General features: G+C 70.1%; 47 protein-coding genes and 3 pseudogenes (1 of these 50 running past the window's edge). 28 read left to right on the top strand and 22 right to left on the bottom strand.

Going from position 1 to position 49091, the window contains the following annotated elements; genetic code table 11:
• Nucleotides 1-40 precede the first annotated feature (40 nt).
• Complete coding sequence (locus tag ACP4J3_RS16175) at nt 41-553, bottom strand: hypothetical protein (RefSeq protein WP_426534793.1); 513 nt, start codon at nt 551-553, stop codon at nt 41-43.
• Between the two features lie 142 nt (nt 554-695).
• Here ACP4J3_RS16175 and ACP4J3_RS16170 point away from each other — a divergent pair, with 142 nt between their 5' ends.
• The 3 genes and pseudogenes from ACP4J3_RS16170 to ACP4J3_RS16160 all read left to right on the top strand — a co-directional run.
• Nucleotides 696-1268 carry a hypothetical protein gene (locus tag ACP4J3_RS16170; RefSeq protein WP_426534791.1) on the top strand — a complete coding sequence of 191 codons (573 nt, stop codon included), beginning with the start codon at nt 696-698 and terminating at the stop codon, nt 1266-1268.
• Nucleotides 1265-1792 carry a DUF6415 family natural product biosynthesis protein gene (locus tag ACP4J3_RS16165; RefSeq protein WP_426534789.1) on the top strand — a complete coding sequence of 176 codons (528 nt, stop codon included), beginning with the start codon at nt 1265-1267 and terminating at the stop codon, nt 1790-1792. The genes ACP4J3_RS16170 and ACP4J3_RS16165 overlap by 4 nt, the downstream gene beginning before the upstream one ends.
• A gap of 193 nt (nt 1793-1985) precedes the next feature.
• Nucleotides 1986-2171 (top strand): annotated as a pseudogene (locus ACP4J3_RS16160) (nucleoside hydrolase); the annotation flags it as partial.
• A 65-nt stretch (nt 2172-2236) separates the two neighbouring features.
• Here ACP4J3_RS16160 and ACP4J3_RS16155 read toward each other — a convergent pair.
• On the bottom strand, nt 2237-2785 hold the full coding sequence (locus ACP4J3_RS16155; protein WP_426534787.1) for a DUF1062 domain-containing protein: 549 nt from the start codon (nt 2783-2785) through the stop codon (nt 2237-2239).
• Between the two features lie 270 nt (nt 2786-3055).
• Complete coding sequence (locus ACP4J3_RS16150; protein ID WP_426534785.1) at nt 3056-3997, bottom strand: LAETG motif-containing sortase-dependent surface protein; 942 nt, start codon at nt 3995-3997, stop codon at nt 3056-3058.
• A gap of 223 nt (nt 3998-4220) precedes the next feature.
• Between ACP4J3_RS16150 and ACP4J3_RS16145 the strand changes: the two genes are divergently transcribed.
• Nucleotides 4221-5918, top strand: coding sequence for a glycoside hydrolase family 13 protein (locus tag ACP4J3_RS16145; RefSeq protein ID WP_426534783.1), 1698 nt, complete (start codon nt 4221-4223; stop codon nt 5916-5918).
• Between the two features lie 24 nt (nt 5919-5942).
• Here ACP4J3_RS16145 and ACP4J3_RS16140 read toward each other — a convergent pair whose 3' ends face one another.
• Nucleotides 5943-6662, bottom strand: coding sequence for a DUF4142 domain-containing protein (locus ACP4J3_RS16140; RefSeq protein ID WP_426534781.1), 720 nt, complete (start codon nt 6660-6662; stop codon nt 5943-5945).
• A 242-nt stretch (nt 6663-6904) separates the two neighbouring features.
• Between ACP4J3_RS16140 and ACP4J3_RS16135 the strand changes: the two genes are divergently transcribed.
• Together ACP4J3_RS16135 and ACP4J3_RS16130 are read left to right on the top strand one after the other, a co-directional pair.
• Complete coding sequence (locus ACP4J3_RS16135; RefSeq protein WP_426534779.1) at nt 6905-7183, top strand: hypothetical protein; 279 nt, start codon at nt 6905-6907, stop codon at nt 7181-7183.
• Between the two features lie 212 nt (nt 7184-7395).
• The gene (locus ACP4J3_RS16130) at nt 7396-8268 is read left to right on the top strand and encodes a carboxypeptidase regulatory-like domain-containing protein (protein ID WP_426534777.1); all 873 of its coding nucleotides are present in this window, start codon (nt 7396-7398) and stop codon (nt 8266-8268) included.
• A gap of 834 nt (nt 8269-9102) precedes the next feature.
• On the opposite strand, the gene ACP4J3_RS16125 is transcribed toward ACP4J3_RS16130, so the two are convergent.
• Together ACP4J3_RS16125 and ACP4J3_RS16120 are read right to left on the bottom strand one after the other, a co-directional pair.
• The gene (locus tag ACP4J3_RS16125; protein ID WP_426534775.1) at nt 9103-9471 is read right to left on the bottom strand and encodes a DUF6479 family protein; all 369 of its coding nucleotides are present in this window, start codon (nt 9469-9471) and stop codon (nt 9103-9105) included.
• Nucleotides 9472-9540: 69 nt separating this feature from the next.
• Entirely contained in the window at nt 9541-10026 is a 486-nt protein-coding gene (locus tag ACP4J3_RS16120; RefSeq protein WP_426534773.1) for a VOC family protein, read from the bottom strand.
• A 314-nt stretch (nt 10027-10340) separates the two neighbouring features.
• Between ACP4J3_RS16120 and ACP4J3_RS16115 the strand changes: the two genes are divergently transcribed.
• The 4 genes from ACP4J3_RS16115 (at nt 10341) to ACP4J3_RS16100 (ending at nt 14961) form a co-directional block, all read left to right on the top strand.
• Nucleotides 10341-12332 carry a right-handed parallel beta-helix repeat-containing protein gene (locus tag ACP4J3_RS16115; protein ID WP_426534771.1) on the top strand — a complete coding sequence of 664 codons (1992 nt, stop codon included), beginning with the start codon at nt 10341-10343 and terminating at the stop codon, nt 12330-12332.
• Between the two features lie 372 nt (nt 12333-12704).
• Entirely contained in the window at nt 12705-14162 is a 1458-nt protein-coding gene (locus ACP4J3_RS16110; protein WP_426534769.1) for an asparagine synthase-related protein, read from the top strand.
• 5 nt (nt 14163-14167) lie between these two features.
• On the top strand, nt 14168-14443 hold the full coding sequence (locus ACP4J3_RS16105) for a PqqD family peptide modification chaperone (RefSeq protein ID WP_426534767.1): 276 nt from the start codon (nt 14168-14170) through the stop codon (nt 14441-14443).
• The gene (locus tag ACP4J3_RS16100) at nt 14440-14961 is read left to right on the top strand and encodes a lasso peptide biosynthesis B2 protein (RefSeq protein WP_426534765.1); all 522 of its coding nucleotides are present in this window, start codon (nt 14440-14442) and stop codon (nt 14959-14961) included. The genes ACP4J3_RS16105 and ACP4J3_RS16100 overlap by 4 nt, the downstream gene beginning before the upstream one ends.
• 72 nt (nt 14962-15033) lie before the next feature.
• Here ACP4J3_RS16100 and ACP4J3_RS16095 read toward each other — a convergent pair whose 3' ends face one another.
• Both ACP4J3_RS16095 and ACP4J3_RS16090 read right to left on the bottom strand, forming a co-directional pair.
• Nucleotides 15034-15675: a DUF305 domain-containing protein gene (locus ACP4J3_RS16095; RefSeq protein WP_426534764.1), complete on the bottom strand. Its 642-nt coding sequence runs from the start codon at nt 15673-15675 to the stop codon at nt 15034-15036.
• Nucleotides 15676-15786: 111 nt separating this feature from the next.
• A complete protein-coding gene (locus ACP4J3_RS16090) occupies nt 15787-16215 on the bottom strand; it encodes a DUF6153 family protein (RefSeq protein ID WP_426534762.1) in 429 nt (142 codons plus the stop codon).
• A 165-nt stretch (nt 16216-16380) separates the two neighbouring features.
• Here ACP4J3_RS16090 and ACP4J3_RS16085 point away from each other — a divergent pair, with 165 nt between their 5' ends.
• The 6 genes from ACP4J3_RS16085 to ACP4J3_RS16060 all read left to right on the top strand — a co-directional run bounded on the left by ACP4J3_RS16085 (nt 16381) and on the right by ACP4J3_RS16060 (nt 22906).
• The gene (locus tag ACP4J3_RS16085) at nt 16381-16758 is read left to right on the top strand and encodes a sortase-dependent protein (protein ID WP_426534760.1); all 378 of its coding nucleotides are present in this window, start codon (nt 16381-16383) and stop codon (nt 16756-16758) included.
• Nucleotides 16755-17384, top strand: a complete 630-nt coding sequence (locus tag ACP4J3_RS16080) for a class F sortase (protein WP_426534758.1) — start codon at nt 16755-16757, stop codon at nt 17382-17384. Before ACP4J3_RS16085 ends, ACP4J3_RS16080 begins: the two co-directional genes overlap by 4 nt.
• 65 nt (nt 17385-17449) lie before the next feature.
• Nucleotides 17450-17941: an RNA polymerase sigma factor gene (locus ACP4J3_RS16075; RefSeq protein WP_426534756.1), complete on the top strand. Its 492-nt coding sequence runs from the start codon at nt 17450-17452 to the stop codon at nt 17939-17941.
• A gap of 912 nt (nt 17942-18853) precedes the next feature.
• Entirely contained in the window at nt 18854-20308 is a 1455-nt protein-coding gene (locus ACP4J3_RS16070) for a hypothetical protein (RefSeq protein WP_426534754.1), read from the top strand.
• A gap of 70 nt (nt 20309-20378) precedes the next feature.
• Nucleotides 20379-21617 carry an AAA family ATPase gene (locus tag ACP4J3_RS16065; RefSeq protein WP_426534752.1) on the top strand — a complete coding sequence of 413 codons (1239 nt, stop codon included), beginning with the start codon at nt 20379-20381 and terminating at the stop codon, nt 21615-21617.
• The gene (locus ACP4J3_RS16060) at nt 21614-22906 is read left to right on the top strand and encodes a DUF2201 family putative metallopeptidase (RefSeq protein WP_426534750.1); all 1293 of its coding nucleotides are present in this window, start codon (nt 21614-21616) and stop codon (nt 22904-22906) included. Before ACP4J3_RS16065 ends, ACP4J3_RS16060 begins: the two co-directional genes overlap by 4 nt.
• 64 nt (nt 22907-22970) lie before the next feature.
• On the opposite strand, the gene ACP4J3_RS16055 is transcribed toward ACP4J3_RS16060, so the two are convergent.
• The 4 genes from ACP4J3_RS16055 to ACP4J3_RS16040 all read right to left on the bottom strand — a co-directional run bounded on the left by ACP4J3_RS16055 (nt 22971) and on the right by ACP4J3_RS16040 (nt 28281).
• Nucleotides 22971-24077, bottom strand: a complete 1107-nt coding sequence (locus ACP4J3_RS16055; protein ID WP_426534748.1) for an SPFH domain-containing protein — start codon at nt 24075-24077, stop codon at nt 22971-22973.
• A gap of 30 nt (nt 24078-24107) precedes the next feature.
• Nucleotides 24108-24545, bottom strand: a complete 438-nt coding sequence (locus ACP4J3_RS16050; protein ID WP_426534746.1) for an NfeD family protein — start codon at nt 24543-24545, stop codon at nt 24108-24110.
• A 125-nt stretch (nt 24546-24670) separates the two neighbouring features.
• A complete protein-coding gene (locus tag ACP4J3_RS16045; RefSeq protein WP_426534744.1) occupies nt 24671-25915 on the bottom strand; it encodes a sensor histidine kinase in 1245 nt (414 codons plus the stop codon).
• Between the two features lie 116 nt (nt 25916-26031).
• The gene (locus ACP4J3_RS16040) at nt 26032-28281 is read right to left on the bottom strand and encodes an MMPL family transporter (RefSeq protein ID WP_426534742.1); all 2250 of its coding nucleotides are present in this window, start codon (nt 28279-28281) and stop codon (nt 26032-26034) included.
• Between the two features lie 277 nt (nt 28282-28558).
• Between ACP4J3_RS16040 and ACP4J3_RS16035 the strand changes: the two genes are divergently transcribed.
• The 5 genes from ACP4J3_RS16035 (at nt 28559) to ACP4J3_RS16015 (ending at nt 32517) form a co-directional block, all read left to right on the top strand.
• Nucleotides 28559-29572 carry a phosphotransferase family protein gene (locus tag ACP4J3_RS16035; RefSeq protein WP_426534740.1) on the top strand — a complete coding sequence of 338 codons (1014 nt, stop codon included), beginning with the start codon at nt 28559-28561 and terminating at the stop codon, nt 29570-29572.
• 647 nt (nt 29573-30219) lie between these two features.
• Entirely contained in the window at nt 30220-31413 is a 1194-nt protein-coding gene (locus tag ACP4J3_RS16030) for a helix-turn-helix domain-containing protein (protein ID WP_426534738.1), read from the top strand.
• A 530-nt stretch (nt 31414-31943) separates the two neighbouring features.
• Entirely contained in the window at nt 31944-32102 is a 159-nt protein-coding gene (locus ACP4J3_RS16025) for a hypothetical protein (protein WP_426534736.1), read from the top strand.
• Nucleotides 32099-32338 carry a hypothetical protein gene (locus ACP4J3_RS16020; protein ID WP_426534734.1) on the top strand — a complete coding sequence of 80 codons (240 nt, stop codon included), beginning with the start codon at nt 32099-32101 and terminating at the stop codon, nt 32336-32338. The genes ACP4J3_RS16025 and ACP4J3_RS16020 overlap by 4 nt, the downstream gene beginning before the upstream one ends.
• Complete coding sequence (locus ACP4J3_RS16015) at nt 32335-32517, top strand: hypothetical protein (RefSeq protein ID WP_426534732.1); 183 nt, start codon at nt 32335-32337, stop codon at nt 32515-32517. The genes ACP4J3_RS16020 and ACP4J3_RS16015 overlap by 4 nt, the downstream gene beginning before the upstream one ends.
• Nucleotides 32518-33690: 1173 nt before the next feature.
• Here ACP4J3_RS16015 and ACP4J3_RS16010 read toward each other — a convergent pair.
• Together ACP4J3_RS16010 and ACP4J3_RS16005 are read right to left on the bottom strand one after the other, a co-directional pair.
• The gene (locus ACP4J3_RS16010) at nt 33691-34140 is read right to left on the bottom strand and encodes a hypothetical protein (protein ID WP_426534731.1); all 450 of its coding nucleotides are present in this window, start codon (nt 34138-34140) and stop codon (nt 33691-33693) included.
• A gap of 65 nt (nt 34141-34205) precedes the next feature.
• Nucleotides 34206-34607: a hypothetical protein gene (locus ACP4J3_RS16005; RefSeq protein ID WP_426534729.1), complete on the bottom strand. Its 402-nt coding sequence runs from the start codon at nt 34605-34607 to the stop codon at nt 34206-34208.
• Between the two features lie 375 nt (nt 34608-34982).
• Here ACP4J3_RS16005 and ACP4J3_RS16000 point away from each other — a divergent pair, with 375 nt between their 5' ends.
• The 3 genes and pseudogenes from ACP4J3_RS16000 to ACP4J3_RS15990 form a co-directional block, all read left to right on the top strand.
• Complete coding sequence (locus ACP4J3_RS16000) at nt 34983-36755, top strand: restriction endonuclease (protein WP_426534727.1); 1773 nt, start codon at nt 34983-34985, stop codon at nt 36753-36755.
• Between the two features lie 755 nt (nt 36756-37510).
• Nucleotides 37511-37747 carry a hypothetical protein gene (locus tag ACP4J3_RS15995; RefSeq protein ID WP_426534725.1) on the top strand — a complete coding sequence of 79 codons (237 nt, stop codon included), beginning with the start codon at nt 37511-37513 and terminating at the stop codon, nt 37745-37747.
• 377 nt (nt 37748-38124) lie between these two features.
• Nucleotides 38125-38301, top strand: a pseudogene (locus ACP4J3_RS15990) (helix-turn-helix domain-containing protein); the annotation flags it as partial.
• Nucleotides 38302-38359: 58 nt separating this feature from the next.
• Here the strand turns inward: ACP4J3_RS15990 and ACP4J3_RS15985 are convergent.
• The 4 genes from ACP4J3_RS15985 to ACP4J3_RS15970 form a co-directional block, all read right to left on the bottom strand.
• Nucleotides 38360-38935 (bottom strand): HD domain-containing protein, encoded by a 576-nt coding sequence (locus ACP4J3_RS15985; RefSeq protein WP_426534723.1) that lies wholly within the window; start codon nt 38933-38935, stop codon nt 38360-38362.
• A 103-nt stretch (nt 38936-39038) separates the two neighbouring features.
• Nucleotides 39039-39866 (bottom strand): class I SAM-dependent methyltransferase, encoded by an 828-nt coding sequence (locus ACP4J3_RS15980; RefSeq protein WP_426534721.1) that lies wholly within the window; start codon nt 39864-39866, stop codon nt 39039-39041.
• 118 nt (nt 39867-39984) lie between these two features.
• A complete protein-coding gene (locus tag ACP4J3_RS15975) occupies nt 39985-40554 on the bottom strand; it encodes a tellurite resistance TerB family protein (RefSeq protein WP_426534719.1) in 570 nt (189 codons plus the stop codon).
• A 118-nt stretch (nt 40555-40672) separates the two neighbouring features.
• Nucleotides 40673-41128, bottom strand: coding sequence for a signal peptide protein (locus ACP4J3_RS15970; protein ID WP_426534717.1), 456 nt, complete (start codon nt 41126-41128; stop codon nt 40673-40675).
• A 406-nt stretch (nt 41129-41534) separates the two neighbouring features.
• Here ACP4J3_RS15970 and ACP4J3_RS15965 point away from each other — a divergent pair, with 406 nt between their 5' ends.
• From ACP4J3_RS15965 to ACP4J3_RS15955, 3 genes and pseudogenes are all read left to right on the top strand, one after another.
• On the top strand, nt 41535-42173 hold the full coding sequence (locus tag ACP4J3_RS15965) for an RNA polymerase sigma factor (protein ID WP_426534715.1): 639 nt from the start codon (nt 41535-41537) through the stop codon (nt 42171-42173).
• Nucleotides 42170-42832, top strand: coding sequence for a hypothetical protein (locus ACP4J3_RS15960; protein WP_426534713.1), 663 nt, complete (start codon nt 42170-42172; stop codon nt 42830-42832). The genes ACP4J3_RS15965 and ACP4J3_RS15960 overlap by 4 nt, the downstream gene beginning before the upstream one ends.
• 28 nt (nt 42833-42860) lie before the next feature.
• Nucleotides 42861-44006 (top strand): annotated as a pseudogene (locus ACP4J3_RS15955) (acyltransferase family protein); the annotation flags it as partial.
• On the opposite strand, the gene ACP4J3_RS15950 reads toward ACP4J3_RS15955, so the two are convergent.
• The 3 genes from ACP4J3_RS15950 to ACP4J3_RS15940 form a co-directional block, all read right to left on the bottom strand.
• A complete protein-coding gene (locus ACP4J3_RS15950; RefSeq protein ID WP_426534711.1) occupies nt 43995-45320 on the bottom strand; it encodes an MFS transporter in 1326 nt (441 codons plus the stop codon). The pseudogene ACP4J3_RS15955 and the gene ACP4J3_RS15950 overlap by 12 nt on opposite strands.
• A gap of 181 nt (nt 45321-45501) precedes the next feature.
• Entirely contained in the window at nt 45502-46395 is an 894-nt protein-coding gene (locus ACP4J3_RS15945) for a phosphorothioated DNA-binding restriction endonuclease (protein ID WP_426534709.1), read from the bottom strand.
• A gap of 56 nt (nt 46396-46451) precedes the next feature.
• On the bottom strand, nt 46452-47417 hold the full coding sequence (locus tag ACP4J3_RS15940) for an LLM class F420-dependent oxidoreductase (protein WP_426534707.1): 966 nt from the start codon (nt 47415-47417) through the stop codon (nt 46452-46454).
• A gap of 177 nt (nt 47418-47594) precedes the next feature.
• Here ACP4J3_RS15940 and ACP4J3_RS15935 point away from each other — a divergent pair, with 177 nt between their 5' ends.
• Nucleotides 47595-48236: a diguanylate cyclase gene (locus ACP4J3_RS15935; RefSeq protein WP_426534706.1), complete on the top strand. Its 642-nt coding sequence runs from the start codon at nt 47595-47597 to the stop codon at nt 48234-48236.
• Nucleotides 48237-48381: 145 nt separating this feature from the next.
• Here ACP4J3_RS15935 and ACP4J3_RS15930 read toward each other — a convergent pair whose 3' ends face one another.
• On the bottom strand, nt 48382-49091 hold the 3' portion of the coding sequence (locus ACP4J3_RS15930) for an aminotransferase class I/II-fold pyridoxal phosphate-dependent enzyme (RefSeq protein ID WP_426534704.1). Its footprint extends 763 nt past the window's final position; the window shows 710 of its 1473 coding nt (coding positions 764-1473); the start codon falls outside the window, past its right edge; the stop codon is at nt 48382-48384.

The following is a 49091-nucleotide window of genomic DNA, read 5'->3' as shown; positions in this document are numbered from 1 at the left end:
GGCCGTTCGTCAGATCCCCACGTCCCACGGGACGTGATCATCAACGAACAAGATCCACTTTCGCAACAGGCCCTAGGGCGCCCCCGCCGAGCCCGTTGAAGTGGGCGTCAAGGCGCGTGATGGTGCCCTGGACCCGGTCGACGTCGGACATGCCGATACGGCCGCGCCATGGCGTCCGGTCGATACCGAGGGCTGCGATGAGGGATGCGGCGATGAATGTGCGGCGCTGCACGGGCGGGTGTTCCTTCGCGGGTGCCGACCGCGCCGGTGCAGAGGGCGGTGCGGGCGGTTGGGGCTCGGGTGCCCCGGCGCGCGGCACGAATCCCATCTGCTGCGGGCTGCGGCCGAAGATGTGTTCCAGGGGCCGAAGGTAGCGCGGCCACGGCCAGCGCACAGCCCCGGAGACCCAGCGCCGGACGTGCCGGTCGGTGCAGTTCGCGGGCTCCCCGAACTCGTCGACGGCAACCCGGTTGACCTCCTCGGCCAACTGGGCGTGCGTGAACCCGAACTCCGTGAGCAGCGCCTCAAGTTCGGTGTTCCGCTGCCTGGTCACACCGCCGCCCCTCTCTCGTGCATTCGTGCACCACGGTAGTCCTGCCGCAGTCGACTACCCCCTGAAACTGTCCTGTTGGCTGTCGGCAACTGCCCCGAGACTGTCCTGATGGGCAACAGGACACTTCCGGTTCTGTTGGACCATGACGTCCTTCAGCCGCCACGTCCCCCCACCAGTCGAGCCACAGGCCGGCGTCCTGGTCCACTCCAGAGCGGACCGCGAACTTGCGGTCAGCCAGTGGCTCCTCCTCGCCGCGCTGGACACGCACAGAGCGCGTACGGAGTGGTCGAGGACCGGTACCGCGCTCCTGACGTGTGGTGCCCTCTTCACCGTTGTCCGCTTCTCGGCAGCCCTCGTGTACGCCGCTTTCGGCACGGACGATGAGCAGCGCATTGACGGCCTTCTCGCCGGTGCACTGCAAGGCGGCCCGGTGTTCGTCGACCTCCACATCCAGCGGTACTACGCCCTCGTGCCTCGCAGCACCGCAGAGCGCAAGGAGTGGCGCGGCCGTGCGCGCGACACGCACGCGGAATGCCTCGAACCCGGCAGCTACCTCGGCGTGCCCTCCCCGACTCAGCCCAGCCCCAGTTTCGGGCGCTCCCGCTGGTGCGTGCCGATGGACGGCCCCGGCGACCTGTGCAGCACGGAGGCCGTCTCCCAGCTCATGACGTACGGCCGGTACCGGCTCGCCGAGGCGGGAGAGGTCATCCGATGACGAACACGCCGCTCCTGGTCGACGCCGACACGATCCGGAAGGCGTACGAGGCTCTGCTGTGGGCTCCCCGCCTGCCTACCGGCGAGGAACTCGACACCCTGAAGAAGCAGTTCCAGGGGCATATGCAGCTCCTCATGCCGGAGGTACAGAGCCTCACGGCCCGCATGCGGGGCGAGATGCGATGGCTGGCGGTCCACGTCCTCGTGCGGGCGTCCCAGCTCCTGGAGGAATACGCCGACGGCTCCCCGGCCTGCGACGTGTACGACCTCGCCACCATGAGCCGCGCGCTCCTGACGCTGCACCAGCACCCGGGCCCGCTCGCGGAGCCGATCGGCGCGGACCAGATTGCCGAAGAGATCCGCCGACGTGTGTGCGGCGTCTGCTCGGGGCCGATCGCGGACGACGAGTCGTATGAGCGGCGCACGTTCGTCAGCAACTCCGGCGCCGGCATCAACGGCTACGCGCACACGAAGCTATGCGTCGACCGCGGCTCTTCCTGGTGCCAGTGCCGCCGCAGGGTCTGAACCGGCCTCAGCAGGCCCCGTAGACCCTCCCGCCGACGAGCGGACCTCGTCCCCGGGAGATGAGGCTCCGGCCGTCCGCACGTTCCCCCGACGGGCGGCCGGAGCCGTGGACCCCGGTGGGGTCGGGTGTACTCCGCATCCCCGGTCCCACCGGTTCCACACACGCACCACCGACGAAAGGGAGAGCAGCCTCCTCCCCGTCGAGTTCTCCCTGGCCCCCGGCCCGACCCGCGGCCCGACGATCGTCGACCGCCGCCTGCGCCACGGCGAGTCCGAAATCCACGCCGGTACGAGCGAACGGCCCTTGGTGGACGTGGCGTTGGACGTGGACGTGGAGCGATTCGTGAAGCTGTATCTGACGGCGGTGGAGCGGGCCTGACGACGGTGGGCCGGGCCTGACCATCCGTCACGCCCGGCCGCCGAAGACCAACCAACCGCACCCCCTCAGCGCTTGAGCGTGAAGGTGAAGTCGTCGGAGAGCTTGCCGCTCAGCCGGACGGCCGAGACGAGTTTCCCCTCCGTGAGCAGTCGTTCGACCTCGGCCCGTGACAGACCGCAGCCTTCGGCGATCAGGCGCACCGGCCGGACAGGGATCCGCGCCGCGAAGCGGACCGAGACGTCGATCACCTCGCGGTCCAGGTGATCCGAGCCGCCGGTGTCGAGGCGCCAGGCGCCCGCCCAGTCGAGGGCGATGCGACTGCGGCGTCGCACGAGCGGATCCTGGAGCAGTTCCGCTGTCAGGCCAGGGTCGTTGTCATGCAGCCGGTCCAGCAGGTCGGGTCGTATGGAGCGCACGTTCGCCCGCTCCAGGAGCGTGAGTTTCGCGGTCTCGCCACAAGCGGCGCAGAGCACGAGGAGCCAGGCGTCGATGAGCTTGTGGTGTGCGTTGACGCGGAATTTGCCGCTGGCCTGGAAGCGCTCGGACGCGCAGGTGTGGCAGCGGCGGACGATGAGCGGCAGGCAGGTGGGCGTGACCACCCAGTTTTCGAGCACAGAAGTACACCGGTTTCAGTGAGAAGTCCGCAGCAGAAAGAAGCGCGGCGCACTTGCGCGACGCGCGACCGATCAGCACTCGGGAGGTCTCACAGGGTGTACAAGGGCACGTCCTTGACTGGATGACTTGGTCCGGCAGCACGGTAAGGGCGCGCAGTGGCGCTGTTCCACTGGTTTTTCCACTGGTGTTCGGGTGCCGCGTCGCCGGGCAATGAGAAGGGCCCGGGGGATCCGCCGATCACCCGGGCCCTTCGTGTGCCTGTCGGTCCGTCAGGAACGGGCCGTACGGCGTCGCTTCGATGCCACCACGAACGCCGCGCCGCCCGCCATCAGCACCACCGCGCCGATCGCGATCGGGCCGGTCGCGCTGCTGCCGCCGGTCTTGGCGAGGTCGCCGCCGCCGTTGGGGGAGGGCGCCGCCGGGGGCGACGTCGAGTCGGAGGGCTCCGGGGTCGGGGTCGGGCTCTCGGTCGACGGGGTCTCGGAGGCCGGCGGCGTCGTCTCCTCCGCCGGGGTCGACGGCTCCTCGGTCGCCGGCTCGGAGGGCTCGGCCGGCGGTGTGGTCGGGGGCTCCTCGGTCGCCGGGGGCGGTGTCGTGCAGTCCTTCGTGCCGCCGTTCCAGGCCGCGATCAGCTTGTCCTTGATGACCGGGCGGTCCGGGCCCTTGGGCAGGTCGCCGTGTTCGAAGCCGTCGTCGGCGTCGAGCTTGCCGTCGAACTTCACCGCGCCCCGGTACAGGTCGACCTGCGCGAAGCAGCCCGCGTCCGGCACGGCGATGTCGAGGGTGTCGGTGCCGCCCGGCTTGACCGTGACGGTGTCGAAGTCGACGAAGACCTGCTCGCCGGAGGTGGCGAAGGTCGGCCCGTGGGCGAGGTAGGAGGCGAGCGAGGCGGTGCAGGTCGCGGCGTCGGCGGCGGCGCGAACCGAGATGTGGACCTTGCCGTCGTCGGTGACCTTCAGGTTCTGGTCGTCGACCTTGACCGAGTCGTAGAAGTTCTTGCCGTCGAGGGAGAACTGGCAGCGGTCGGTGGCCGTTTCGGTGCCCGCGCCGGTGCCGGGCTGATAGGTGCCGCCGGACTTCCAGCCGTCGCCGCCGTGTGAGCCGGTGGCCCAGGCGCCGGAGGCGGAGGCGACGGTGGCCGCGCACAGGGCGAGCGATGCGGCGCCCGTCCCCAGCAGGCGTCGCGCGATGACACGTCTCGCTATGGACATGCGTATCCCATCTGGCGTGTGCATGTACGGGGGGACACAACACCCCCTTGGTCTAAGAACACTGGGCTCGTTGGTCACTTCCGCCACAGCGTGAGCACATGGTGGGTCTCCTGGCAGAACGCTGTCAACCTGCGGTAACGCCTTCCCGGTTCAGCCGCCATCACAATTTCGCCACACCGGGAACCAACCACTCCGGTCACCTCAGACGTTCACCATTCCGGCGATGTGGACAGAGTTCGTATCGAAGACCACGCATCGCCGAAGAGGAGCCCGCGTGCCCGACCTCTCCTCCAGCAACCCCGACTGGTGGCGCCAGGCCGTCATCTACCAGGTCTATCCGCGCAGTTTCGCCGATGCCGACGGCGACGGGCTGGGTGACCTCAAGGGCGTCGCCCAGCGGCTGCACCACCTGGCCGCCCTCGGCGTGGACGCCCTGTGGCTCAGCCCCTTCTACCCCTCCGAACTGGCCGACGGCGGCTACGACGTCGCCGACTACCGCGACGTCGACCCGCGCCTGGGCACCCTCGACGACTTCGACGCCATGGCCGCCGAGGCCCACCGCCTCGGCCTGAAGGTCATCGTCGACCTGGTCCCCAACCACACCTCCCACCGGCACGTCTGGTTCCAGGAGGCGCTGCGGGCCGGCCCCGGCTCCGCCGCCCGCGAACGCTACGTCTTCCGCGACGGCCGTGGCCCGCACGGCGAACTCCCGCCCACCGACTGGCAGTCCGTCTTCGGCGGCAGCGCCTGGCGCCGCGTCCCCGACGGCCAGTGGTACCTGCACCTGTTCACCCCGCAGCAGCCCGACCTGAACTGGGAGAACGAGGAGGTCCGCGCGGACTTCCGCACCACCCTGCGCTTCTGGTCCGACCGCGGCGTCGACGGCTTCCGCGTCGACGTGGCCCACGCCCTGGCCAAGGACCTCAGCGAGCCGCTGCGCGACCTGGGCGCGCCCGAGCTGAGCGGCGAGGACGCCCTCCCCCGCTTCCCGCCCGGCACCCACCCCTTCTACGACCGCGACGAGGTCCACGAGATCTACCGCGACTGGCGCAAGGTCCTCGACGCCTACCGCCCGCCCCGCATGGCGGTCGCCGAGGCCTGGGTGAACCCCAGCTCCCGCCGCGCCCTGTACGCCCGCCCGGACGAATTGGGCCAGGCCTTCAACTTCGAGTACTTGCAGGGAGGTTGGGACGCCGAGGAACTGAAGCAGATCATCACCGAATCGCTCGCCACGGCGCGCGCGGCGGGCGCCTCCGCCACCTGGGTGCTGTCCAACCACGACGTCGTACGCCACCCCTCGCGCCTGATGCTCCCGCCCGGCACCGACGTGGACGCCTGGCTGCTGTCCGGCGGCCACGCCCCGGCCGTCGACGAGGCGGCCGGCCTGCGCCGCGCCCGCGCCGCGACGCTGCTCATGCTGGCGCTGCCGGGTTCGTCGTACGTCTACCAGGGCGAGGAACTCGGCCTGCCCGAGGTCGCCGACCTCCCCTTCGAGGTACTCCAGGACCCCATCTGGGAGCAGACGGGCCGCGTCCGCAAGGGCCGCGACGGCTGCCGGGTGCCGCTGCCGTGGACGACGACCGGCCCGTCGTACGGCTTCGGCGCGGGCGGTTCCTGGCTGCCGCAGCCGTCGGCCTTCGCGCGGTACGCCGTCGAGGCCCAGGACGGAGTGGAGGGCTCGACCCTGGAGCTCTACCGCAGGGCCCTGCGGCTGCGGCGCAAGCTGCTGGAGGGGGAGGAGCTGCGGTGGGCGCCGGACAGCCCGCCCGGTGTGCTGCACTTCGCGCGCTCGGACGGCTGGCGGTGCGTGGCCAACCTCTCCGGTGCGGCGGTGGCGCTGCCGCCCGGAGAGGTGCTGATCAGCAGCGGGCCGCTGGAGGACGGCCGGCTGGCCCCGGACACGACGGTCTGGCTGGCGTAATGGTGATGGTGACGGTGACGGTGCTCACCCGGCTGTGGGACCGGCCGAGCCGCTCGCCCGTGGGGTGAGGGTGACGACCGGGGCGCCCGGCGCCGGGGGCGGCGGGGTCAGGGCGGGGTCGGAAGGCCGCGGCGAGGTCGTCACCTGGACGTTGGCCTGTGCAAAGTCGACCAGTCCGGTCTTCTCCAGCACCGTGATGTGATCGAGTACGGTGTCGTTGGCCTGGTCGGCCAGGGCGCGGACCAGCGAGTTCCTGGTGGTGGCGCGAATGCCGGCGATCGTGGGGAAGATCTGGGCGTGCGTCATGCGCAGGATGTTGGCCATGTCGGTGTCGAACTGTTTGCCGGCGTCGGCGTTCAACTGGTCGACGAAGCCCTGCTGTTGGGGCGTGGCCTGGTTGGGCAGCGTGATGTCCAACTGCGCGGCGACCCTGCGGCAGGCGGCGTCGAGCGAGGCGTGGCCGTCGATGAGGTGCTCCCCGGCGATCCTGACCGGCTTCGTGGTGCCCTTCTCCAACGCCATCCGTCCCACCGGGTACTCCCACAGCCTCGCCGCCCGCACCTTGACCACGAAGTCCCGGTCGGCCTCCGTCAGGGGTCCGGTCGACGTGCTGTCGATGATCCGCCCGGGTGCGTTGCCGACCGTGTCGACTCCGAGCATGGCGGGATAGACGAGCGAGCCGACGGTCATGGCGAGCGCACCACCCACGAAGAGAGTTCCCGCGACTTCCCGTGAAACGAGCACCGTGTCTCCTGAACAGGTCCGTGCCCCCGCACGTACGGGAGTACGAATGCGGGAGCCCGGGAAACCATTTGACTTGGTAAGGGCTCGGCAGAGCCGTGCCTCAGACCCAGCCGCGCGCACCAGACCGGCGCGATCGGTCCGTCGCCGACCTAGCGTCGACCGAGCGCCGACCGAGTGAGACCCGCGGCCCGCTCGCGTGCCACGCCGGGTGACGCGCCGCCACTGCCCGAGGATCCGGACGCGTGGCAGGCACCTTCGACGAACTGGTCGCGATGCAGCGGGCGGCGGACCGGGCGCGCAGCGAGGTGGAGGAGCTGCGGGACCGGTACGGACCGCCCACCGGCACCCTGTGGACCGAACTCCAGACCCACACGTACGAGACCGCTTGGCACACCTGGCGCGACCTCGCTCGCGCGGTCCAGAGGGCGATCACCGAGTACGCGAGGGATCAGGGGGCGGCGCGGAGTCAGGTTGAGGCGGATGTGAAGGGGGTGGCTCGGCATCCGGGGGTGGAGGGGTGACGGGTGGCTCGGCTTCGGGGAGGAAGAGTGGGGTCGGGTGCGGGCTGGGCGGTTGGTGGTTGTGTGGTGGCTTATGGGCGTCCGGACGGGTGGTACGTGCCGACCCGCCCGCCCGTACGGCCGAGCAGTGCGCGTCATCGGCGGGTCCGGGCGTGAGAATCGCAGGCGGGGGTGGGGTGTGCCGCCGACGTGTGTGAGGAGCTCCGCCGACGATGAGCAGGTCCCGCGGGTGTTGGAGGACAACGGTGCTCGGTGCGCTCGCCGCGGCGGGCGCGCTGGTCGTGCCGGGGATGTTGGGGATGCCGGGCACTGCGGCGCACGGCGCCCAGGCCGGGCCCGCTCCGGTCGGCGGTGACCTGTGGGCGTACGCGACGATCGAGCCGGGCCGGGAGGGGATCGTCCAGGCCGGCGGCTATGAGGGGGAGCCGCTGGACGCCGGATCGGCGCTGACCTTGACGGCACCGGCGAGGACGCGGGTGACGGGCGTGCCGTTCACCGGGCCCGGGTACCGGGGATCGGTGACGGTGGGCGGGGCCAGCGCGACGTACACCTTCGAGGGCTCCTCCGCGCTGAGGGAGGAACCGTCGGCCGTGTGGAAGGGCCGTACCTTCCCCTTCCGCCTGTCGGTCCCCCCGGACGCCGAACCCGGCACCCGGCTCCCCGACTGCACCCTGGCCCTGACGGACGCGAAGGGCACCGTGCGCCAGCGAGGCACCTGCACCGTGACGGTCGGCCTGCCCGCACCCGTCCTGTCCCACCCGGCCTCGGGCGTCCCGCTCGACGTGCTTCCGGAGATGTCCGGCACGGCCTACCCCGGCGCCCAGGTCACGGTCCGTGACGCCCTGGAGGAAGAGATCTGCGCGACGACGGCGGCCCCCGACGGCGCCTGGTCCTGCGCCCCGGCCCACGCCCTCCCGCCCGGCATGGGCCGCCTCCAGGCGACGGCGACCCTGAACGGCGTCAGCGCGACGAGCGAGCAGATCGACATCATGGTCCTCGAACCGGCGGCGCCGGCCCCGCGGGACACGGTGTCGGCGGGCGGGGGCGGCCGGCTCTGGACGGGCCGACTCCAGGGCTGGCTCTAGTGGGCCGACTCTAGGGCGGCTGCCTCTGAGCGGGCCGATCCCAGGGCTGGCAATGAGCGGGTCGACTCCAGGGCTGGCTCTAGCGGGCCGGTTGTAGGGCTGGCTGTGAGCGGGCTGGCTCGGTGGCTTCGGCAGCCCACAGGTCGGTACTTTCGGCGCCGCACCGGTCAGCGGCTTCGGCATCGCACCGTTCGGTACTTTCGGCGCCACACCGGTCGGTAGCTTCGGTGCCGCACCAGTCGGCGGCCTCAGCGCCGCACCAGGCCACGGCCTCAGCGCTGCACCGGTCGGCCGCTTCAGTAGCGGACCGCCCGTGCCACCTCCGCCTCCACGTCCCCACTCAGGTCGCGGGTGCTGCGTGCGGTGCCCTTCCCGGTCTCACCCGCCGCCACGTCCGAGACGGTCACCACGGTCGCGTCGAGGAGATTGCCGTTCTCGTCCTTGAAGTTGCCGCCGCACGGCCGTCGGAGTCGGTCGTGGGGTCGCCAAGGCTCACCGCGTCCTTGGCGTCGATGCCGCCCTTGATGTCGTCTAGCTGCCGCCCCGCCTCCGCCGTCGCCGATGCGAAGGCCGACGCCGCCTTGCTGGCCGCCGAGGAGACCGCGGACGGGGTGTCCTCGTCCGCGCAGGAGGTCAGGGCCGGGGCGACGGCCGTGGCACTCCAAACGGGGGCGAGGGCGATGACCGGGCATGCCGTACTCCAAGGGGTGCGTTTCCGTCTCTTCAGTGAAGATCGGCGCCGCCGACCCCGCACTCCGGACGTCACCCGATCGACACTGTCCTTTCCTGCCGTGCAACGGCGGCCATGGTTGTCCCAGATGCGATAGTCGGCGGCTAGCCGTGCCCCAAGCCGCCCCCGCCGAAGGATCCGCTCTTGCCGGGCAGCCAGCGCCTGCGGTGCTGGTCCTCGCTGCGTTTGCTGCCCGCGTGGTGCAGCTCGTGCGGCAGGAGGCGTTCTCTGCCCTTCGAGTGCGGCACCTCGTCGGGCTCCCGCAGTTCCCGTTCCTCGTGAACCGCACCGGTGTCGGGGAGGTGCGGCTGCTCGTCGACCGTGGGCCGTGGCAGTTCCCGGTCACGGACCCGCATGCCGAACTGCACCGCCCAGATCAGCGCGCCGGCGATGACCATTCCACCCACAAAGGCGGCGATCACGTTGAGTACATCGCTCGACGTGGCCGCTAGTTCAAACGTCGCGGTACTCATAGTCCTAATTATCGCCGAAACGGACGAATAAGCTCCTGTGGGAACGGACGGTTCCGCAGCCCCAAGGGTCTACGCGCGTTCCGTCGCCGCCGCCCCGGTGCCGCCGCCGCCCTCCTCCCTCAGCTCCGTGAACAGCGTGAGCTGAAGCGCGCCGGGTGCCTCCAGGCGGGCGTTGAGGGAGTTCCACGGTGTGCGGGTGGGCTCGGCCAGGACTCCGGCGCCGGCCGCCGCCAGCCTCGCCGTGGCCGCCGTGGAGTCGTCCACCTGGAAGGCGACCCGGACATGACCCGCCACCCGTCGGCCGACCTCCACCTCGTCGATGAACTCCGCGTGGTTCGGGTCAGTCAGCTCCAGCGTGGCCCGGCCCGCCTCGAGGATGGTGACCCGGCCGTCGGGCGAGGAGAACGCGGCGCGCTCGGGGAGGCCGAGCACATCCCGGTAGAAGCGCAGCGCCTCGTCGTAGTCGTCCGCCGTGACCACCAGGCGGAGCTCGTGTACGGGGGTGGGGGCGGTGTCGGGGGTGCGGGGTTCGGCGGGTGCCGGTGCGTCGGACATGGTCGATTCCTCTTCGTGGTCAGGTGGACGTGAGGGGTGAACCCGGGTGTCCGGGGCCCTGATTCCCGTCGATTCCCGTCGATTCCCGTCGTGCCCGGGCACTCCGCCTCGGCCGTTCGGTGGAGCCGACCCTCGGACGTCTTCTTCAACCTGCCCTGACCACAGCCTGGTCCGAGACCACCGCCCGGCCCGAAACCTCCGTATGCGGCGACAGCGACCAAAGACGCATCGCGAGCGACGATCGGCCGACGCGCTCGGTGGCGCCGCCGCTCGACCATGGACGCACGCATCCGGCTGACGGGAGGAGCGGGAACATGGCGGACCTGCGGGTCGGGGCGGTCGTGTCGGTGATGGTGGTGGTGGCGCTGTCCGTGTCCGGCGGGCCCTGGGCTGCCGGGCAGACCGTCGCGAAGCACACGAAGAACGGTAAGAACACGAAGGACACGAAGGACGCGAAGCAGTTGTACGTCGCGCCCTGGGGGGGGGACGACAGGTGGCCGGGCACTTTCGAGCATCCGTTCGCGACGCCGGGCCGTGCCCAGCGGGCGGTGCGGGACCGGACGGGTGGGATGAGTTCGGACCTCGTGGTGAACCTGCGTGGCGGGACGTACCGGCTGACGGCCCCGCTGCGGATGTCGGAGGCGGCCGGTGACTCGGGCCGGGGCGGTCACCGGGTGGTCTGGCGGGCTTACGGCTATGGCACGGCGCGGCAGGAACCGGTCACCCTCAGCGGCGGCCGGAGCGTCGGGGGATGGCGGCCCGACCCGCAGCGGCGGGGCGTGTGGCGGGCGGACGTCGGTGCGCTCGACACCCGTCAGCTCTACGTCGAGGGGAAGCGGGCCACCCGCGCGAGCCTCGGCGACGGCATCCCCGGCAGGCTGAAGGTGACCGGCACCGGCCTCACCACCACGAGCGCCGTCCTCCGTACCTGGCGGGCGCCGCGTGACATGGAGCTGCGGTTCCGGTTCGACTACCTGGAGGGCCGCTGCGGCATCGCGGGCATCTCGCGCGGCCCGCGCGGCGGATCGACGATCACCATGGACCAGCCATGCTGGCGGATGGCCCACGAGCTGTACGGGCCCGAGTTGCTGGGGCTGTCGTCCGATGTCGAGAACTCGCCCGACTTCCTGGGGAGGGAGGGGAGTTGGTATCTTGACCGGTCCCGGCCGGGGCACCACCGGCTGCTGTACCGGCCGAGGCCCGGCGAGGACATGCGGCGCGCGGACGTGACGGCGCCGGTGCTCCAGACGCTGGTCGCCGGGTCCGGCAGCGCGGGGCGGCCGGTGCACGACATCGCCTTCCAAGGGCTGGCGTTCGCACACGCCGGGTGGCTGGCGCCCAGTGAGCCGGCCGGGTTCGCGGCGGCGTGGAGCATGTATCTGCGGCCGGGGAAGGGTGCGGAGAGCAGGCTGCTCACCGTGCCGGGGAACGTCGCCTTCCGCACCGCCGAACGCATCACCTTCCAGGGCAACCGGTTCATCCATCTGGGCGCTCAGGGGCTGGAGTTGTCCGCAGGCAGCAGGCACAACACGGTCGACGGCAATCTCTTCACCGACATCTCCGACGGTGGGGTGGTTCTCGGCGTCCTCCCGCCCCGCACCAGGGGCACGGACCGCGGCAACCGCGTCACCAACAACCGGATCCACCACACCGGGGCCGACTACCACGCCTCCTCCGGCATCTGGGACGGCGGCAGCCGCGAGACGACCATCGCCCACAATCAGGTCGACCACGTGCCCTACACCGGCATCCTCTCCGGCCCCGCCGACGACCCGGGCGGGCTGATGAGCGGCAACCGCGTCATCGGCAACCGGGTCTTCGCCACCAACCCGCTCCTGCCCGACGGCGGCGGCATCTATCTGCGCGGCGAGCAGGGCACGTCGTACGCGGACGGCGCGGTCGTCAGCGGCAACGTGGTCACCGACAGCGCCTACGGCGACTGGAACGTCGGCATCTACACCGACGACAGCAGCAGGTGGATCACCGTGCGCGACAACGCCGTGCACGGCTACCGGGCCTCGATCGGCGGGTGCAGTGAGGACTGGGGCGACCGGCCCGTGCGGAACGTCCGCTTCCGCGGCAACTTCTGGGACGACACCGTCCCCGACTGGCTGCCCCGCCGGGACTACCCGGGCGGCTGGCCGCCCGCCCCGGACTGCGGCGATCCCAAGGACCTGGAGTTCAAGGGCAACACCCTGCTGCGGCCCGCCGGCCCCGCCGAGGACTGCGCGTCCCGCCCCGCCTGCGCGGCGATCGTGGACCGGGCCGGGCCGCAATTAATCGCGCGCACGCCTGGCTGGGAGTGAAATTCAGGGAACTCCGTAATAGATTACTCATGAGGGAAAGAAGGTGAAGAACATGCTGAGGTACACGGCCCCCACAGTCGTCCGACTAGGACGGATCGAGGACCTCACCGGCCAGTTGCGCCGCGGTGTTCCTGACCTCCTCGGCCACGGCAACATCCTGTGACAGACCGGCAGTTCGGCCCCTCACCTGCTGAGATCGGTGCACGGGGAGGGGCCGTCACGTCCGACGGTTATTTGTCGCTTCAATGGTTGACCCGGCGATTTGTTTTCACCGGTCCCCCCGTATTCAGTCCATCACTGGAATGCGTCCAGAGAATTGTCGACGCCACCTCCTCCGCGCAATCCGCCGCACAATTCGAAATGCTCGCGCGCATGCTCGGATCGCTCCCGCCGGAGTTCTCCGGATGCGTCGCCACCCCGCAGCGGATCCTGATATTCCGCGGCCTGTGCAGCCCCGACCAGATCTTCCACCGCCGGAGCGGCAGACACCTGTCCTGGTCCACCGACCCCAGGGACCTCCTGCACGGCCGCCTCCCGGACTTCGACGGCGAGACGCTCTGGCGCAGCTGCCGGGGCGAGGACGTCCTCCTCTACCCGGACCTCGGACCGCTGCCGCGCCCCGGCCAGTTCGTCGTCCTCGGCCTCCACTCCACCCGCACCTGGACCTACGACCGCGCGAGCCCGCTCGAGCTGCGCCGCCGCACCCCCCTGCGCGAGTACGCCCGCCTCACCTACGACCTCCTGCGCGAGGAGACCCGCCGCTGGGCCGACGCCGGCCGCGTCGGCATCCTCCTGTCCGGCGGCGTCGACTCGGCCACCGTCCTCGCGGCGCTCACCGAGCACGGCGCGGACGTCACGGCGTACCACATGGGCACCGACGACCCTTCGGCCGACGAGTCCGGATACGCCCGCCAGGTGTGCCGGCACCTCGACGTGCCCCTGGTCACCGTCGCGCGCGTCACGGACGACGAGGACTACTTCGCCACGGCCCGCGATCTGCCCCACCCCTTCAACCACGTCTGGCTGCGCACCCTGGAGCGCCTCGCCGACCGCATCGCGGCCGACGGGGTGCGGGTGGTCGTGTCCGGCCTGGAGGGGGACATGCTCTTCGGGCCGCTGCGCTACGGGCTGTACGACATCCTCGCCGGGGACGTGCCGGCGCGCGAGAAGGCGTGGATGCTGCGCGGCCTGCTCGCCACCCGCTGGGAGCTGAGCCGGCTGCTGCGCAGCGCCCGGCCGTCGTACTCCCTCTACGCGGACCCCGAGGCGCTCGCCGAGACGGAACTCGGCAGCGACTTCCTCGTCCCACACCCGGACGCCGCCCCCGAGGCGTACGACACCGACTTCGCGCCCCAGGAGCACACCCTGAACCTGGCCCTGTGGCGGCCCCGCGGCATCCACCTCGCCAAACCGCTCGGCGCCCGGCCGCTGCGCCGCCTCGCGGCCCGGCTGCCCGACGCCTACCACCTCATCCCGCACGCTGGGCGCACCATCGACAAACCGGTGCTGCGGCTGGCCGCCGCGCACCGGCTGCCCCCGGACGTGTGGCGGCACTACGGCAGGACCTGGCTCGGCTCCCCCGACGAGACCTGGTGCCTGCGCCACCCCGACGCCCTCGCCCGCGTCCTCGGCGCCCCCGACGCGAGGCTGACCGCCCTGGGCGTCGTCGACCCGCAGCGGCTCGCCGAAGTGCTCGCCGACCCGCGGGCGCTGCGCCGCAACGCCGAGAACCTGATCTGCTCCGCCATGGTCGAGCTCTTCCTGCGCGACCTGGAAGACAATCTGGCAGCACGACGTCGGCCGACCGGTGCGGCCGACGACCGGAGGTGACCGTCATGCCGCTGCTCCGCCTCACCGACCAGACCGTTTTCGACCCCGCCGACGGCAGCGGACTGCTCCTGGACGGCACGGAAGGCACGTACTACGAGCTGAACCCCGTGGCCACGCTCATGCTCCAGGCCGCGCTCGAGTACGACAGCACCGACGAGGCCGTACGCCACCTCGGCGAGCGCATCGACGCCACCGACACGGTGCTGCGGGAGGGCCTGAGCAGCCTGACCGGCACGCTCACCGAGTCCCACCTCGCCGAACCGGCGCCACGAGCGACATGAAGAGCCCCACCGCCGACTGGGAGTTCCTCCTCTGGGACCCCGGCCCGGCGCCGCCCCGTCCGCCCCGGCGGGCCCGGCTGCTCGCCGCCGCCCGCACCGTCCGGGCCGCCCGGCTGCTCAGGCGGCGCGGCTGGCCCGAGGCCCAGCGCCACCTGCGTGCCCTGCGGCCCACGGTGCGCCGGCAGACCGAACAGGCGCAGGCGATCGGCCTCGCCCGCCGCGAGGTGCCGGCCTGCCTGACCGCCCTGCGGCTGGCCGACCCCGAGGCGCTGTGCCTGGCCCGCTCCTACGCCCTCGCCGTGCACCTCACCACGCTTGGCCTGCCCGTCGAGGTCGTCGTCGCCCGGCAGCGCTCGTCGATCGGCGGGCGCTTCGCGTGCCACGCCTGGGCGGAGCTGCACGGGGAGGTCCTCGCGGACATCCCCGGGGTGCGCACCGGGTTCACGGTGCTGCAGCGGTTCGGTTCCGAGCACGTACGGGGGCGGGAGGACGTACGGAGCGTACGGGGCGTCGTATGACCGGGGCGGCCGGCGAGGGCGCACCGGTGAACCGGACGGCGGTGGGTCGTGCCCCACCGCCGTCCCGGGGCGTCAGCCCTTGCCGAGGAGCTTGTTCATCTCCTTGATCTCGGCGGTCTGGGCGGTGATGACGGCGTCGGCGAGCTGGGTCGCCGGGCCGTACCGGCCCTTGTCCTTCTCGGTGGTGGCCATCTGCACGGCGCCTTCGTGGTGCTCGACCATCATGGTCAGGAACATGGTGTCGAAGCCCTTGCCGGACGCCTTCATCAGTTCGGCCATGTCCTTGGTGTCCATCATCCCGGGCATGCCGGCGCCGCCGGAGTGACCGCCGCCGTGGTCCATGCCGGGCATGGCCGAGGGCACGTCCTCACCCCAGGTCTTCAGCCACTCCGACATGGTCCGGATCTCCGGGTCCTGGGCCTTCTCGATACGGGATGCCAGGTCCTTGACCTCGGCCGAGGAAGCCTGCGTCGCGGCCATCTTCGCCATCTGCACGGCCTGCTGGTGGTGCGGGATCATGCCCTGCGCGAAGGCGACGTCCTGGTCGTTGTGCGCGCCGGCGGCGTCGGCGCCGGCGCTCGCGGAGGACGAGGCGGACGCGTCGGCCGCGGTGTCCCCGCCGCTGTCGCCGCCGCACGCGGCGAGGACGAAGGCGGCGGCGGTGGCCGTCGCGGCCAGGACGGCGCGACGGACGAGGGTACGGGTACTGCTCATGCTGAGAACTCCTGCGGTGTACGTGAGCTGCCGCGCCCTCGGCAGGGCGTGGCACGGACATGACTGAGTGCCGTACGCCCCGGTGGTGAGGGGGGACGGCCCGGCCTTGTCCTACGTCCGCAGGATCTGGAGTTCGGCGAGTGAGGGTGGCCCGCGCCCGCCGTCGGGCGCGAGGGCCGGGGTGGGGTGGTGGTCGAGGCCGCCCGAGACAGCGCCTGCGGCCGGATCGAGCGCCGGGGCCGGCAGTACGGGCCCCGCACCGACGGCACCGGAGGCGCAGGTCGGGTCGGCGTGCTGGGCGTGTCCGCCGTCCGTGGTGCCGCCGTGGCAGACGGATTCGTCGCTCGCGACCGGCGCATGGGCGCTCATGGCCCGCGCGTGGGTGTGCGGGGAGTCGTGCGAGGCGCCGGCGACCGCGTTCACGGACCCGAGCGCGTGCATCCCGAACAGCCCCGCGAGCAGCCCGAGCAGCAGAAGCATGCGCCACGGCCCCGGAACGGGGAGCTGTGGCGCACGGCGGTGCTGTGCACGGGCTGTCACGCCCTCATCGTACGTATGCGAGTCCGAACCGACTCACGCGATGCGCCTTTGCCATCTCTTTACAACCCGCTCCACCCCTGCCTCGTCTCTCCGCTCGACCCGTCACAGCAGCCCGCCGCGTACGCATACGGCCGTACCGGCGGCCCGACGAAAGAGAGCACGTCCATGCGCCGGACCATCCTCAGCGCCCTGGCCCTGACCTGCACCGCCCTCCTGGCAGGCGCCTCCCCCGCCCTCGCCGACTCGACGTCCCCGACCCCGGTCCCCAGCCCGACCAGCGACCAGTCGGCCGCTCCGACCCCGTCCGCCGCACCGGCCGAGCCCACCTCCTCCGCCTCCACGGCACCGACGCCCGTCCCGACCCAGGCACCTGACGGCGGCCAGGTCTCCGTCGTACCGTCCGGCGCCCCCGACACCGGAGTGACCGCCTCGAACTCCGGGACCGAGCCGGGCGCCCTGATCGGCGGGGGAGCGGCCGCGCTGCTGCTCGCGGGCGGCGCGACGGCGTTCGTCGTACGGCGTCGGCGGGCGAACGGGGCATGACGGCGCTCACCAGGCGCGCGTTCGCCGCAGGGGCGATGGCGTCGCTGCTGGTGGGGTGCGGCGGCAAGGGCGAGGAGACGCCCCCGGCCGCAGGCGCCGACACCCGCCGGACGAGAGGAAGGGAGGACGACCCCTCCTCCTCGTCGTCATCATCCGCGAACTCGGCACGCGCACTGGGCCGTTCCACACCCGTCCGCCTCCGGATCCCGGCGATCGACGTCGACACCCCGCTCATCCGCCTCGGCCTGGCGGCGGACGGCACGGTCCAGGTGCCACCCATCACGGCCGACGACCGGGCGGGCTGGTACCGGCACTCGCCGACGCCGGGCCAGGTGGGCCCGTCGGTGATCCTGGGCCATGTCACGGTGGGCGAGTACGGCGACGGCGTGTTCCGCCGCCTCAACGAACTGCGGCGGGGTGACCGGATCGTGGCGCGCAGGGAGGACGGCACGTCGGCGGAGTTCGCGGTGAGCGCCGTACGGACGGTGGCCAAGGCGGACTTCCCGGCGCAGGAGGTCTACGGGGACGTAAAGCGCCCGGAGTTGCGCCTGATCACGTGCGGGGGCCCGCGCACGGGAGACGAGTACCGGGACAACGTGATCGCGTTCGCGACGTTGACGTCCTGACCGATGCCGCCGTCTCAACTACCGACCACGAATACCGTGCAGGTTCCTCACGACCATGGAGAGCGTTGAAACGGTCCCGCGACACGGCAGCGTCCGAGCTGTTCGCCGCCCTGTATCCACGCCTGGCCGGCTGGTGCCGCCGTCTCGTCGACGACGACGAGACGGCGCACGAGATCGCGTCGGAGGCCTTCACCAGGCTGTGGGCCCGCTGGAGCCGGGTCGAGGAACCGCGCGGCTTCCTCTACGTCACGGCGGCGAACCTCGTGCGCGACCACTGGCGCAAGCTGGAGCGCGAACGCAAGGCGATGCGCCGGGCGACGACGGAGGCCGCGATGAACGCCCACACGGAACAGTCGGACCCGTCGGTCCGCCTCCTGGTCCAGTCCCTCCCCGAACGCCTGCGCATCCCCATCCTCCTCCACTACTACGCCGACATGCCGATCCGGGAGGTGTCCGTGCTGACCGGACGCAAGGAAGGGACCGTCAAGGCCGACCTCCACGCGGCCCGCGAACTGCTCCGCGTCCACCTGAGGAGAAGCCTTGACCACACGCTTTGACGAAGGCGACCTCAACGGCCCGGAGTTCGCCCCCGACGACCCCCTGGCGGTCATCCTCCGCCCACCCACGGACCACCTCGCCCCGCCCCCCGGCCACTACGAGACACTCCGCCGCAAGGCGTCACGCCGACGGCTGGTACGTACGGCGACGGGATTGGCCGCGACCTGCGCGGCGGCCCTCCTGCTCGCGCTCCCCTTCACGACGGACCACTCGAACACGCCGGCGCCCCCGCTGGCACCGCCCACCCCGCCCCCGACCCAGCCTTCGAATCCCGCGCCCACTCCGACTCCCACTCCCACCCCCACCCCCACTCCTTCGACACTCACGCCCCGAACATCACCGCCCCAAGAAGCGACGCCGGTACCCACAAGGGACCCCGGGCCGACGGGGCCGGCGACAACGACCGTTACGGCGGTTCCCACGCCGGGGATCAGCGCGCCGTGAACTGGAACCGGTCGGTTGCAGGACATCCGGTCGTGCCAACGGATTTCTGTGGCCCACCGCCTGGATGCCGCACCAGTGCGGGCTGGAGCCCGTCTTGTAGCGGACCGAGATCTTGTCCGAGGCCGCCGGACTTACGCCTTCGTAGTTGTCCTGGGACGGATCCTCCCTGCCAGCGGGGCTGAGCCCGATGCCGGTTGCGGGGGTGGTGGCGCGGCGGTCGGAGCAGCCGCCGCCGTCGTGGGTGACGGGCTGGATGGTTTCGGTTCTGGCTTCGGCTTCGGCTTGGGTTTCGGTCCTTACGGCGTTCGGTGAGAGCTGGCCATGTGTCAGTGGTCGCCGTGCGCCGAAAGGTTGCCGGGGGAGAAAAAATCCCTCGCGGGTTCGGCACGCCCGGCGTTACGCTCGTGCGCGATGACGACTCACTCTGCTGACAGATTGGGGGTCCCGTCCGCGCAAGGTGAGTGCTGATGGGCACTATTTTCGCGAACGGGGATTCCCGGCTCTCCGAGCTTTCCTTCTGGCCGCGCGTGCGCGAGTTCGCCGTGCCGGCCGCCATGATCGAGACCGCGACCGCTCGTCGGGTCGCCGGGGACTGGGCGGGGGCGTGTGCCGCCGCCGGGGTCGATGTCGATCTCAATCTGCGGTCACTGGCGCGGGATCACGGGCGTGAAGTCGCCGGCCGGGTGCGCGACGACCTTCGGTGTCTCGCTCCAGATCTGCTGCGCTGGCACATGCCTAGGATCGCTCCCGACGGGTTACTGCGTCCTGGCCTGACCCTCGCCCTCGCTCGGTACGGCGGCGTCGGGCGTGGGCACGGGCGCGGGCAGCCGCTGTATCTCGTGGTGCGGACTCCGCCCGCCTGGGCGGACGCCGGGCAGCGGATCAGCCTTGCGGTGTGGGGTGGCGGGCGGCGTGTGGCTGCCGCCGCACCTGCGGCTCGTGGGCACCCTCATCCGCGGCCCCATCGGCGGTTCCGGCTCGATCTGCACCGGCATCTGTGGGATGCGGAGAGGGCCGGTGAGCTGCGGGTGCGGGCCGGGTGCGGGCTCTGCGCCGATGACCTGCCCGGCCTGCCTGGGCTGACCTCGTCGTACGGGCCTCGCTGTGCCGTTGACCGGTGGGGCGACGAGGCGCGGCTGCTGCTTCGTGCCGAAGGGCGTTCCTCCGGGAGTGTCGTCGTGCGGTTGGAGGGGCGGCGGCGGGTTCTGCTGGACGTGGACGTGGACGTCGGCAGGCGTGACGTACGGATCGTGGAGTCCGTCGACCGGCCGGCCTCCGCTCTGCCCCTGCTCCCCGACGCCGCCACCTGGGTGCTGCCCGACCTGGAGTTGCTGCGGGCCGGTGCGGTCGACGTCGGCCGGCTGCATCCGCTGGTCGCCTCCGCGCTCGTACCGGAGCGTTCCGCGCCGACGCAGCGCCCGTCCGCGGATCCGGCCGGGGTGCCCCGGGTCGTCGAGTGCCGGGGTGCCCGGCATCGGATCGCGCTGGTCGGCGGCGTACTGGCGCCGCTCGACCATGACCCCGAGGAGATCCGGCGCGAGGAACTCCTCGCCGCTCTGACCGGCACCCCGCTGCCCTGCCTCCAGGCCATCGACGACGCCCACCGGCATCCCGAATGCCTGCCCGACGTGCGCGAACGGCTCTCGCACGGCGACTTCGCCGGTGCGCTGGCCGTCGTCGAAGGGCTGCTCGGACCGGACGCGGTGCTGCGTGCCGGGGCGCTGCGGGACGAGCTGGAGGCGGCCGCGCGGCGGCGTATCACCTACGGGCTCTTCCGGGCCGGGCTGATCGGGCCCGGGCCGGGGAGTGTCCGGTACGACGGGCCGGGCGATCGCGGTCGGCCGTCCGGTGCCGGTCGCGGCCGTGGCAGCCGTCGTTCCGCCTACAACCCCGCGCGCCCACGTCACGCGACCACTTCCTGATCCGCACCCAGCGGTCCCGGCGCTCTTCCCTCCCCTGCCCCACCCTCACACAACCCCAAGGTGATCCCACATGCCCACACCCGCCCGCCCCGCCACCCGACTCGCCACCCAACTCGATGTAGCCGCCGACCTGTTGACCCTCCTCCGCGACACCACCACCGAACCCCGCCCCGACCCCCAACTCGAGGCCCTCACCCTCGCCGTCGCCGCCGATCTGCCCGTCCTGCTGTGGGGTGAGCCGGGGATCGGCAAGACCGCCTCGCTCACGCAGCTCGCCGCCGCGCTGGACCTTCCCCTGACCACCGTGATCGCCAGCGTTCATGAACCGTCCGACTTCTCGGGGCTGCCCGTCGTGGGGGACGACCCCGCCGAGCAGGGGGTGCCGATGGCTCCGCCCGACTGGGCCGTGCGGCTGGTGAAGGCCGGGCGCGGGCTGCTGTTCCTGGACGAACTGTCGACCGCGCCGCCCGCCGTGCAGGCCGCGCTGTTGCGGGTGGTGCTGGAGCGGAGGATCGGGGCGCTGCGGCTGCCGGCGGGGGTGCGGATCGTGGCCGCCGCCAATCCGCGCTCCTCGGCGGCCGACGGCTGGGAGCTGAGCGCGCCGCTGGCCAACCGGTTCGTGCATCTGCAGTGGGCCCACGACCACGAGGTCGTCGTCCGCGGACTCGCCGGGACCTGGCCCCGGGCGACCCTGCCGCGGCTCGACCCGGAACGACTGCCGCAGGCCGTGGAGTTCGCGCGGCGTGCGGTGGGCGGGCTGCTGTCGGGGCGGCCGGGCCTTGTGCACCGGCTGCCGAGCGGGGAGGCGCGGCGGGGCGGGCCCTGGCCGTCGCCGCGGAGCTGGGAGATGACGCAGTGCCTGGTGGCTTTCGCCACTGCGGCGGGGGCTTCGCGGGATGTGCTGTCGTTGCTGGTCAGGGGGACGGTCGGGGACGGGCCGGGGCTGGAGCTGCTGGCCTGCGTGGACCGGATGGATCTGCCGGATCCCGAGGTGCTGCTCGCCGATCCGGCGGGGGCCGGGCTGCCCGAGCGGGGGGATCTGCGGCAGGCCGCGCTGGAGGGTGTGGTGGAGGCGGTGCGGGCGCGTCCGGACAAGGGGCGCTGGGACGCGGCCTGGGCCTTGCTGGTACGGGCCTTGGAGACCGGCGCGCCCGATCTGGTCGTCGTACCGGCGAGCACGCTTGCCTCGCTGCGGGAGGCGGACTGGGACGTTCCGGCGTCGATCGAGCGGCTCGCCGGGGTCGTGTCGCTGTCGCGGCGGGCGGATCAGGCGGCGGCCACCGCGAGGGCGGGGGTGGGCGGCCGGTGAACGTCGAGCGTGACGGGATCGTCCTCGACCGCGACAAGCTGTTCTCCGCCCGTCTGCACGCCGCCCGCGTGCGTCCCTATCTGGCGACCGCCCTGTTCGCCCTGCATGTCGTGGAGTCGCGGCGGGTGCCGACCATGGCCGTCGACCGGCACTGGCGGTGCTATGTGTCGCCGGTGTTCGTCGAGCGGACGCCGGTGGAGGAGCTGGCCGGGGTGTGGGTGCACGAGGTGTCGCATCTGCTGCGCGACCATCACGAGCGCAGCGACCGGGTGGCGCGGGAGCGCGGGCTGACCGGGCCGGGGGAGCGGCTGCGGATGAACATCGCCGCGGACTGCGAGATCAACGACGATGTGTACGGGGACGGGCTGGTGCGGCCCGCGGGGGCCGTCGTACCGCAGACCCTGCTGCTGAACGACGGCGAGCTGATGGAGGACTATCTGCGGCAGTTCCGGCTGGGGCCGCGGATGCAGGAGCTGGCCTGGCTGGACTGCGGAAGCGGGGCCGACGGCCTGGAGCGCGAGTGGGATCTCGGGCCGGACGGCGCCCACGGGCTGAGCGCTCAGGAACGGGACGCCGTACGGTTCCGGGTCGCGCAGGGCATCACCGGGCGGCCGGGGGACGCCCCGGACGGGTGGCGGCGGTGGGCCGAGGAGGTGTTCCACCCGCCGCAGCCGTGGCGGGAGTTGCTGGGGGCGGCGGTGCGCTCGGCCGTGTCCGGTCCGGGGGTGGGCGAGGACTATACGTACGGCCGTCTCTCGCGCCGTTCGGCCTCCGTGCCCGGCGCCGTCCTGCCGAGCCTGCGGCGCCGGCCGCCGCACGTCTGTGTCGTGATCGACACCTCCGGCTCGGTCAGCGACGCCGAGCTGGGCAGCGCGCTGCTGGAGGTCGCCGCGATCTCCAGGGCCGTGGGCGGGCGCCGTGACCTAGTGAGCGTGGTGTCGTGCGACGCGGCGGCCGGGGGTGTGCACCGGGTGTGCGCTGCCGAGGGAATCGAGCTGGTCGGGGGCGGCGGTACGGATCTGCGCGCGGGTTTCGACCGGGCGCTGCGGACGCGGCCACGGCCCGATGTCGTCGTCGCCCTGACGGACGGGCAGACACCGTGGCCCGGCTCCCGGCCGCCGTGCGCGACGGTAGTGGGGCTGTTTCCCCGCTTTCCCCGGTCTTCGCGCTCGTCCCGGCGGGCGGGCGGCCGCTCGTGGGACGAGGACGGCGCCGAGTACGTACCGGACGCGCCGCCGGCCTGGGCGCGGGTGGTGGAGATCGGGGCGGGGGCAGGGGGCCGGGCCTGACGCCGCGGCCCCCGAGGCGGCGCGGCCCCCCGAGGCGGGCGGTCCCCCGAGGGCGGCGACGGGCTCAGTCGCCGGACGACGGCTCCCGGCGCGGCACCTGGGACGACATCGCCGCCTGGGCCTCCGCCTTGGCGTCGCTCACCGCGGCGGCGGCCTGCTTCTCGGCCTCGTCGGCAGCGGCCTGCGCGGCGTCGAGCGAGACCGACGAGCCCGCGCCCAGCTCCGGAGTCCGGCTCTCGGGCGGTGTCTCCTCGGCGGTGGCCGCCTCCGCGGGTTGCGCCGGTGCGGGAGCACCCGCCGCCGTCTGGTCACCGAACGCGCTGGTGACCGTCCGGACCGCCTCGGTCAGCTCACCCGGGATCACCCAGAACGTGTTGTTGTCGCTGCTCGCCAGGTGCGGAAGCGTCTCGAGGTACTTGTAGGCCAGGACCTTCGGGTCGGCGTTGTTGCGATGGACGGCCTGGAAGACCAGCTCCACCGCCTTGGCCTCGCCGTCCGCCCGCAGGATCATGGCCTGCTGCGTGCCCTGTGCCTCCAGGATGTCCTTCTGCTTCGTGCCCTCCGCGGTGAGGATCTTCGCCTGCCGCTCCCCTTCGGCGTGCAGGATGGCCGCGCGCTTGTCCCGCTCGGCGCGCATCTGCTTCTCCATCGCCTCCTTGATGGTGTGCGGCGGATCGATGGCCTTGATCTCGACGCGGTTGACCCGGATGCCCCACTTGCCGGTGGCGTCGTCGAGGACGGCGCGCAGCCGGGAGTTGATCTCCTCACGCGAGGTGAGCGTCTCCTCCAGGTCCATGGAGCCGATGACGTTGCGCAGCGTGGTCACCGTGAGCTGGTCGATCGCCTGGAGGTAGTCGGCGACCTCGTACGCCGCTGCCCGCGGGTCGGTGATCTGGTAGTAGAGCACGGTGTCGATGTTCACCACGAGGTTGTCCTCGGTGATCACCGGCCTGGGGTCGGACGAGTAGACCTGCTCGCGCACGTCGAGTTTGGTGTTGATGCGGTCCGCGACCGGCAGGACCAGGTTCAGGCCGGGCTGGAGCGTGCGGCGGTACCGGCCGAACCGCTCGATGTTGTAGCGGCGCGCCTGCGGGACGATCCGCACCGTGGAGGCCACGAGGAAGACGACGACGAGGACCGCCACAAGGGCGAGGATGCCAACTGGATCCACAGTGCCTCCGTTGCTAGCGGGGATGGACGATCATGGCAGAAGCTCGCGGGGATAGACGATGGCCGTGGCGCCCTCGATCTCCATCACGTCCACCAGCGCCCCCACCGGTATCACCAGGCTCTCGTCGAAGGCGCGGGCGGACCACTCCTCGCCGGAGAGCTTGATCAGGCCGTGGGTCGCGGTGACCTCCTGCATGACCTCGGCCCGCCTGCCGACCAGGGCATCACTGCCCTCGCGCGTGACCGGCTGCTGTTCCATGTGCCGCATCGCGATGGGACGGACGACGAGAAGACCGGCAGCCGCCGCCACTCCGAGGGCCACGAGCTGGCCGAGAACGCCGACGCCCACTCCCGCGACCACGGCGGCGACCACCGCGGCGCCCGCCAGCAACCCGAAGACCAGTGTCAGTGTGAAGAACTCCGCGGCACCCAGCACCCCGGCGATGAGCAGCCATACGAACCACGCCATCGGATCGCCCTCCCTCAGGGGCCTTCTTCCCCCAAGTTACCTCCCGGAAAGCCGGGCAGACAGACGCGGGAGCCGTGCTTCACGATCGTTGCGCGGCTCGCCCTGGTCCGAGCACGGCCCCGGCCTCAGAGCGCCGCGTCCTCCTGCGCCCCGTACGGCTGCAACGGCAGCGCGGTCGTGACCTCGAAGCCGCCCTCGGGGCGGGGGCCCGCGCTCAGCTCGCCGCCGATCGACTGGGCGCGCTCGCGCATGCCCATGACGCCGTAGCCGCGGCACCCCACCGTCCCGGGAGCGGGGGCGCGGGTGGCGGCGGGGCCGTCGTCGGTGACCGTGATCAGCAGTTGGGAGCCGGAGTAGACGAGCCGTACGCACGCGGCCTCCGCGGTGGCGTGCTTGGTGACGTTGGTGAGCGCCTCCTGCACGATGCGGAACGCGGTCAGGTCCACGCCCGGCGACAGCGGCCGCGGCTCCCCCTCGGTGGTGACCTCGACGGTGACCCCGGCGGACGCGCACGACGCGACCAGCTCGGGCAGGCGGGCGAGGCCGGGCGAGGGCTCCAGCGGGGCGGAGTCCGCGTCGCCGCTGCGCCGCAGCAGCCCCAGCGTGGCCTTCAGCTCGCGCAGCGCGGAGGACGTCGTGCCGTTCAGGTCGGTGAGGATCCGCTGCGTCTGCTCCGGGTTGGTGAGCGCCAGGTGGGCGGCCGTACCGGCCTGGGCGTTGGCCAGGGCCAGGTGATGGGCGACGACGTCGTGCAGCTCACGGGCGATGCGCATGCGCTCCTCGGTGACCCGCCGCCGCGCCTCCTCCTCCCGGGTGCGCTCGGCGTGCTCGGCGCGGGCCTGCATCGAACTCAGGTAGGCCCGCCGCAACTGGGTCATCTTGCCGGCGGCCAGCGGCAGCAGCAGCCAGAAGAACGGGCCGATCGTCCTGAGCAGCAGCGACACATGCTCCATGGAGTCGGAGATCGCCGCCGCGATGGTCACCACCACCATGGTGGTGATGCCGTAGACGCGGGTGGTCCTGCGGTCGCTGACGGTGGCCAGCCAGTACAGCGCCGCCATGACGGGGGCCAGCAGCAGCGGGGTGAGCAGGTACCCCAGCCCGATCACGACCACGGTGCAGGCCGCGTTCACGACGAGGGCGAGGCGCGGGTGGCTGCGGTGCTTCAGCAGGGCGAGGCAGGCCACGCCCATGAGGGCGACGGCGGTCCCGTCCTGGTCCGGCGGGTCGGCGCCGGGCAGGGTGAGCATGCTGCCGAGGGTCGCGCAGCCCATCAGCGGTATGACGAGCGCCAAATCGACGAGGAAGGGGTGACGGCCCGCGAACTCGTCGAGCCGGTCCGCGTAGCGCCGCTCCGGGCTGGTGCTCATCGTGCTCTCCGGTCGGTGGGCTGGGTCCATGGTGGACGCCTCCGGGTACGGACGGCCGACGGGACCGCCCGTGTCCTTCGTCACGGGCGGTCCCTGTGGGGAGTGGGCCGGGAGGATCAGGTGCGCGCCGGTTCCGCCGGTTCCAGCTCGGCCGGGACGGAGTCGGGTGTCTCGGGCCGCCGGCTGAGCGCCTCACCCTCCACGTCCACCCGCGGCAGGATCCGGTCCAGCCACTTCGGCAGCCACCAGGCCTTGTCGCCGAGCAGCGCGAGCACGGCCGGCACGATCGCCATCCGTACGACGAAGGCGTCGAGCAGCACGGCGGAGGCGAGCCCGAACCCGATCATCTTGATCATGGAGTCGCTCTCTCCGATGAACCCGGCGAACACCGCGATCATGATCAGCGCGGCGGCCACGACCACGCGGGCGCTGTGCCGGAACCCGGAGACCACCGCCTGCGCGGGCCGCTCCCCGTGGACGTACGCCTCTCGCATCCGCGAGACGAGGAAGACCTCGTAGTCCATGGCGAGCCCGAAGACGATGCCCACCAGGAAGATCGGCATCAGGCTCATGATCGGCCCGGTCTGCTCCACGCCCAGCAGTTCCGCGCCGTGCCCCTCCTGGAAGACCACGACGACGGCGCCCAGGGAGGCCAGCACCGACAGCAGGAAGCCGAGGGCCGCCTTGAGCGGCACGAGCAGCGACCGGAAGACGACCAGCAGCAGCACGACCGCGAGCCCGACCACGACGATCAGATACGGCACCAGCGCGGCCTGCACCTTGTCGGAGATGTCGATGTTCAGGGCGGTGGTGCCAGTGACCTCGAAGGTCGCCCCGGTCTCGGCCTCGATCCCGTCCCGCTCGCCCCGGATGACGGTCACCAGGTCCTTGGTCTTCTCGTCGGTCGGCGCGGTGGACGGCACGACGGAGAAGACGGCCGTGTCACCGGCGTCGTTGAAGCGGGCCGGGGAGACGGACACGACCCCCTCAGTGGCCTCGATCTCCTCGGAGATTGTCGTGACCGCACCCTTGGGATCCGCGTCACCCCTGGCGTCCACGACCACGCTCAACGGCCCGTTGAAACCCGGCCCGAAGGCGTCGGCGAGCGCGTCGTAGGCCCGCCGCTCGGTGGTGGACGTCGACTTCGCCTCGTCACCCGGCATGCCGAGCTGCAGCCCGGTCATCGGCACGGCGAGCGCCCCGAGCCCCAGGACGCCGAGGAGCAGCACGGGCAGCGGCCGCCGCAGCACGAACCGCGCCCATCGGGTGCCCCCATTGTCCCCACCGCTCCCCTCTATACGGTCTATACGGCCGATACGGTCCATACGGTCCATACGGCCGCTCTTGCGGGCCCGCCGCGCGAGCACGGCGTTGGGCCAGAAGCCGAGGAAGGCGGGAACCAGCGTGAGCGCGACGAACACGGCGACGACGACAGCACCCGCGGCGGCCAGCCCCATCTTGGTGAGCATCGGGATGCCGACGACCGACAGCCCGGCGAGCGCGATGACGACCGTGAGCCCGGCGAACACGACCGCCGACCCGGCCGTACCGACGGCCATTCCGGTCGCCTCCTGCGGCGTACGCCCCTTGGCGCGCTCCTCTCGATAGCGCGAGACGACGAACAGCGCGTAGTCGATGCCGACGGCCAGGCCCAGCATCATCGCGAGGGTGCCGGTGGTGGTGGACAGCCCGAGCGCGGAGGACAGGGCGAGGATCGTGGCCATGCTGACGCCGACGCCGATGACGGCGGTCAGCAGCGGCAGCCCCGCGGCGGCGAGGGAGCCGAAGGTGACGAGCAGGACGACGGCGGCGATCGCGACGCCGATCACCTCGGCGGCCCCGCCCGGTCCGCCGTCCTCGGACATCGCGCTCCCGCCGGCCTCGACGGTCAGCCCGGAGTCCCGGGCCCCGTCGATGGTCCGCTCGAGCTGGGCCCTGCTGGCGTCGGTGAGGTCACTGGCGCCGACCTTGTACGTAACGGTCGAGTACGCCGTCGTACCGTCCGCGCTCACCGCCTTCGCCCGGAACGGATCGACGACGGACGCCACCTGCGAACCGTCCCCCAGCTCGGCCACGGCTGCCTCGACGGCCTTCTTGTTCTCTGCGGCGGTCACCTTCTGACCGCCCGGCGCGACGAACACGACCCGCGCGGTCGCGCCGTCGGCCGTCGCACCCGGGAAGCGCTCCTCCAGCAGGTCGAACGCCTTCTGCGACTCGATGCCCGGCATGGAGAACTGCTCGTCGGAGGCTCCCGGGGCCTTCAGGGCACCCAGCCCGACGGCGGCCAGCACGGCCGCCCAGACCAGGGCGACGTACCAGCGTCGCCGGAAGGCCAGACGGCCCACTCGATACAGGAAAGTAGCCACGGCAGGGGGTCTCCACATCTGGGACTCGAAGGTGTGCCCAGGCTCTCGGGGACGGGGGTGCCGTGTCGTCGTGCGGCTGCCGACAATCGCCGGTACTGAGAATGCAGTAGGGAGGGGGTGGGGGGTCGGCCGTGGGGACTACGGGACCACGGGAGCAGCGGGCGGGGTCACCGCTGCGCGGCCTTGACCGGGTGGCGGCGGGTCGGCACTGTGGGAGCGCTCCCGTGATCACGTCTGAACCACCACTTTTTCTGCCCCTCCGCCGAAAGCGTGCCCCATGCAGAGCCGGACCAAGCGCCACCTGTCTCCCGCGGACCTCGACGCCCTGCTCCGCGATTCCGCAGGCATCGGATGCCGTCTGGAGTCCGAGCTGACCGACGGCTGGTTCAACACGGCCTACTGCGTCCGCCTCGACGACGGCCGCCCCGCCGTCGTGAAGCTCGCCCCGCCGCCGGACGCCGAGGTCCTGCGCTACGAGCGCGGCATCCTCGCGACGGAGGCCACGGTCTACCGCCGTATCGCGAAACTACCGACCGCAGACGTCCCGACCCCCGAACTCCTCCACGCCGACGAGGAGTTCCTCGCGATCTCCGTCCTGGAGGGCACCCCGTGGGACAAGGCAGCCGACCGCCTGCCGCCGTCCACCACAAGGGAACTGCGCCGCCAACTGGGCGCCGCCGTAGCCCATCTGCACACCCTGTCCGCCGAGGACGGCCGCTTCGGCTACCCGGCCGCCGAGTCCGCGCTGTCCGCCCCGGACTGGCGGACGGCCTTCACCGCCATGGTCGACGCGCTCCTCGACGACGCCGCCCGCTGGCAGTCACCGCTGGACGCGACGCCGGGCGACATCCGGACCCTGGTGGCCGAGGGCGGATATGCCCTGGACGAGGTCAAGGAGCCCCGGCTGGTCCACTTCGACCTGTGGCCGGGCAACATCTTCATCGACGAGACGGAGGCGCCGGAGAGTACGAGCGGTCGAGGCGGACCCCGCATCACCGGACTCATCGACCACGAGCGAGCCTTCTGGGGCGACCCCGCCGCCGAACTGGTCTCCCTGGCCGTGGGCGGCGACACCAGCCCGGACAGCGACCTCGTCGCGGGTTACACCGGGGCCGGCGGCACCCTGGACTTCACCAGCCCTGCTTTCCAGCACCGACTGGCCCTGTACCACCTCTACTTGGGCCTCATCCTCGTGGTGGAGTGCGGCCCGCGTGGCTATGGCGGGGAGCATCTTGCGTACTGCCGCCGGGTCTTGGCGGACAGCTTGGGTCGGGTGCGGGGGCTGGGGTAGGCGCCCGTAGGCGACTTTCCCACGGGATACATGGAGGCTGCTGCCCGGGAGTTCAACCATCGATGAGGAGAGCGAGGACACGCTCAGGGGGATGGGCTCTTGAGTCTCGTCGCCATCGCAGACACCAACGTCCCGTACCGACTCCTGGACGCCAGGCTGGCTGGTCACGACGCGCACAAGAAGGCCGCCCTGGCCTCGATCAGCCACCTCGTTGTCTCCCCGATGGGCCTGGCAGAGCTGGATTGTCTGGTCGCTACGAGGGCTGGGGCCGAGAAAGCTGTCGCGGCGGCCCGGTTCATCGAGCGCAGCGCAGCAACCCGCAGGTTCGAAGTGCCGTCGGTGAGCACGCACTTGAGTGCGGGCATCGCCGTCGTGGAGGGCTACAAGGACGCGGACGGTGGCAAGGGGGCTCGGGCTGACGGACGCGATGAACGTCGCCCTTGCCGCCACTTCCCAAGTGGAGCGACGGAGTCGATCGCAGTTCCCCGGCAACGGGCCGGGGGTACCGTTCCGGTGTCGATGCAGAACGGAGGCCAGGGGTGCCCCCGTACCCTGACAGTGACGAGCTGTGTACAGAGAGGGGCAAGGCCGTGTCTCCAGATGCTTCCCCGGACCCGTTCACTGAGCCGGTTGTCTTTGGCCAGCGCATGCAGATCCTGAGAACCCGTCGCGGCATGAGCCGTGGTGTCTTGGCCGGTCTACTGGGGAAGTCACCGAGCTGGGTCAAGCAAGTCGAGGGTGGGCGCCTCCAAATGCCCAAGCTTCCCATGGTGTTGCGTATCGCGGAGGCTCTGAGAGTTCGAGACCTCGCTGACCTCACGGGTGATCAGTCAATGGCCGTCGAGTTGTTCACCGGCCCCGGTCATGCCCGTCTGCCCCAGGTGCGTTCGGCGATCAACGCGTTCCCTCTGGCAACGCAGCGAGAGGCACCGACTCAGACACATCTGCGGCAGCGTCTTGCCCGCGCATGGAGCGCCCGCCATTCCGCACCGAATCACCGGGATGTCATTGGGACTCTCTTGCCTGACCTTATTCGGGACGCACAACTCGCCGTTCTGCAGGCTGACTCGGCCACCGAGCGGCGAACGGCTCAAGCGATCCTGTCCCAGGCGTACAGCCTGAGTCAGTTCTTCATCGCCTACCAGCCGGATGCCTCACTGCTGTGGCGCGTCGTGGAGCGCGGGATGATCTCCGCCCAGGAGTCGGAAGACCCGCACGCTCTCGGTGTTGCGGCATGGCTGGCCACGCAGGCTCACCGCGACAGCGGGCCGGCGCATTTCGATGCGGCAGACGCGGTGAATCTTGAAATGCTCCGGTACTTGGAACCGCTCTTGCCCGACGCGAATGACGACGTGCTCGCTATCACAGGTGCGCTCCAGTTCGAGGCCGGCTACACGGCTGCTCGCCGGGGTGACACGGGGACTGCGTGGCGATATTGGGACACCGCGCGGGCTGTGGCCGATCGCTTGCCCGCCGACTACTACCACCCAGTGACATCGTTCTCGAAGGCTGTCATGGGTGCGCACGCTGTCACCATCGCAGTCGAACTGCACGCGGGCGCGGAGAGTGTTCGGCAAGCTGCTGCTGCGGACACCACGACGATTCCCTCACGCCCCAGGCGTGCCAGGCATCGCATCGAAGAGGCGCGCGGATATCAGCTCGACGGGCAGCCGGAAGCGGCCCTGGCAACCCTCGACAAGGCGTACGAGGCCGCGCCGGAAACCATTCGCTACAACGGCTATGCCCGGTGCATCGTCTTGGAGGAGACCGATTCTAAGAGTCCTGCTCAGCGGCGGAGGGCAAGTGAACTGGCAGTGAAGATCGGCGTGCTGGCGGCCTGACGCAGGGGGCACAAAGTGTGCCCCCACCCCCTTCACAGGGGCCATACGGTCACTCATCGACTGACCGTCAGAAGACCCCCGCGACCGCGATGGGCGCGGCCCGGGGGCATGGCCACCAACGTGAAGGGTTGATGACATGGCCCACAGTATCGCCGGCCTTTTCGGACCGCTGCTGCGGTTACCGCTCGCCGCACCGGGGCTCCACCGGGCGCCCGCCTCGCCTTCCCTGATGCTCTCACCGGATGCGCCGACCACGTGTCTCCCACGTGTTCCGGTGCTCCGGGGTGAGGACACTCGACGCCGATTCCTGTGGCTGGCCGTCCATGGGGTGGACATCGGTCCCCGGCATCTCCACGGAGTGGGGGCGAGCACGTGACGACCGAAGTCTCCCTGTCTCCCCGCCCGCAGGACATCAGCCAACTCGAAGTCGTCTACGTGATGCATCGCCAGGAGTGCTTGCAGTGCACACGGACGCAGTCGTGCGAGCTGGCGCGACGAATCGAAGCGGCACGGCGCGAAGCGGAGGCGTCATGAGCGAGAAGTGCACTGAGTGCGCCCGGCTGGAGCGTGAGAGGGAAGAGGCGCGCACGGCCGGGAACCACAGCCGGGTCACCGACTGCAATGTCTTGATCAAGCGGCACCCCGACCACAGCGAGCAGCTTTCTCCGGCTGGTAAGAGGTGGACGTGACACGCGCTGTCTACCGGTTCCGCGAGCACACGATCCGTCCTGACCGACGCCTGGAAGCCGAGCCGATCACGTCGGCGATGGAGTGCCAGGCATGTGGTGAGACCAGCGGGAAGGCCGAAGGGTTCATGGACGGTACGGCTTGGGCCGTCGACCACCTGAAGTCCAACCCCGGGCACCTGGAGTACCAGGAGCACATCACACGCCCGTACCGATTCGAGCCGGGGGCATGGCAGTGACCGACACGAAGAGGCAGGAGATCACCATTCCGCCCGCAGATCAGATGTCCGGCACGGTTGGAGAGGACGACATGACCGTGCACCAACTCAGGGGTGGTAGGCCCGTCTGTGGCGCCCCCGGCACGGTCTACTACTGGCAGCGTCGCGCGACGTGCCCCGCGTGCATCGCCGCCGAGTGACCCCACCGATCCCGGCACGCTGAGAGACGGCGCACCAAAGCTCAACGTGTCGGCTGCCCCGTCCGTGCTCGCGTTTTCCGTGAGACATGGACGGGGCTTCTCCATCAGATACCCGAGGCGTGTTCCGATCGGATCCTGGCGATCGCTGCTGCAACCGTGACGGTTGCGAAGTGCGGTAATGCGCCGACGGCGGCCTCCCCACGATCTCGCCATGACGAGCTCGCGGGGGCAGGGGGCAGCTACCGATGGAGCAGCCGCACGTACATGTCCTGTACGACGCCTCTCGCCGGGATCGCCGCGAGCCGGACCGCCCGCGTCCCGTCCGGCTCTACCTGTGGGAGCCGCGGCGTCCGGTGGCCGCCCCCGCCCCGTTGGTCGCTGTCTCGCATGGCACCGGCGGCTCCGGGGACGAGACCGGCAGCACGCTGGTGGCGTGCACCGGCGTCCGGCAGACCCAACCGCCCCGCGCGACCAGAGCCCTGCTGAATGTCCCGGCGCCAACACGCTTTCCAACTGTGGTGGTGGGATCTGGGGCATCGGACGGGGCCGTTCACCTGCGTTCATCGACGGCCGGTCGTGCGTCCGGCTCCCACCTTCGATCTCGTCTGAACGGCCGTGAACGGCGCTGAATGAGACGGAAACTGAGACGGACGGCGGGGCCGGGCTCGCTAGCATCTTCGCTGTTGAAGGGGGAGCCATGGCACTGGTCCGCAAGGGATCACGACGGATCGTTGTCGACGGCACGGCCTACCGCTGGCGGCTGCGAGGCAGGCCGACGTGCGACCAGGGCCTGGCATGGTCGCCTTGCACATTCGCGGTCGAGCATGCGGACACCCCAGGTACGACGCTCGTGGTCACCACCGACCAGCCGCATCCGAGCAACTGGATCTGTCGAGGAGCTGTGCCTGTACTGCCGTCCGATGTTGCCGCGGCTGTTCGGCTTGCTCTGCGAGAGGGGTGGACTCCGACGGCGCCGGGCTCCGCGTTCCACCTCGACCAGTCCGCCGGCTTCACGCCTTCACACTGAACAGAGCCGGAGGATCGTTGGGGCCTGTACCTTAGCCGACGACAGTCCGCCACGACGGCGGGTGCGCCGACCAATCAGGCGCGCGTGTGCCTCGTTGCACTCCCACCGGCCTCCGCCACGCCTCCGCCGGTGGTTGATCAACCACCCTAGCGGCTGCGCAAATCCTCGGTGACCCTCGACATCAGCCCTATCGCGCCTTGCGGTTGGACCTCTGCCAGCGGACGTTCCGTCTGGGGGTCGTAGGCAGTCAGCCCCGTTTCCTTCTCGACGATGACCGCCAGGGCAATGACCTTGCCGAGCACGACCCCAGCATCTTCCCCTGCATGCCAGTAGGGCACGGTGATGCTGACCTCGTCACCGAAGACGGACAGGTCGATGCCGGTACCCGAGTGGCTGAGGTCTCGCGACTCCTGTTCGTACTCCGTGATGTCCACTTCGCCCAGCACAAGCCGGGCCTGCGGGACTATGCGTTCCCAAGCTTCAAGGAGGCGGGCAGGGATCGGCTCGCTGTGCTCGGCCGCGTCTTCCATCGCCTCCAGGACCTCGTCCCAGGACTGCCCGTCGCGTCGGCTCAAGAAGTAGATGTCGTAGCTCATCACGCGATCGTAGACACTCCTCTCGCTGGCCACAGTCGGCCCTGATCTATCACGACGAGGGTTGCTCACCAGTCCCGCCACCGGTCCGTGAGCTCGTGCCGGCCGAGTCCGTGCCTGGCGGTCAGGGCCGCGACGTCGACTCCCTGCTCGGTGAGCGCCTCATCAATGTAGGCGCACAACTGCTCGCGCTCATCGGTTTCGAAGGCGCACTCGTCGTGAGCCTCGTTCACGGCATTCAGGGCCAGGACGACGCGCTCCCCTGCGGCGAAGATCCGTGCGCCGTCTCCTTCGGTGAGCGTGGGCAACGCGGCCTCGAACACGTCGAGGACGGCATCGGCCTCCAGCAAGAGCTCTTCGGGGAACAACTCGACCATGCACGCGCAGTCGAGATCCAGGGTGCCGGCGGCAAGCTCCGCAGCCTCCTTGGCTATGCCCCTGCGCCAGTTCGTCGTCGGTCTCTCAGCCATGGGGCGGACCGTACAGCGCAAGTCTGACAGCAAGACCCGCTTTCACGAGGGAACCCCAGCTTGGGAAGCTCGTGTGCTTTGACCCGTGCGGCCTTGTTGGCCTGGGCTGGAGCGGCGCCTGGAGTACGTCGGCTGCCAAATTGTTGACCCCTGTTCCCCCTGGTTCCCCGCACGATCTGGCACGGCATCTGGCACGACAGCGCTGCTCGTGTGATGTACGGGCACGCTGTCACTGAAGCTCGCCCCTGTCCACCGACTGCACGGCATCGCAGTTCACTGCCATGGAACAAATAGCAAAGGCCACGCGAACACCTCTAGATCATGTCAGACTGGACTACGCGTCATCATCCGCTGAGGAACTACCCGGGGGTAAGGGTGCGTATCGCCTTTTTTGATGCCGAGTCCGATGAGCTCTCTTCGCAGCAGAAGGGGCGCCTATTCGAGAAATTCACTGCCCGTGTTGTGGAGCTGTGTGGATACAGGGACGTCGTAATCAGGGCAAAGAGAGCGAGTCTTGAATATGACATTGAGGCGAATTCGGCCCTTCATGACCGCAAGCTTTATGGTGAAGCGAAAGCTCATGAAGCATCGATGTCAGGGAAAGAGGCTAGCGCATTCGTCGGAAAACTGCTCCCTCTGGCGGTCGGTACTGAAGGAATTGATGGGCTGTTTATCTCTACTTCTCCCTTCACTCCAGAGGCAGAGGATTACCTGAGAAGCCTCTCATCCGCCGGGGCTAGCATTGCGGGGATCAGCCTGAGGACGTTGGCGGGGGGACAGATTGCACAGTTCCTAAATGAGGGGAATATCTGCATCTCGGAGGCACAGCTACGCGAGAAGGCTGCGGCAGTTACAGGGCTTGCCCCGTGTGATGCGTGGATTACGGTCGCAGACAGGGGCGACTTTTTTATCGTCACTCTTGGGCAGAGCGTTATGTCCACTGCTGCGAATTTCGCAGCCTTTTCGCTGACAGGTGATTGGATTTCGCTTAGCAGTGAAGAGGCTCGGAGGCTTGCTAAGCAGATCTCGGACTTGGAGGAGCTGAGGTTCGTTTCGCCGCAAGCGCCCGAAGTGAAAGTTTCCGGTGATGCTCAAACCCTTCCGACCGTTGTAGCCGGCTCAGGTTGGTTTGATTATAAATTCCCTAGCCCGCCAGAGTGCTTTATTGGGCGAGAAGCTGCTCTGGTGGAGATCGATAAGTTTCTGACTGAAGTCCGGGGAGCCGAGACATCGCTCCGCGCAGCACAGGTGCTCAGCCGTTCCGGCGTAGGAAAAGGTTCGCTCCTGCTGAAGGTCGCGGCTTCTGATCGCGCAATTTGCGCTGTCACTGTAGATGGCCGGAACCTAAGGGTTCCGTCTGACTTGCGTCTTATTGCTGCTGAGCTGGTTGAGCTAGTGAACCAAATCGGAGACCCTGCTATCACCCTCCCGGTAAGTCAGGATGCTATCCGTCAGTCATTCACATCGACGGGTAGCTACTTGCGAGATTCAGGCCAACTTGCCCTAATCCAGATTGATCAATTCGAGGCTCTTCTGTCTAGGCCGGCCGTGTTCCAATCCGTCCTAGACCTCCTCATTTTTTGCACCACGCTGAGCCTCCCTATCGCCTGGATCATGGCTCGCAAGAATGATTTGGCTGCTACCTACGACGAGAGTGCGGCAATCGATCTATCCCAGATGAACGAGCTGAGCAGGGCTATCAAGCTGGATGACTTCAGTCCGCCGGAAGAGCAGGCACTTCTTGATCGGCTAGCCGTCGAGTTGGGTGCACCTGTTTCGCAGACCCTTTCTGAAGCTCTCCTTACCTTCTCTGCCGGATTTCCGTGGTTGCTCAAGCGCGTGTGCGCCCACGTGCTGAGCATGAGCCGTGAAGGAGTGACGCAAGCAAACCTCAGTCGCGGAGGACTGCGAGCGGAGGACCTGTTCAATGAGGACCTAGCTGGCCTGGAAGAAGGAGACAAGGCACTACTTAAGACGCTCGCTGCGAACATGCCAAATACGGCCAGCGAACTCTCGCGGCGCCTAGAGGGAGAGGTATCTGTTCAGCGGCTTACGCAAAAACTTAACGAGTTTTTGGGCCGTAAGCTATTGCGTCTCTCAGGCGACGTATATGACACCTTAATGACGTCTTTAAAGCATACTTGCTAACGGATCGGATTCCGTTCCAGACTCGCTTTGTATTCCGAGTGACCCCCGGCCCGGCTTTTGCTCTCCTCCCCAAGATCGTCGAGGAGGGGCCGATGGATATGAGTGTTTTCACTAAGCGTGTGGGCGGGAATGCGATTGCTACATACAATAAATTGAGAGAGCTTCGGCTCTTGGGGTTCTTGGATCCGCAGCCGGGGCGGGTGGCTCTTTCCCCCGAGGCTTCTGCTGCTCTGGAGAGTGACAGCCTAGGGGACTACCTAAGGCGGGCTCTCCGCAGTAACGCTCTAGTTGGTCGCCTCTTGGATCTAGTCGCCAATGAGGAATCAGTTACTTTCGATGATGTTTCGGCCATGCTCCAACGTGAGTTGCCGCATATTGATGTGAACCCTAATACATGGTCATCCTATGCCAGCATTATGGTCAATTGGGTCAGGTATGCCGGGATGGTGGATGTCGAGGGCGATAGGGTCCGATCAAGAGAGTCTGCGTCAGATGAGCTCCTTCTGCGGCGTGAATTCACTCGCGGAAACTTCTCTTCTGGTACTTTCCTTCCATCGGTTCGACCGAAACTCGTTCGATCCTTTTTGGTATTCTTGGAGGGCGACTCAAAGGCGCTGGAGGACGTTCGTTCGGAGTTCGGGTCGAAGTACACTGCTTCGCTAATCCGAGACTCGCGGGCGCTGGGACTGATTGATGATCACGAGGAATCTATTGGACTATCGGCCCATGGGAGAGCCCTCCTCGATGGAGGCGATGTGACTGAGCAGAGAATTGCTTCCCTCTGCCTTGGTAAACCCAATGTTGCCGCAATCCTTTCCGCTGCCGCAGATGGACCGGTGAATTTTGAGAAGGAGCGAGAGGTTTTGGCTCGGTTCGGTAACGCTAACTGGACCGACGGTACTTGGAAATGGCGCCTTGGTATTCTGAATTCCTGGCTCGCGGCTTCAGGCCAGGCCAAGGCAAGTCGGGTCGGGGTGCGCCTACAGCCGTGACGGCGGCACGCGAGGTCGGTGGAGCGGCTTTGGGGTGGCGCTGCTTTGGCGCGAGTGATCATGGCCCCGTAAGCTTCCGGCGCGTGGGGCAGTCTGTGGACCTGCCCGGTAAAGCACGACGTTGGGGCCATGATCTTCGAGGCTCGCGCCAAAGTGGCTCCGTAAAGCCGCGGAGCCGACCGCCCTAGCCACGACGTATCCCTTCTCTGGCATCAGGCGGCTGCATGCTGTGAGCGCGGCGCGGGCGCCGGCCGGGCCGCGCGGGGAGCGGAACGAGCCGCCTTGAACCCGTGAAGAAGGTTGTAACTCAGTCGGTTGCTGTGCGGTTGCTGTGCCTGGCCGGTTGGCTGTTGCGCCTGTGATGCTGCGGGACTGGGCGCCACGTCGAGGTCACCGCGAACGTCGTGATGTCTTGCCGGGACTTCGGGATCAGCCGGCAGGCGTACTACTCCTGGGACCGCCGCTACCAGGGTGAGGGCAACGAGGGTTTGCGCACCCGGTCCAAGGCCCCGAAGACGTCCCCGAACGCGACCCACGTCGAGGTGGTCGGGCAGACCAACACGAATGCCGCCCGGTACTGCCTACGCGCATCCAGCCCGTTCGGGGCCAGCGTTACTTCTCCCCGAGGGCTGTGCGAAGCCAGTCCAGGGAATCGGTCGCCAGGACCGCGTCGGCGAGTTCGTTGGCCGATTTCGTGGTGAGACGGGCGCGGCTGTTGTCGATCCACCGCTGGGCGTGCTCGTAGCCCTGGGCCTTGTACTCGACGCCCTGGATCATGCACTCCAGCTTGTCGGCGTCCCGGGCGCAGATGACTTCCCGGGACTCCTTCGCCTCGTACTCGGCGACGAGTTCGCGCACCGCGGAGGCCAGGACCTCGGGCATGCCCGCGACCTGGTCGTCGGTGACCGCTCGTGGGTCCGCCTGCGGGGCGTACTTCTTGCCCAGGTGGTTCACGTCCCCGGTGCGGGTCTCCTGCGAGTCGTGCCATACGGCGAGGAACGCGGCCTGTGCGGGGTCGGCGCCTTCGAGCTTCGCGATGATCGTTGCGAGGAGAGCGGTGCGCCAGGAGTGCTCCGCCACCGACTCCGGGTCGCGTACGCCGGCCATCCACCAGCCGGTGCGCTTGGTCTGCTTCAGCGTGCCGGCCTCGTACAGGAAACGCGCTACCGCGGACAGGTCTTCAGCCACCGTCGGACTCCTCTCACGCCTCGGCGAGGCGGATCGCATACCGGATGCTCTCCAGCTCCCGGCTATCCAACATCACGGACAGCCTGCCAGGGCGGCATCCGGCTCACGCAGAGGAGGCGCTCGCGCGCCGGCCGACGGCCAGCAGGTGAGAGCTCGCCGCCAGCAGCTCTGGGTACGGCTCTGCCATGCGGGCCGCAGCGAGTGCCGATTCGAAGAGCGCGGAGTGCCGGAAGTCGTTACCGGTGTTTCGCTCGGCCGCGGCGAGCAGGGACCAGGCCGGACCCTCGACGCCGAACACCTCGGTGGACTCGAAGCCCGCCTCGGCCACCTCGTCGCGCAACTGCTCGCCGCTGTGGAAGTAAGCAGCGGTGAACGCCTTTTTCCCGTCGTGGATCTGGGAGACGAGGATGTCGCCGATGCTCCTGCGCATCGCCTCCTTGTGGAGGTGCGCGAAGGCGGCGTGCTCGAACAGGCTGGAGTACCGGTTGATGCCCGCGGCCGCCAGGAGGCCGCCTGGCTTGAGAACACGACGGGCCTCGGCGAGGGCCTGGTCGCGGTCGGCGCGCTCGAGCAGGTGATAGAGCGGGCCCAGCATGAGCACCACGTCGTAGGAGGCATCTTCGGCAGTTAGCTGGCGGGCGTCGCCGAGTTCGACGGTGGCGCCGGTCTGCTGGGCCTGCTCGATGTGACGGGCGATCGGGTCGATGAGGTGCACGGCGTAGCCGTCCTCGACGAGCCACTGGGCGTGCGCCCCGGGCCCGCCACCGACGTCGAGGATCCGGGCGGGCGGTGGGGGCAGGTAGCGGCGCAGCAGTTCCTGCGTGCGGACCATCTCAAGTCGGCCGTCCGCTGTCGTGCTCAGTCGATAGGCCTCGTCGATGGTCTCGGTGTAGAACCTTACGATCTCCGGCGCTACCTCGGGGCTCGTCATGGAGGGGCATTCTGGGGGCTCACCGGTGGACCAGTCCAGTGATCAGAAGCCGGCCGCGCCGCCCCGCCCGAACAACGCGTACGTCGGCCGACGCGGCCGCGGCCGCCCTACCGTCGCCTCACAGGCCGAACTCCTGCGCAGGCAGCCCAAGTACCGAGCAAGCCTCGCGCAGGACCTGCTCCTCCGTCGGGGCGATGTACCCGTCCGCACCGGCCACCACCAAACCGGTCTGTACGACCGCCCGGGCCTCCGTCGGCTTCTTCGCGGCCTTGGCGATTTCCTGGAGGGCCTCGGTCTTGCCCTGCTGGAAGTTGAAGGCGAGCTGGTCGACGTGCTTGTTGAAGCGCTGGCGGAGCTGCTCGGAGGGGAAGTTCTGCAGGACGTCGTTGTTCAGGATCAGCGACTCCACGTGCTGCCGCTCGGAGGGGTCGACATTTCCGTCGGCGGCGGCGACCAGGGCGCACATCGCCATGCTGGCGTCCCGGTAGGCACCGCTCTTCAGCTCCGTCTTGAGCGAGGTGAGCTGTGACTTCAGCGCGCTGACCAACTGGGCCTTGGAACCGCCGCCGGAGCGGCCGTGTCCGCCGGACCCGGTTCCCGGCCCGCCGTGTCCGCTGGTGCCCCGCATGCCCTGGGCCTGCTGCTGCAGCCCCTTGGCCTGGTCCTTGAGTCGATCCCACATCGCCATCTGTTGCCACCTCGGCTTGAGCCCGTGTCGTTCCGGTCGTCCGCTTGCGCTTCGCGTGTCATCCAGCCAACGTCCGCCCCGCCCCGGGAGTTCCACGACTCCCCGCCCGTTGGCTCGTTCAGTCGTACAGCGCCACCCTCGGGGCCACCGTGCCCTCAGCCTTCGGGTTGACGACGGTGATCCGGTAGACCTGGGTGAGCGTCTCGCCCGCGGGCAGGGTGCGCCGCGCCGTCGCGAGGTCCGTGAACAGCGTGCCGGTCTGGGTGCCGACCTCCGCGGACTCCCAGCAGCCGTGCGCGGTGCACCGTTCCAGCTTGATGTCCGCGGGGGCGAGGAACGGCCCGGCGTCCGGTGAGAGCACCAGGAGCTGCGGGGCGACCGTCCGGTCCGTTGTGCCGTCGTTGCGGTAGGTGACCGTGAACTCGTGCTGCGAGCCGTCGGCCGGCAGGGGCGTGGTGGGCAGGTCGACGAAGCCGGTGGGGGCGGTGGGCGTCTGGTCCTGTGAGCCGGTCGGCGCCTGGGCGACGGGGGACGGTTGCGTGGCGGCTATCGCCGGGCCTGTGGTGGCCGCCAAGCCTGAGAGCGCCACGACTAGGGCGACGGATGCGAGCCTGAGACGACCGTTCTTCAACGACACGTTCGTTGATCCTTCGAATTCGCTCGGGTGAACCGGCCTGGCCGGTAAGGCTGTCGGCCACGCACGGCTTCAAGATTACGCAGAGAAGGCTATGTGCCGGAAAGCGCCCGTCGGATCGGCCGAATGGCCGAGGGGGGCCGTCGGTTCCTGGCCGGGTGGATGAGGTGGACAGGCTGTGCGGCACCGTCGCTCAGGTCCATGCGAACGCGAACAGCGCTCCTTCCCCATGCGCCCCGGTGTAACGCTTTTCGCGCCTCCGTCCAAGAACAGGTGACGTGACTTTCGGGAACTCCCGGGCCGCCGGTGTGCGAGCCGGGGAGCCTATGAGCTGAAGGAGTCGCCAGTGGACGGAGCGGAACAGTTATCGGGCGGGCCCGCGGCGGCGGTGCGTGACCCGAAGCTCTTCGAGGAGTTCTACCGGCGCCACGTGGACGCGGTGATGCGCTTCGTGGCCCGGCGGGTGGACGACCCGCACACCGCGGCCGACCTCACCGCCGAGATCTTCCTCGCCGTCCTCGACTCGGCCCACACCTACCGGCCGCGCCTCGGCAGCGAGACGGCCTGGCTGTACGGCATCGCACGCAACGTCGTGTCGTCCGAGCGCCGCCGGATCGCCCGGGAGGCCGAACGCGATCTGCGCCTGTCCGGGCGGCGGTTGCTGGAGGCCGACGACATCGTCCGGATCGAGGACCGGCTCGACGCGGAGAGCCCGGGGCGGCGCGCACTGGCCGCGCTCGTACGGCTGCCCGAGAGCGAGCGGGCCGTCATGGAGCTGGTCGCCGTCGACCAGCTCACCGTCACGGAGGCTGCGGCAGCGCTCGGCATCCGCCAGGTCACGGCCCGGGTCCGACTGCACCGGGCACGCAAGGCGCTCCGCGAGGAAGCCGAATCGCCGGCTGCGACGACAGCGGATTCCGCAGAGGCGAAGGCACCGAAGGCGCCGGAGGCTCCGCTGGCGTACGTCGTAGGGGGAGAGGCATGAGCACGACGAAGACGACCTTCGAGGACCGGCTGTTGGCCGAACTGACCAAGGAGATCGAGCGGCGCCCTGAGGAGATCCCGGCCGACGGCCGGACGAAGGATCGCGTGCGCCGTCTCGCCACTGCGCGCCGCATCGCCGTCGTCACGGCGGCCTGCGCCGCGACCTGGCTCGCCGCCGTGGTGGTGCCCGGGTCGCCCGTCGAGGCGAAGGTGTACGCGGTGGAACGGCACGGCGACGGCAGCGTCACGCTCAAGGTCAGGGACCAGGAGATCGGCATCGGTGCCCAGCGCGAACTCGCCCGGGAGCTGCGCCCGTTCGGCATTCAGGTCACCGTGGAGGTGATCGACCCCGGTTACGTCTGCGAGGGGGACTGGGGCAGGCGCCAACCGCTCCGTCTCTGGGCGGTCCGCAGGGACGACGGAAGCCTCGTCCGCGTCCACGTCCTGCAGGCCCGCTCGCAGATCACCCTGCGCCGGGGCAACCTGCTGGTCTTCGAGAACATCAGGGGCGCTGACCGGCCGACCTCGGTCAACGCCTTCGCGGACAAGGGCGATTACAAGCCGTGCGTTCCGGTGAGGCCGCTGATGCCGGACGACAAGCCGGATGACAAGACGGACGACAAGCCGAATGCCGGGCCCGACGACAGGCCGAGGGATTAGCGCGCCTCGGGCGGGCTGGCTGGACGCTTTGCGTGGCATCGCCGCGCTCGTCGTGGTCCTCGACCACTCGTCGTACTCCTTCATGGCGGAGTTCCGGCGCGAGTTGATGCCGCAGTTCAACACCAGCCGCTACGGCATCATGGTGTTCTTCCTGGTGAGCGGCTACATCATCCCCGCGTCGCTGGAACGCCGGGGCTGTGTCCGGACCTTCTGGACCGGACGGCTGTTCCGCATCTACCCGCTGTGCGCGGCCGCCGTCACCGCGGCCGTCGTCCTCGACCTGACGGGCATCGCGGAGTTACGCCCGGGCCTCGACGGGGAGAACGCGGTCGCCGTGGCCGTCGCCCATGTCACCCTGCTCCAGGAGCTGCTGGGGACGCCCAATCTGCTGCTCGTGCTGTGGACGCTCTCGTATGAGATGGCGTTCTACCTGCTGGTCGTCGCCCTCTTCACGGTCCGCCTGCACCGGCGGTCGGCGTCGGCGGCCGTCATCCTGGCCGTGCTCGCAGCCGTGAGCGCGACGGCCGGGGCCGCGCTGCCGGCGTCCGCCCTCTCCGGCGCGGTCGGCACCGGCCCGCTGGTCGCATGCGCGTCGATCACCATGGCGGTGGCCATCGGCTGTGCGAGCGCCGGGACACGCGCGTTGCGTGTGTTCGGGGGCGTGCTCGGCGCGGTGCCGGCGCTCGTCCTGGTCGCCTTCAACAGCACGGTCCCGATGTGGGAGAGCCTGGTGATCCTCGCCGTGATGTTCCTGGGCACCGCCGTGCACCGGGCCGAGCGCGGTCAGAGCACCTGGGGGCGCGCGGCCGTGACGACCGGCGTGGTGCTGGTCTGCGCGGTGGGGAGCGCGTATTGGCACGGGGACGTACGGCAGTTCACGGCGCGCGGCTGGACCCTGGCGTTCGTGGCGGCCGTGGTCACCTTCGGCGCCGGGCTGGCGTTACGGCACCGGCGGACACCGCGCCCGCTCACCGCACTGGGCATCATCAGCTACTCGGTCTACCTCGTGCATCCGCTCCTCCTGGCGGTGAGCGACAGCACGCTGGGCCGGACGCGGCGGGACGATCCCGTACTCGCAGTCGCCTTCCTCGCCGTGCTGCTGCCGCTGTCCGCGCTGACCTACCGTTTCGTCGAAGTACCGGGCCGGAGACGAGGCAAGTGGCTACGGCGCCGTCGGTGGCGCGGCGTCCTGCGCCGGCGGAAGCTCCCGTCCCAGGCGGGCGAGTGGGGACAGAGCCATCACCACCGGGGAGAGCATCATGCCCGCGGCCGTCACCAGGAGACCGGTGCGCAGGCCCCACCCCTCCGCGAGAAGTCCCCCGAGCAGTGAGCCGAGCGCGGTCAGGCCCATGCCGACAAAGGTGATCGTCGCGGCCGCGCGGCCCTGCATCCCGGCCGGAGTGACGGCCTGCCGTACGGCCATGACCGTGACGTTGACCAATTGGCTGCCGGTGCCGAACACGAAGCCGGCCGAGAGGAGCACGGCGACCGTCACCGCGGAGGAGCCGTGCAGCGCGGGCACACACAGGAACGCGCCGTCGCCGAGCGCCGCCGCGCCGATCAGGACCGCGCCGTAACCGAACCGGCTCGGCAGGCGGGCGGCCAGCAGGGAGCCCAGGAGCGCGCCCGGTCCCGGGGCCGCGAGCGCCAGGCCCACGACGGTGCCCGACAGGTGCAGTTCCCGCGGCAGGAAGAGCAGGTAGACGGTCATCATCGCCGCGAAGGAGAACTGGAAGGCGGCCGAGGCGAGGCACACGGTCCGCAGCGAGCTGTCGCCGGCGACGAAACGCAGGCCCTCACGGATCCGCCGCCAGACCCGAGGAGGGGACTCAGGGTGGTCCGGGCGCTGCGGGATCGACTCGGCTCGGCGGATCCGCCGGATCGACAGGAACGACAGCGCGAAGAACAGCGCGCCGGAGGCGACGGCGATCGGTGCCGAGAGCAGGGAAACCAACGCCCCGCCGAGCGCGGGTCCGCCGATCTGGGCCGCGGACCGGCTGCCCTCGAGCGCGCTGTTGCCGCGCACCAGTTGGTCGCGTTCCACCAGCCGTACGAGAGACGCCTGGTACGCCACGTCGAAGAACACGGACAGGGCCCCGACCGCGAAGGCGAGCGCGAACAGACCGGGCAGGCCCAGCAGGCCGAAGAGGCCGGCCATGGCGGCGGCAGCCAGGGCCAGGGTCCGGCCGACGTCCGTGAGGACCATCGTCGTGCGGGTGCGCCATCTGTCCACCCACGCGCCGGCGAAGAGCGAGAGCAACAGGATCGGCGCCTGCCCCACCGCACGGAGGACGCCCAGCTCGCCGGCACTGGCGTCGAGTGTCAGGACGGCGAAGAGCGGCAGCACCACCAGGCTTGTGTGTTCGCCGAGTTGGGAGGCTGTCTGCCCCAGCCAGAGCCTGCGGAAGTCTGCGTCCCGCCACAGGCTGGACGGAACCGGCCGATCGGATTCGGATTCAGAGGAAGAAGCGGAGGAGGTGGACGGCACCGGGGGTCCTTCGGGTCGCAGCACGCGATGACAGGCCGCTCACGGTCATGGCCTACAACGTCAACGCGCGCTCGGAAGACCGACCACGTCTCAGCTCCTCGCTCCTCATATGTGACTCGCCGCGCCCCGAGCCTAGCCATCGGCTCCCCGGCGCAAAAGGCGGCAGGCGGCCCCGCTCGCCTCACCCGCGCACGGCAGGACGCGGCCGGCCGTGAAAGACCTGTTCCGTGTGCCAGGCGCGGTGGGCCGTGGAGATGCGGTCGGCTCCCGGCTGTGGGCCGATGAGAGGGCGGCCCGCGAGCGATATGACGTGCTCGCGGGCGGCCGTACTGCTGCCGACGAAGTGCTGTGAGACCAGGATGCGGTGGCCGTCGCCGACCCCCAGGACGCCCTTGTCGAAGAGCTTGTGGTGCAGCGAGCACAGGCACAGCCCGTTCTCGACGACGTCCGGGCCCTCGAACGCCCACCACCGCACATGCGCGGCCTCCAGCCCGACCGGCACTGCGCCGATCCGGCCGTCGTAGCCGCAGAACGCGCACTGGTACTCGTAGGCGGTGAGCACCAGTTCGCGCATCCGCCGGTTCCGCTGCCGCCGCGCCGCCGACAGCCGCACGGTGCCGTCGGGCGTCGGCTCCAGGCCGACTGCCTCGCACAACTCGGCGTGCAGAGACGGCGGGAAGTGGGTGTCGAGCAGCAGTCTCGCCATCCGCCCCACCAGCGACGGCTCGCGCCGCAACGCCGCCCTCAACTCCGGCGCGAGCCGCCCCGTCGCACCCGATTCCCGCAGGTCGCGCACTCGGGATCCGGGGCTGCCCGGCCCGCTGTCGGTGCGTACCTCCCATACGCCGTCGCTGACCAGGTGGTGGAACGGATACGCCGGTGTCGTCGCGTGGGGCGGCCCGTACTCGGCGAGCAGCCGCCGCAGCTCCGACTCCACCGCGCTGTAGCGCAGTTCGGCGTCGGCGTCCTCCTGGAACCGGCCCAGGGCGTAGAGCAGCAGCAGCGGCTTGTGCGGGGCACGCGTCCCACTGCGGCTCCACTGCCTCAGCTTCGCGGTGCGCTCGAGCCAGTCCATGAGCGTTGATCGTAATCGGGGGCGCTCACTGGGACAGGGGCCGGCCCAAGCGTCGTTCAATGGTGTCCGTCGCGCAGTCGCGGCAGGATCTTCGTGCGGTAGAAGTCGAAGAAGCCCTGCTGGTCCTTGCCGATCTGGCTGACGTACACCGTGTCGAACCCGGCGTCGATGAATGCGCTCAGCGCCTCGGCATGTGCGTCCGGGTCGTCGCCGCACGGCACCGCGGACGCCACCTGGTCCTCGGTGACCAGCTCGGAGGCCTGCTCGAAGTGGCGTGGGGTGGGGAGGATCTGGCCGAGTTCGCCGGGGAGTTGCTCGTTCGCCCACAGGCGGTGTGCGGTGCGTACCGCCTGTGGGCGGTCCGCGCCCCAGCACACCTTGGCCCCGCCGTACACCGGCTTGGTGCCGCCCCCGGCGCGGCGGAAGCGCTCGACCAGGGCGGTGTCGGGCATCGTCGTGATCAGTCCGTCGCCGATGCGTGCCGCGGTCTCGACGGCCTGGGGACCGAAGGCGGAGACGTCGATGGGGATCGGCTCGTCGGGCAGGGTGTAGAGGCGGGCGTTCTCGACCGTGAAGTGCTTGCCGTAGTGGCTGGTCTGCTCGCCGGTGAACAGCTGCCGGATGATCTGCAGCGACTCCTCCAGCATCTCCAGCCGTACCGATGCCTCGGGCCAGTGGTCGCCCAGGACGTGCTCGTTGAGGGCCTCGCCGGTGCCGACGCCCAGCCGGAACCGGCCGCCGAGCTGGGCCGCGGCGGTGGCGGCCGCCTGGGCGGTCACCGCGGGGTGCAGACGCATGAAGGGGCAGGTCACGGCCGTTTCCACGGGCAGTGAGACGGCTTGCGACAGGGCGCCGATCACCGTCCATACGAAGGGACTCTGACCCTGCTCGTCGTTCCACGGGTGGTAGTGGTCGGAGATCCACAGCGAGTCGAAGCCGGCCTGCTCGGCCATCCGGGCCTGGTCCACCAGTTCTGCCGGGGTGTGTTCCTCGCACGACAGGAAGTATCCGAAGTCGGGCATTGTGCCTCTTCCGCCTCTTCCGGGGGAGCGTGTGGTGCCGGTACGGGTGCGGGTGCTACCGGTACGCGCTCGCGAGTACCCGTTGGTCCGAGGGGCGTAACAGCGGCGTGCGGGTGTTCCGCGGGCGAGGGAGGGTACTGGGAGGCGGACTCTGCGGGGGCGTGCATGGGAGGTGTCATGGGAGCGGAGCGTCTTCTGCCCCGCGAGGTGTGGCGTCGGTGGCGACGGGCCGGCGCGCTGCGGCCCGGGCCCCACCCCTCCGACGTCGAGGTGGCCGCCCGCCGGTTCCTGCTGCTCGGGCTGTTGCCGCTGTGGGTGGTGCCCGGTCTCGCGGACTGGTGGATGCACCGGCGTACGGGCATCGAGCGGACCAGCGGGACCAAGGAGTCCGTGGTCCACGCGCTGATGATGACCGAGGCCGGGGTGCCGGTCGTCATGGGGCTGCTGGCCCGCGTCAATCCGCTGGTGCTGACCACGATGGGGGCCTCCGCCGTGGCGCATGGCGCGACCGCGCTGTACGACGTGTCGCTGGCGACCGGTGAGCGCGAGATCCGCCCGGTCGAGCAGCACATCCACAGCTTCCTCGAAGTCCTGCCGCTGACCGCGCTGGCGTTCGCCGCCTGTCTGCACCCCGACCAGGTCCGCTCGACGCTGCGCGGCGGCACGCGCCCGCGGGACTGGCGGCTGCTGCCCAGGGAACATCCGCTGCCGCCCTGGTATCTCGCGGGGCTCGCCGGCGTGATCGGGCTGGGCGTGGTCGTGCCGTATGCGGAGGAACTGCGGCGGTGCGTGCGGGCGCGGCAGGGGGCGGCCGGGTAGGGCGCGGTCCCTGCGATGGTGCGTGTGGGCGGGGCCGGGTGGGGCGCGGTCCCTGCGGTGCGTGCGGGCGCGGCACGGGGCGGCCGGGTGGGGCGCGGTCGGCGACGGATGCGGCCTCGGGGCGGCACGCCCGTCCGTGCTCCGCTCAAGGCTCCTCGACGACCCTGACGGTGTTCAGGCGCCGGTCCGCCGCGTCCGGCAGGAACATGCCCGCCTCGACCCCTGTGACCAGGTAATGGAGGACCGGCTCGGTCAGGCGTTCGCCGGGCAGGACCACGGGGATGCCAGGCGGGTACGGCGTGATCATCTCGGCCGCGATCCGGCCGGCCGCCTCGGTCGTGGGGACCTTCGCCGGCGGGGCGAAATAGGCGTCCCGGGGGAGGCGGACCTGGTCCATCCGCAGGTCGGCCGGGGCGGGGACGTCGACCCGAGGGGCGTCGCGCAGGCCGGTGGCGTGGGCGGCCAGCTCGCGCAGGGCCGTGAGCAGACGTGCCGTGGTCCGCTCGTCGTCGGCGTGGGTGAGCTGGGTGCTGATGCGCCGGTGGTCGAAGAGGTGGGCGTCGATGTGGTGGTGGGCCCGCAGCCAGTCGCCCGCGCGGTAGCCGGTGGTGCCGAGGGCGGCGATGTCGATGACGACCGGGAGCGGGTCGAAGCCGGCGGCGAGGTGCGGGCCGCAGAAGTCGTCGGCGTCGTTGACGTGGAAGCCGTCGATCGCCTCGATGGCCGTGCGGGTGCGGGCGGCCAGCTTCAGGGCGTTGCCGATGAGTTCGTGGCCGTGCTGCACCATCTGGCGGCGCCAGGCGTCGATGCCGGCGTAGATCAGGACGTTGGGGCTGGTCGTGCCGAGGAGGTCGG

Source organism: Streptomyces sp. UG1, from assembly GCF_049974585.1.
In the GTDB taxonomy this organism is placed as follows: Bacteria; Actinomycetota; Actinomycetes; order Streptomycetales; family Streptomycetaceae; genus Streptomyces.
Note: the sequence above shows the minus strand (reverse complement) of the source record. Positions and strands in the feature narration are given on the sequence as shown.

Excerpts from the sequence above, each read along its gene's own strand:
- ACP4J3_RS16120 (WP_426534773.1), bottom strand. The coding sequence starts at position 10,026 with ATGTCCGACGCACCGGCACCCGCCGAACCCCGCACCCCCGACACCGCC.
- ACP4J3_RS16025 (WP_426534736.1), top strand. The coding sequence starts at position 31,944 with ATGAGCGAGAAGTGCACTGAGTGCGCCCGGCTGGAGCGTGAGAGGGAA.
- ACP4J3_RS16030 (WP_426534738.1), top strand. The coding sequence starts at position 30,220 with ATGCAGATCCTGAGAACCCGTCGCGGCATGAGCCGTGGTGTCTTGGCC.
- ACP4J3_RS15960 (WP_426534713.1), top strand. The coding sequence starts at position 42,170 with ATGAGCACGACGAAGACGACCTTCGAGGACCGGCTGTTGGCCGAACTG.
- ACP4J3_RS16145 (WP_426534783.1), top strand. The coding sequence starts at position 4,221 with ATGTGGACAGAGTTCGTATCGAAGACCACGCATCGCCGAAGAGGAGCC.
- ACP4J3_RS16045 (WP_426534744.1), bottom strand. The coding sequence starts at position 25,915 with ATGAGCACCAGCCCGGAGCGGCGCTACGCGGACCGGCTCGACGAGTTC.
- ACP4J3_RS16125 (WP_426534775.1), bottom strand. The coding sequence starts at position 9,471 with ATGAGTACCGCGACGTTTGAACTAGCGGCCACGTCGAGCGATGTACTC.
- ACP4J3_RS16070 (WP_426534754.1), top strand. The coding sequence starts at position 18,854 with ATGGGCACTATTTTCGCGAACGGGGATTCCCGGCTCTCCGAGCTTTCC.
- ACP4J3_RS16065 (WP_426534752.1), top strand. The coding sequence starts at position 20,379 with ATGCCCACACCCGCCCGCCCCGCCACCCGACTCGCCACCCAACTCGAT.
- ACP4J3_RS16165 (WP_426534789.1), top strand. The coding sequence starts at position 1,265 with ATGACGAACACGCCGCTCCTGGTCGACGCCGACACGATCCGGAAGGCG.
- ACP4J3_RS15945 (WP_426534709.1), bottom strand. The coding sequence starts at position 46,395 with ATGGACTGGCTCGAGCGCACCGCGAAGCTGAGGCAGTGGAGCCGCAGT.
- ACP4J3_RS16050 (WP_426534746.1), bottom strand. The coding sequence starts at position 24,545 with ATGGCGTGGTTCGTATGGCTGCTCATCGCCGGGGTGCTGGGTGCCGCG.
- ACP4J3_RS16105 (WP_426534767.1), top strand. The coding sequence starts at position 14,168 with ATGCCGCTGCTCCGCCTCACCGACCAGACCGTTTTCGACCCCGCCGAC.
- ACP4J3_RS16085 (WP_426534760.1), top strand. The coding sequence starts at position 16,381 with ATGCGCCGGACCATCCTCAGCGCCCTGGCCCTGACCTGCACCGCCCTC.
- ACP4J3_RS16115 (WP_426534771.1), top strand. The coding sequence starts at position 10,341 with ATGGCGGACCTGCGGGTCGGGGCGGTCGTGTCGGTGATGGTGGTGGTG.
- ACP4J3_RS16130 (WP_426534777.1), top strand. The coding sequence starts at position 7,396 with ATGAGCAGGTCCCGCGGGTGTTGGAGGACAACGGTGCTCGGTGCGCTC.
- ACP4J3_RS16010 (WP_426534731.1), bottom strand. The coding sequence starts at position 34,140 with ATGAGCTACGACATCTACTTCTTGAGCCGACGCGACGGGCAGTCCTGG.
- ACP4J3_RS15975 (WP_426534719.1), bottom strand. The coding sequence starts at position 40,554 with ATGGCGATGTGGGATCGACTCAAGGACCAGGCCAAGGGGCTGCAGCAG.
- ACP4J3_RS16005 (WP_426534729.1), bottom strand. The coding sequence starts at position 34,607 with ATGGCTGAGAGACCGACGACGAACTGGCGCAGGGGCATAGCCAAGGAG.
- ACP4J3_RS16170 (WP_426534791.1), top strand. The coding sequence starts at position 696 with ATGACGTCCTTCAGCCGCCACGTCCCCCCACCAGTCGAGCCACAGGCC.
- ACP4J3_RS16100 (WP_426534765.1), top strand. The coding sequence starts at position 14,440 with ATGAAGAGCCCCACCGCCGACTGGGAGTTCCTCCTCTGGGACCCCGGC.
- ACP4J3_RS15935 (WP_426534706.1), top strand. The coding sequence starts at position 47,595 with ATGGGAGCGGAGCGTCTTCTGCCCCGCGAGGTGTGGCGTCGGTGGCGA.
- ACP4J3_RS15980 (WP_426534721.1), bottom strand. The coding sequence starts at position 39,866 with ATGACGAGCCCCGAGGTAGCGCCGGAGATCGTAAGGTTCTACACCGAG.
- ACP4J3_RS16110 (WP_426534769.1), top strand. The coding sequence starts at position 12,705 with ATGCTCGGATCGCTCCCGCCGGAGTTCTCCGGATGCGTCGCCACCCCG.
- ACP4J3_RS16080 (WP_426534758.1), top strand. The coding sequence starts at position 16,755 with ATGACGGCGCTCACCAGGCGCGCGTTCGCCGCAGGGGCGATGGCGTCG.
- ACP4J3_RS16035 (WP_426534740.1), top strand. The coding sequence starts at position 28,559 with ATGCAGAGCCGGACCAAGCGCCACCTGTCTCCCGCGGACCTCGACGCC.
- ACP4J3_RS16095 (WP_426534764.1), bottom strand. The coding sequence starts at position 15,675 with ATGAGCAGTACCCGTACCCTCGTCCGTCGCGCCGTCCTGGCCGCGACG.
- ACP4J3_RS16150 (WP_426534785.1), bottom strand. The coding sequence starts at position 3,997 with ATGTCCATAGCGAGACGTGTCATCGCGCGACGCCTGCTGGGGACGGGC.
- ACP4J3_RS15940 (WP_426534707.1), bottom strand. The coding sequence starts at position 47,417 with ATGCCCGACTTCGGATACTTCCTGTCGTGCGAGGAACACACCCCGGCA.